This window comes from Caballeronia pedi, from assembly GCF_001544915.2.
Taxonomy (GTDB): Bacteria; Pseudomonadota; Gammaproteobacteria; order Burkholderiales; family Burkholderiaceae; genus Caballeronia; species Caballeronia pedi.
In genome coordinates this window covers 55,466-107,379 of record NZ_FCOE02000027.1, presented here as the reverse complement: position 1 = coordinate 107,379, position 51,914 = coordinate 55,466, and the positions used below count along the sequence as shown (strand labels likewise).

Genomic DNA, 51,914 nt, shown 5'->3' with positions numbered 1-51,914 from the left:
GACCGTGAAACGACTCCACGCCGATGATAGTGCGGAGCTCCCGTGTGAAAGTAGGTAATCGTCAGGCTCCTCATGCTCCAAACAAAAACCCCACCCCGAAAAGGTGGGGTTTTTGCGTTTTGTCGACCTGACTTCAACGCTTGATCAGCATCGACATCAATGCACTAGCCGCGCAGAGCCCCGCGACGATGGGAAAGATGATCGTGGTCTGCCCCGTCGCGTCGATGACATGTCCGATCACCGGTTCGCCGATGCCCGCGAACGCATACGACATCGTGTTGAGCACGCCTGTCGCGGTGCCTGCCGCACGCCTCCCGAACAGATCGGGGCACAGCGCCCAGAACGACGACGCGGGACCGAACACGAAGAAGCCGCACAGGAACAGCAGAACGACGCCGGTCATACTGCCGTGCGGAACGAGCATCATGCACATCGCCGTGACCGAGGCGAGCACCATGTAGCAGACGATCGCGACGTAGCGCTTGCCCCGGAACAGCACGTCGGAGATCCAACTGTTCGACAGCGAGCCGAGCGCCATGCCGATCGGCAACGCCACCGTGATCCACTTCGGATCGATGAGCGCAGTCGAGGTCTTCCAGTCCATGCCGAGAAAATGCACCGGCACCCAGACGACCAGCGCATAGCGCGCGGCGTTCTGAAACCCGATCGCGAGCCCGGTGATGTAAAGCTTCCAGTTCTTCAGCACGAGCAGATAACGCTGCGCGCTGCTCAGATCGTCACCGGCGGAAGACGGCGCGTCTTCTTGTGCGAGTCTGTCGACGGCGGGCAGACGTTTGTCCTCGGGACGTTCCGCGACGAAGATGAGCAGCACCAGCGCGCCGAGCAACATGGAAAGCGGCGCCAGCCGGAAGATCCACACCCAGCCGAGATGCATCGAGCCGAGAATCAGCACGGGCAGGATATACGCGAGCACCGACGAAAAGCCCGAAAACCCCACATACACACCGTACACGAAACCGCGATGCTTGCTGCCCCACCAGTTCGACAGCAGGCGGCTGCCGGGCGCGAAGCCCATCGACTGGAAATAGCCGTTCAGGCCCCACGCGAGCAGAAAGAACACGAAGGTGTGACCGAAGCTGAACAGCCAGTTGGCCGCGAGCGAGAGCACGGCGCCCGCGATCATCATCGTTTTGCCGCCAAGCTTGTCGCCGAGATTGCCGTTGATGAACTGGCCACCTGCGTAGCACCACAGCATCGTCGCGCTGATCCAGCCAATCTCGTACTTCGACAGCCCGTAATCGAGCTGGATGCCGCTGACCGCGAAGCCGAGCGTCTGCCGCCCGGTGTAGTAAAACAGATAGCAAAACGTGACGCCAATGAGCGCACGCCATTTGTATTGCGCAAGCGTGGTCTCGCGACGAGATGTTTCGTAATCCAGAACGTCGGGTGTATCCGAGGGCATGATGTCTCCTGGTGGCGCGATTCTTCGTCGCGCTCGCGGGTGTCGTGGTCAGGCGAGGTGATTGAGCGCGAGATCGAATGCGTCGAAATTGCGCAGCCGTCGCGCGTCGTCGATACCGCTCAGCTTGCGGTTGAAGAGCAGCGGCACCTTCTGTTCGGACGCGCCGCCGTGCGAACGCAGTGGCACGGTGAGACCCGAAAGATCGTGCTTGTCGGCGGCGCTGCCGAGCGCGGTGAGCCGCTCGCCCAGCACCACGAGATCGCCGATACGGTCCGGCGGCAATTCGAAGCGCTCGCATGCCTGAGCACGCGTCAGCACGGCCTCGACGCCCGCGATGCCCGCAATGAAATCCGCCACCTCCTTCTGCCGTTCGCGCTCGCTGATATACACCGTCGCGTAGGAGCCGAGCGCGCCGTGATGGACCACATAGGGATCGGTGATCGGCAGGATGACGCGCGTGCTCTGGTTGCCGAAGCGCGCATCGAGCCGGTCCTGCAGATACACGATGCGCGGCCGCCCGATCGAATCGGTCTTCGCGTTCATGCCGTGATCGGCGGTAATGGCGAGCACCGCGCCTTCGTCGTGATACTGCGCGAAATAGCGGTCCATCATCGCGTAAAAAGCGTTGGCTTCCCGCGTGCCCGGCGCGTGCTTGTGCTGCACGTAATCGGTCGTGGACAGATACGTCAGGTCCGGACGCTCGCGCCGCAGCAACGACAGCCCCGCCGCGAACACGAACTCGGACAGCTCCGCGCTGTACACCGAAGGCAGCGGCATGCCGATGCGTTCGATCATGCCGGCGACGCCATGCACTTCGACATCGAGCTGATCGGCCTTTTCCGCCGAGAAGCAGACGCCGCGCAGGCCGTGTCCGAGCAGCGCGCGCAGCTTGTCCTTCGCGGTGACGACGGCCACGCGCTGGCCCGCGCGCGCCATTTCCGCGAGGATGGTCGGCGCGCGCAGATACTTCGGATCGTTCATCAGGACTTCCGTGCACGTGTCTTCGTCGAAAAAGAAGTTGCCGCAGATGCCGTGCACGGCGGGCGGTGCGCCGGTGACGATCGACACGTTGTTCGGGTTGGTGAACGACGGCAGCACGCAGTCGCCGGTCAGCACCGTGCCGAACCCGGCGAGCTTCGCGAGGAACGGCGCCTGACCGGCGAGGATGGCCTGATTGATGTATTCCTGCTCGCAGCCGTCGACGCAGACCACGATGGTCGGCGCGGCAGGCATTCTGTAATGGCGGGCATTGACGATAATCTGGGAGGACATGAGCGCACCTTTTCTGGTTGAGACAGACCCAGCGTAAGATGAGCGATGCGCTCACACAATCGAAAAAAAGACGCGATATCTGTCAGAAAAAATCACATATGAGACACAAGCTCCCACCGCTGAACGCACTGCGCGTGTTCGAAGTCGCAGCGCGCGCCGGCAGCTATTCCGCCGCGGCGCGCGAACTCAATCTGACGCACGGGGCGATCAGCCGGCACATCGCGAATCTGGAAGACTGGCTCGGCCAGCCGCTGTTCGCGCGCGACGGCCAGAGCATGGTCGCATCGCCGCACGCGCGCGCCTTCGCCCGCGAGATCAGCGCGGCGTTCGATCACATCGCCGATGCCGCCGAACGCTACGGCAAGAATCAGCGCGTGAAGGTCATTCGCGTGAGCGCGTCGGCTACGGTGGCGATGCGCTGGCTGATCCCGAAGTTGCCGCTGTTCGCCGAGCGCTATCCGGATGTCGACGTGCGCGTCTCCACGGCGATGTCGACCGAGCCGGCATTGCGGGGCAGCTTCGATCTGGCGATCCGCCGCCATGTGCCGCCGGGCGGCCAATTCCAGAGCTGGCAGCTTTTTCAGGAGCACAACACGGTTATCGCGAGTCCGGCGTTGCTTGCGCGCGCAGGCGTGTCGAGCGTCGAGCAACTGGCCGCCGAAACCTGGCTGACGAGCGAAACGCGTCCCGGCGACTGGGAAGCGTGGCTCGAAGCGGCGGGCCATGCATCGCTGCGCGCCAACCGCACGCTGAGATTCGATCATTTCTTCGTCACGCTGCAGGCCGTGGTCGACGGACTGGGCTTCGGCATCGGACCGTTTCCGACGCTCGACACCGATTGCGCCGTCGGCCGCGTGCAGATGCCGTTTCCCGATCTCACCGCGAAAGGCTCGACCTACTACGCGCTGATCCCGCTCGATGCGGACAAGCCCGTGCACATGCGCGACTTCGTGGACTGGCTGAGGAAACCGGTGAGCCTGGCTAAAAATTGACTGCGCCGATCCGTCTGCCCAGTTCATCGGCGCGTCGGCAGACGGCCTGCATCAACGCCATCGCGCTTCGCGACGGCGGCGAGAACTTCGAATAGACGAACGTCGACACCATCTCCAGATCCTCGACGAGCGGGCGCACCACGCAATCCACGCCGCCGGTCGCATACTCGTCGACGATGGCGAGCCCGAGGCCGCCGCGCACGAGCGCGAGCCCCTGATCGGCGCGCGTCACGTCGACGACCGAGGTCAGTTCGACATCGGCCTGCTGGCACGCCCGCGCGATCATCGTGCCGAACGGGATGTCGCGCCTGAAGAGGATCATCGGCTCGCTCTTCAGATCCGCGAGTGCGATCCGCTCGCGCGCGGCGAACGGATGATCCGGCGGCAGCACGCACACCATGCGTCCGCGCATGAACGGCACGACTTCGAGATGTTCATGTTCGATCGGCAGCGACGTCACCGCGACATCGACCGTCTTGCTCAGCACTTCGAGCGGCATGTCGGCCATCAGCGTGGTGTGCCAATCGACCCTGAGTCCCGGCAACTGCCGTTTCAATTCGACGATGGCCGGCGCGACGATCGCGGGCGCAAGCGACGGGCTGCACGCGATACGCAGAAGACTTGCCGGCCCGAGCGCGAGCGCCCGCGCGAATTCGTCGACGCGCAGCGCCGCCTGATAGACCTGCTCCACTTCGCGAAAGAGCGCCTGCGCCTCGGCGGTCGGGATCAGCCGGCCTTTCGCGCGCTCGAAGAGACGCAGGCCCAGCGTCGTCTCCGTGTGCGCGACGAGCTTGCTGACCGCCGGTTGCGATACGTACAGCATCTTCGAGGCCGCATTGATCGAGCCGGTCAGCATCACCGCGCGAAACACTTCCATTTGCCGCAGCTTGAAGCGCATCGTTCCTTCGCCTCCGATTCAGCGATTAACCAAAGGTTATAGGTTAGCTGAAACTGGGCATACGACAGCGGTCCGTCATCTCTCTAGTATTTCCAGGCGTACCAGTCATCAATACAAATGGATGGAGACACGATGAACCAGACCCAATCGATGGCGAGTGAGGCCATCGCCGCCGCGCCCGCCGCGACGCGCACCCGGGCGCGCTTCGGCATCCTCGCGCTGCTCGCGATCGGCACGATGATCAACTACCTCGATCGCAGTGTCGCCGGGATCGCGGCGCCCGGCATGAGCCACGAACTGGGCCTGACGCCCGCGCTGATGGGCGTGATCTTTTCCGCGTTCTCGTGGACTTACACCGCGTCGCAGATTCCGGGCGGCGTGATGCTCGACCGCATCGGCACCCGCTGGACCTATTTCTTCGCGCTGACGCTGTGGTCGCTGTTCACCGGGCTGCAAGGGCTCGCGACGGGCTTCGTCTCGCTGCTGATCATGCGGCTGCTGATCGGCATCGCGGAAGCGCCGTGCTTTCCGACCAACAGCCGCGTCGTCGCGATCTGGTTTCCGCAGAGCGAGCGCGCCCGCGCGACCGGCGTCTACACCTTCGCGGAATATGTCGGTCTCGCGTTCCTGAGTCCGCTGCTCTTCTGGATCGATCATCTCTACGGATGGCGCGCGCTGTTCGGCATCGTCGGCGCGGTGGGCGTCGCGTTCGGCGCGGTCTGGCTCATGCGCTTTCGCGAGCCGCACGAATCGACGCGCGCGAACCGCGCCGAACTCGATTACATCGCGAGTGGCGGCGGCGTCGTCGACGGCAGCCAGCAGGCGACACGCTTTCGCTGGGCCGATATCGCCGCGCTCCTGCGCCGCCGCAGCATGCTCGGCATCTGCATCGGCCAGTTCGCGTGCAATTCGACCAACGTGTTCTTCCTGACCTGGTTCCCGACCTATCTCGTCACCGAACGCCACATGCCGTGGCTCAAGGTCGGCATGGTCGCGGTGCTGCCGTTCATCGCCGCGTCGGTCGGGACGCTCGCGGGCGGCTGGATTTCCGATGCCATGCTGCGCCGTGGCATCTCGCTGAACTGGTCGCGCAAGCTGCCGGTGATCGCCGGTCTCGTCGCTGCATCGAGCATCGTGCTGGCGAACTATGTCGACTCGATCAGCCTGGTGATCGCGATTCTGTGCGTTGCGTACTTCGCGCAAGGGATGTCGGCGCTCGCGTGGATGATCGTCTCCGATATCGCGCCGAAGGGCCTGCTGGGCCTGAGCGGCGGCATCTTCAATCTGTTCGCGAACGCGGCGGGCATCGTCACGCCGCTCGTGATCGGGCTGATCGTCAACGCGACCGGCTCGTTCGTCTACGCGCTCGCCTTCATCTCGGGCGTCACGCTGCTCGGCGCGCTTTCATATGTCTTCGTCGTCGGCGACATCAGGCGCATCGAATTTGCGGCGTCCGCTTCCTCCTCCAACTGAACCACGCAGGGAAATCATCGCAATGAGTCATTCTCTCGACGGCCAGGTGGCCATCGTCACGGGCGCGGCGCGCGGGATCGGCCTCGGCATCGCCCGCAAGCTGAAAGCCGACGGCGCGCGCGTCGCGATCTGGGATCTCGATATCGCGGGCTGCGACGCGCAGCGTCTCGGCTTCGAACCCGATCACCTGCAGCCGGTCGATGTCGCGTCGTACGAATCGGTCGAACGCGCATTCGGTGCGACGCTCGAGGCGCTCGGCCGCGTCGACATTCTCGTGAACAACGCGGGTATCAACGGTCCTGTCGTGCCGAGCTGGGAGTATCCCGTCGATGCATGGCAGCGCGTGCTGGCCGTCGACCTGAACAGCGTGTTCTATTGCTGCCGCGTCGCGATCCCGCATATGCGCGCGCGCGGCGGCGGGCGGATCGTCAATGTCGCGTCGATCGCGGGCAAGGAGGGCGTGCAGTACATCTCCGCGTACTCCGCGGCGAAGGCGGGCGTGATCGCGTTCACCAAGTCCGCCGCGAAGGAACTGGCGCGCGACAACGTGCTGATCAATTGCGTCGCGCCCGCGATGGTCGAGACGGAGCTGTTCCACGAGATGTCGGACCAGCATATCGAGGCGAGCAAGGCGAAGATTCCGATGGGCCGCTTCCTGCAGATCGATGAAGTCGGCGCGATGGTGAGCTGGATCGCCAGTCCCGCGTGCAGCTTCACGACGGGCTTCACCTTCGACCTGACGGGCGGGAGGGCCACGTATTGAACGCCGCTACGCTCGCCGCGCGGCCGCTTGCCGCCGCGCATCTGACCGCGCTGGACGTTGCGCCGGTGCCGTGGGTCCGGCTCGCCGCGCATACCGGTTTCGACGCGGTCGGCCTGCGCATGCATCCGGCGGTGCCCGGCGCGATTGCCTGGCCGACGACGCCCGGCACCGCCGCGCATCGTGAATTGCAGGACGCGCTCGCGGGCGAAGGCATCGCGCTCCACGATGTCGAGTTCATTCCTGTCGTGCCCGAACTCGTGCCCGCTTCGTTTGCGCTACTCTTCGAAGCGGCGGCTTCGCTGGGTGCGCGCTGCGTGAACGTGTCGGGCGACGATCCGGACCCGGTGCGCCTCGCGGACAATCTCGCCGCGCTTGCAGAACTCGGTCGGACGTACGGTTTGCGCATCGATCTGGAATTCATGCGCTGGCGGCATGTTGCATCGCTGGCGCAAGCCCGCGCAATGATCGCGCGGGTCGCGCATCCGAATCTCGCCGTGCTCGTCGACGCGCTGCATCTGTCGCGCTCGGGCGGCACGCCGGACGACGTCGGCGCGATGCCGTGCGGGTGGATCGGCAGCGCGCAACTCTGCGATGCGCGCGCGTGTCTGCCTGCCAGCGACGACGAAGCGATTCACGAAGCGCGCGCCGACCGCCTGCCGCCGGGCGAAGGCGCGCTGCCGCTCGACGCGCTGTTGCGCGCGTTGCCTGCCGATGTGGCGTTGAGCGTCGAGATGCCGTTTCCGTCGCTGCCCTCCGATGTCCGGCTCGCGCGCGCGTACGGCTCGGCGCGGCGCATCGTCGACAGGAACGACGCGCTTGTGAAAGAGGAAACCTGAGATGACGCTGTTCGAAGAAGACAAGATCGACTGCCACTGTCACGTATTCGATCCCGCGCGCTTTCCGTATCGCGACGACACGCCGTATCGGCCGGCGCAGCAGGAGATCGGCACGGCTGCGCAGTTTGTCCGCGTGATGGATGCATACGGCGTGCGGCACGCGCTGCTCGTCGGCCCGACGAGCGGTTACCGGACCGACAACCGCTGCCTGCTCGACGCGCTGGAAACCTACGAAGGACGCCTTCGCGGCATCGCGGTGGTCGATAACGACATCGCCCGCAGCGAGCTTGCGGCGCTGCAACGCGCGGGCGTGGCGGGCGTCGCGTTCAATCCGGCGATGGAAGGTCTCGACGCCGTGCTAGAGGCGGGCGGGCTGTTCGCATCGCTCGCGGACCTCGGGATGGTCGCGCAGGTTCAGGTCACCGGGGATCAGATGGCGGCGCTCGAACCGTGGCTCGCGCGGCAGGCGGCGACGCTCGCGATCGATCATTGTGGGCGGCCCGACATCGGCGCGGGGATTGCTCAGCCGGGCTTTCAGGCGTTGCTGCGGCTCGCGGATAGCGGCCGAGCGAGCGTCAAGCTGTCGGGCTGGCAGAAGTACGCGCGTGAGGCGCATCCGTACGAGGACGCGTGGCCGTTCGCCCATGCGCTGCTGCGCGCGTTCGGGCCGCAGAACTGCGTGTGGGGTTCCGACTGGCCGTTCCTGCGCGCGCCCGAGCGGCTCGACTACGGACCGCTGCTGACGCTGTTCGAGAAGATCGTGCCCGACGCGCAGACGCGGCGGCAGATTCAATGGGAAACGCCGCGCAGGCTGTTCGGTTTCGCCACGGCTTCCGGCTGAGCGCTTGACCGGGATCAAGCGCACAATACGCGGCAAGCCGGACAATAGAAGATCTTTCCCTTCAAGGAGATGCAAGTGCGCGCTGCCGACGTCATGACGAAAAAGATCATTTCCGCCCATCCCGACATGTCCGTGCGTCAGGCGGCCGGGACCATGGTGTTCGCCGGCGTCAGCGGCATGCCCGTGATCGACGAAGACGGCCGCCTGCTCGGCATGGTCACGGAAGGCGATCTGATGCATCGCGCGGAGATCGGCACCGGCGTCACGCAGCGCGCGTGGTGGCTCGAACTGGTCGCATCGACGCGCGATCTCGCGAGCCAGTATGTGAAGGAGCACGCGAGAAAGGTCGGCGACGTGATGACCACCGACGTCGCGACCATCACCGAAACGTGTCCGGTCGCCGACATCGCCGAGTTGCTCGAACGCCGCCGCATCAAGCGCGTACCCGTCATGCGGGACGGCAAGGTGGTCGGCGTGGTGAGCCGCTCGAACCTGATCCGCGCGCTCGTAACGATGGCGCCCGAGCTGCCCGCCGACACCGACGGCAGCGATCACTCGATTCGCGAAGCGGTGCTCGCCGCCATCGCGGAGCAGCCGTGGGCGCTTGCGAGCGAGAACGTGACGGTCGAGAACGGCATCGTGCATCTGTGGGGGCCGATCGTCAGCGCGGAAGAAGGCAACGCCCTTCGCGTGGCGGCGGAAAACGTGTCGGGCGTGAACGGGGTCATGACGCACTTCGGGCTTCCGAAGGCGTAGCGTGGGTTTTCCCTGATCCGTCCGATGTCGATTCCGGCGTCGGCGCATCGTCGTGAAAGTGTGTCCAACTCATTTCATCGAAAGGCGAACACACCATGACTACGACCACTGGAACCGTCCGACTTCACCGCGTGCTGCGCGCGACGCCCGAGCGCATCTATCGCGCCTTCCTCGAACCCGACGCGATGGCGAAGTGGCTTCCGCCCTACGGGTTCACCTGTCAGGTGCATCAACTGGAAGCGCGCACGGGCGGCACGCACAAGATGTCCTTCCGCAACTTCAGCACCGGCCATAGCCACTCGTTCGGCGGCGAGTATCTCGAACTGGTGCCGTTCGAAAAAATCCGCTACACGGACCGCTTCGACGATCCGAACCTGCCCGGCGAGATGCACGTCACCGTCTCGCTGCGGCAGGTGTCCTGCGGCACCGAACTCGACATCGTGCAGGAAGGCGTGCCCGATGTGATTCCCGTCGAGATGTGCTATCTCGGCTGGCAGGAGTCGCTGGTTCAACTGGCGCGACTGGTCGAGCCGGAAATCCCCGACTGACGTCAGAGCGCGACGCTAGCGCTTGTCGCCATCCTTCGCGCGTGCGGCGGCAAACGCCATCAGCCGTTCGTCGCGCCAGTCGCGGCGCGCGGCGAGCGCATCGGCGGGAAGATGGGCACGCCGGTCGCGCTCGACGCGCGCGATCAGCGCGTCATCCCACGGACCGTCTTCCGTGCGCGAGCGAGCGATCGAGTGATAGAGCGGCCCCAGCCGGTTCGCATAATCGGCAACCCCGCCTGGCGCATTCAGATCGATCGTCTCGAACGGGCCCATGAAGGACCAGCGCCAGCCGAGCCCGTCGCGCACGGTCTTGTCGATGTCCTCGCAACTCGCGATGCCGTCGCGCTGAAGCGCCCACGCTTCACGCAGCAGCGCCGCCTGCAGGCGGTTCAGCACGAAGCCCTCGATCTCCTTGCGCACATGCACGACGCTCTGGCCGATGCCGCGCATGAGACGATCGGTGAAAGCGATCGTTTCCGGCGACGTCTGCGTCGACGGCACCAGTTCCACCACCGGCACGAGATAGGGCGGATTGACCGGATGCGCGATCAGCACGCGCGGCGAGATCGTCAGGTCGTTGGCGAAGTCGGAGGCCTTGATGCCCGAACTCGAACTGCCGATGACGACGTCCGCGCCCGCGAGCGCGTCGAGATCGAGCATCAGTTGCCGCTTCACGTCGACGCGTTCGAGCACGGATTCCTGCACGTAGGCCGCGCCGTCGATGGCTTGCGCGAGCGAGTCCGCGAGCGTGAGCCGCGCGGCGACGGCTTCGGGCGCTTCATCGATCAGCCCATGCCGATGCAGCGCCGCGAGCTGGTTCGCCGCCCACGGCAGCGCCGCCGATGCGGTGTGCGGATTGGCGTCGTAAATGCGCACATTCAGGCCCGCGCGCGCGAACGCGATGGCCCATCCCGCGCCCACGAGGCCCGCGCCGACCACCGCCACCGGCTGGCCGGGATTCACTTGCGATACGTTCATCGTCTTTCCTGCTTCGATTGATTGATGTGTGTCAGGCGGCCGTCCAGCCGCCGTCGAGCATGAGCGCACTGCCGGTCATGAGCGTCGATGCGTCGCCGGCGAGAAACACGATCGCGCCCATGACTTCCTCGACGCGTCCCACGCGGCCGAGCGCGATCCGCTCCGTGACCCATTCGCGAAAGCCGGGTGCATCGAACATGCTCGCGGTGAACGCGGTTTCGATGAACGTCGGACACACGGTGTTCACGCGGATGCCGTGCGGACCGAGTTCCCACGCGAGCGCTTTCGTCAGGCCTTCGATCGCATGCTTGGACGCGCAATACACCGTGCGCTTCGGACTGCCGACATGTCCCATCTGCGAGGACACGTTGATGATCGAGCCCGCGATGCCTTCGCGCAGCATGCGTTTCGCCACCGCGCGCGATACGTAAAAGACGGCTTTCACATTGAGATCGAGAATGGCGTCGATGTCTTCGTCCGCCACATCGACGAGCGGCTTCGGGCGATTCATTCCCGCGCAGTTCACGAGGATGTCGAAAGGCCCGGATTCGTCGATCGCCGCGTCGACGGCGCGCGCATCGGTCACGTCGAGCACGATGCAGCGGCTCTGGCCGCCGTCCGCGTCGATCTGTGCGCAGGCGCGTTCTAGCTCATCCGCCGATCGCGCGGCGAGCGTCACGCTCGCGCCCGCCTGCGCCAGCGCCGCCGCCGCCGCGAGACCGATGCCGCGTCCCGCGCCCGTGATCAACGCGCGTCTGCCCTGCAAAGAAAAGCCCGGCACCCGTGGCAGCATGCACTCTCCCGATAGTCATCGACTGGAACGATGCAAAGCGTAGCGAGCCGCGCCCGCCATCGCTTGCATACCTGTTATGCGGGCGAATCCGTCAGCGCTTCGCTCTCGATGTTGGCTTCGGCCGGCTTCTGCGCCTGCTTGCCGCGCGCGAAGGTCGCCGCTGGCATCGACAACACGAGGACGCCGGTGCACATCAGCACGAAGCCGAGCGCGTAGGTGCCGTTGTTGATGTTGCCGGTCATCTGCTTCATCAGGCTGGTGATCCACGAACCCGCGATGCCGGAGAGGCTGCCGAACGAGTTGATCATCGCGAAGCCTGCAGCCGCGGCCGTGCCGGAAAGCAGGCTGCCCGGATACGTCCAGACGACCGGCGTCAACCCCAGCACACCCGATGCCGCGAAGCACAGACAGACGATCGCTAGCGGCGTATTGTTCGCGAAGACCGCGCTCAGGATCAGCCCCGCGCCGCCGACGAATGCGGGAATCGCGGCGTGCCAGCGGCGCTCGCCGGTCTTGCTCGAATGCCACGCGTTGAAGAGCATGGTCGCGGCGGCGAAGACGAACGGAATCGCCGTGAGCACGCCGATATGGAACGTGTCCTTCACGCCGGATTCGCGCACGATCGACGGCAGCCAGAACGACAAGCCGTACCAGCCCGTCGCATACGTGAAGATGATCCCCGCGCAGATCCACACGCGATAGTCGCGCAGCGCCGCGCCGAAATGAAACTCCTTGTGCGCGCTTTCGGTGACGACGTTCCGTTCGAGCAGACGCTTCTCCGCATCGGTGAGCCAGCGCGCCTGATTGATTTTGTCGGTGAGGCCGAAGTACACGAGGAACGCGAGCGCCATCGCCGGAATGCCTTCGATCATCAGCATCCATTGCCAGCCGCTATAGCCGAGCCAGCCGTGCGAATGCTGCATCAGCCAGCCCGAAAGCGGACCGCCGAACACGAGACTGGTCGGCAGCGCGAGCAGCAGGCCGAAGGTCACTTTCGTCTGGCGATCGGAAGGAAACCAGTAGTTGATGTAGAGCAGCACGCCGGGATAGAAACCGGCTTCGCAACATCCGAGCAAGAGACGCAGGATGTAGAACATCGTCGCGTTCTGGATACCGAACAGATGCGCGAGTTCGGCGGTGAACATGGTGCTCGCCGAGATGAGACCCCACGTCAGCATGATGCGCGCGATCCATCGCCGCGCGCCGACCCGGTGCAGCACGATGTTGCTCGGAATCTCCAGCGCGATATAGCCGATGAAGAACATGCTCGCGCCGAGCGCGAACGCCGAATCGCCGATCTTCAGGTCGCCGAGCATCTGCAGCTTCGCAAAGCCGATGTTGACGCGATCCAGAAACGAGAACGTGTGGCAGAGAAAAAGGATCGGCGCGATGCGCCATAGCAGCTTCTTGTACAGCTTTTCTTCGTCGACGGAACGCGCGGACGCGCCGTCGATTGCATCGATGCTCATGGAATGTCTCCTGTGATTCAAGGCGAATGAAACGGATGTCCCGCTCTTGGTGGGCGGCGGGTCGATGTTCGTGAAGCGTATTGAGAGCGCGGCGCGCACGCTTGAATACCTGTTATGCATCGCCTGCATATCGCGATTGCGGCAGCAAGCGGGAAAGCCTTGCGCGGCGGGCATTGCGGCGATTTGCGCGGCATCGGCGGCGAACGGATTCCGGCGCGTTTACCCCTATCGTCCGACTGTCGACAGTTTGACAGAATGAATTAAAGACTCGCTGACAACGTCGCGGCGGGCTTCTTCAGGAGACGATCGAATGCTCTTTCGCGTGCTCTTAGTCCCGTCACGATCGCAGCGGAGGCCGCGATGACGCGCGCCCTCGCTCACCGGATGCGCCGCTCGATGCTGATCACGCCCGCGCATCGTCCCGACCGCATGGCGGGCGCGATGAAGCTAGCGGTCGACTCGTTCGTCTTCGATCTCGAAGACGGCGTGCCGCCCGCGCGCCGCGACGAAGCGCGCGCAAATCTAGCCAGGCTGATGCCGGCGCTCGATTTCGGCGGACGCGAACGCGTCGTGCGCATCAACGCGGTGGGCACGGCGGAGTGTCAGCGCGATCTCGACGCGATCCCGCTCCCGCACTGCGACGCGCTGCTCGTGCCGAAGGTCGAAGCGCCGGAACAGTTGCGCTGGCTCGACGACGCGCTCGCCCGGCACGGCGCCTCGCCGCAACTCATCGTCACGCTGGAAACGCCGCGCGGCGTGCTGAACGCGCTCGCCATCGGCGATGCGTCGGCGCGTTGCTGCGCGTTCTTCTTCGGCTCCGGCGACTACACGATGGAAACCGGCGCCGCGATCACGCCGACCGCCTTGCTGTGGGCGCGCTCGACGATCGTCGCGGCGGCGGGCGCGATCGGCTGCGACGCCATCGACGCGCCGTATCTGCACGGCCTGCGCGATCCGCACGGCACGCACGAGGACGCGTTGCGCGCGAAAGAGCTGGGCTTCAGCGGCAAGGTCGTGTTCCATCCCGCGCAGGTCGATGCGGTCAACCGCGCCTTCACGCCTACCGAAGCGGAAGCCGCGCGCGCCCGCCGCATCGTCGATGCATTCGAGGCGGTGAAAGCGAGCGGTGAGGGCACGGCCATCGTCGATGGCGAATTCGTCGCGATCGATCTCGTCCCGCGCATGCAGCGCATGCTCGACGTCGCGGCGTTCGCTCAAGGGAGAAGCTCATGAAGCAGGCAACGCTGGCGTCGTATGACGAGGCCGATGTCGGCGCCGTGGCCGATGCGCGCACGTCCGCGCTGAATATCGCGGGACGGCTGGAGCGGCTGCCGCTCGCGCGTTTTCATTGGGTGCTGTTCGCGATCCTGGGCGTCGCGATGTTCTTCGACGGCTACGACCTCACCGTGACCGGTTTCGTGATTCCGGCGCTGCACAAGCACGGCTGGCTCACGCCGGCGACCACGGCGACCTTCATCTCGGTGCCGCTCGTCGCGGCCGCATTCGGCTCGATCGCGGCGGGCCTGCTCGGCGACCGCATCGGACGGCGGCGGCTCTTTCAGGCGACCGTGCTCGCGTACAGCCTGTCGAGCGTCGGCTGCGGTCTCGCGACGAGCTACGGCATGCTGCTCACGTTCCGCACCCTCAACCTCTTTGCGATCGGCACCGTGACCGTCACCGGTTACGCGTATCTCAACGAGTTCACGCCGAAGCGCTATCGCGGACGCTTCCAGTCGGCGGTCGCGCTGCTGCTCAACGGCGGCCTGCCGTTCGGCGCGCTGATGGCGCGGCTCATCGTGCCGAACACGGATGTCGAAGTGGGCTGGCGCATCCTGTTCCTGCTTTCGGTGATTCCCGCGCTGCTCGTGTTCGCGAACAAACGGCTCTTGCCGGAGTCGCCGCGCTGGCTCGCATCCGTCGGGCGCGACGAGGAAGCCGCGCGCGTGCTCGACGCCATCGAAGCGACCATCGTGCGACAGGGCAAGCCGCTGCCCGACGCCGAACCCGGGCGCGAACCGGCGCGCCATCTCGGCTGGGATGCGCTCGTCTCGCCGCTCGTGCGCGGCCGCTTCGCGCTGGCGATCGTCTTCAACGTCTGCCATCTCACGGGGCTGTTCGTGCTGATCAGCTGGCTGCCGACGCTCTTCGTCTCGCGCGGCCTCACGCTCGGCAGCACCTTCACCTTCGCCGCCGTGAGCTTCACGGGCGGCTTTATCGGGCCGCTGCTCGGCATCGTGCTCGCGGATCGCATCGAGCGGCGCTGGGCGCTCGTCGCCGCCGCGCTGGTTGCGGCGGCAGCGGGCGTCGTGTACGCGCAGCAGACGTCGCCATCCGGCCTGATGATCACGGGCCTGATTCTCGTCGCGGCGATCTTCTTCATCTCGTCGGTCGGCTTCGCGACGTACATTCCCGAAATTCTTCCGACCGGCGTGCGGTTGCGCGGACTCGGCACGGCCGCGCTGATCGGACGCCTCGCGTCGGCCGTCACGCCGTTCGCCGTCGCGGCCGCGCTCCTCACGTTGAAGAACCCGTTCTATGTGGTGTCGTCGGTCGGTGTCGCGTATGTCGTGATGGCGGTGCTGCTCGCCGCGCTCGGTCCGAACGTGCGCGGCAGGTCGCTCGAAAGTCTGGAGTCCGGATTGAATCAGAAATCTTGAGGAGCTATTCGATGGCGCTATCCCGTACATTCCTGTTCGTCCCCGGCAACCACGCGCGGCGCGTCGAGAAAGCGCTCGCCGCCGATGTCGACGCCGCGATCCTCGATCTCGAAGACGCCGTCGCCGCCAGCGAGAAAGTCGCGACGCGCGCGCAGGTCGTCGACGCGCTGCAGCGTGCGCATCGGGCGCGCGGTTACGTGCGCATCAACGCGCTCGACACCGAGTACGCATTCGGCGATCTGCAGGCGGTCGTCGCGCGCGGCGTCGACGGCATCGTGCTGCCGAAGCTCGAATCGGTCGAGCAATTGCATACGGCGGACTGGCTCATCACGCAGATCGAACGCGAGCGTGGCCTCGACGCGAACTCGGTCGAGCTGATGCCGATCGTCGAGACGGGCGCGGGCTTCGCCGTCATCGATGCGCTGTGCAACGCGGCCTCGCAGCGCGTGCAGCGCCTCAAGCGCTTTGCGTTCGGCGCGGGCGACTTTTGTCTCGACATGAACCTCGTCTGGAGCGACGACGAGTTCGAACTGCAGACCTACCGCAGCGCGCTCGTGCTGGCGTCGCGCGCGGCGGGACTGCAGGCGCCGGTCGACACCGTATGGGTGCGTCTGGACGACGCCGACGGTCTCGCGCGCTCGGCCGCCCGCGCGCGCGGCATGGGCTTCCAGGGCAAGTTGTGCATCCATCCGGCGCAGTGCGATGCGGTCAACCGCGCGTTCTCGCCGAGCGCCGCCGAGATCGGCCACGCGCGCGCCGTCGTCGAGGCGTTCAGGCGCGCGGAGGCCGAAGGCGTCGCGTCGATCCGGCTGGACGGCGCGTTCATCGATTACCCGGTCGCGTACCGCGCGCAACGCGTGCTCGACTTCGCCGCGCAGATCGACGCGCGCGCGAACGCGGCCTGAATCTGTTCGACCATCTGAATCGGAGAATCGGCATGACTGCTTCATCGTCCGCATCAACGACGCGCACTGTTCGTCCGCTCGACGGCGTCCGCGTGATCGACGTATCGAGTTTTCTGGCGGGACCGTTCTGCTCGACGCAGCTCGGCGAATTCGGCGCGGAGGTCATCAAGGCCGAACTGCCCGACGTGGGCGACGCGCTGCGCCGCTTCGGATCGATGACGGAAGCGGGCGTCACGCTGCCGTGGCTCTCGGAATGCCGCAACAAGAAGTCGATCACGCTCGATCTGCGCAAGCCCGGCGGCGCGGCGATCTTGAAGAAGCTCGTCGCCGATGCGGACATTCTCGTCGAGAATTTTCAGCCGGGCACGCTCGAAAAATGGGGCCTCGGCTGGGACGTGCTGCATGAAGTGAATCCGCGGCTCATCATGGTACGCATCTCGGGGTTCGGGCAGACCGGGCCGTATCGCGATCGACCGGGCTTCGGGCGCATCGGCAATGCGTTCGGCGGGCTGTCGTTTCTCGCGGGCTATCCGGACCGGCCGCCGGTCACACCCGGCTCCGCGACGATTCCCGACTACATGGCCGGCCTCTACGGCGCGCTCGGCGCGCTGCTCGCGATCCAGGCGCGCGAGCGCACGGGCGAAGGGCAGTTCGTCGATATCGGCCTGTACGAGCCGATCTTCCGCATCCTCGACGAACTCGCGCCGTCGTATCAGCAGAACGGCTTCGTGCGCCAGCGCATGGGTCCGGGCACGGTGAACGTCGTGCCGCACAGCCACTATCCGACCAGGGACGGCCGCTGGATCGCGATCGCCTGCACCAGCGACAAGATCTTCGCGCGTCTGGCCGAGGCGATGGACATGCCCGAAGTCGCGGGCACCGGAAAGTGGGGGCATATTTCGGGCCGCGAGCGCGATCGCGCGGAGGTGGATCGCACCGTGGGCGAATGGACTGCCCAGTTTTCGCGCGACGAAGTGCTCGCGCGCTGCGAGCAGTTTCAGGTGCCGTGCGGCCCGGTGTATGGCGTCGACGAGATCTTCGAGGACCCGCAGTACGCGGCGCGCGAGAACATCAAGTACATGCAGGACGCGCGGATCGGCGAGCTGGCGATACCGAACGTCGTGCCGCGTCTTTCCGCGACGCCGGGCGGCGTCGACTGGCTCGGGCCGGATCTGGGCGAACACAACGACGAGGTCTATCGCGGCTTGCTCGGCCTCGACACCGAACAGCTCGCGACGCTCAGGGAAGAAGGGTCGATCTGATAAGATTCCGCTTCCTTTTTCAAGCGGCCCGGCGCGTCGAACAGTGCACCGCGCGCCGCCTCCCGGGTCTTCTCAAAACGGCGCATGTCCATGAGCGCACACGATCAGAAATGGGACCTGCCGCAGCAACAGTCGTTGCCGCAACTCGTCGAAGCCCGCATCGTCAGCGCGATCCGCGCGGGCGATCTGAAGGCGGGCGAGCGCATCGTCGAAACACAGTTGGCCAAGCGGCTCAGCGTGAGTCGCGGGCCGCTGCGCGAGGCGCTCAAGTCGCTCGAAGCGAACGGCCTGGTGTTCACCATTCGCGGCAAGGGCACCTATGTCGCCGAAGTATCGCAGGACGACTTCGTACGCATGACGGGCATCCGCGCCGTGCTGGAAGGCTTCGCGGCGCGGCTCGTCGCGGCGCGTTGCCGTCATGAGCCGGAGGTGATCGCGATGCTGGAACGATCGCTTGCGGATCTGGAGCGCGCCGAAGCGAGCCACGACGCCGCCGCGCTGCGCGATGTCGACTGGGAATTCCACGAACTCGTCTGCACGCTCGCCGACAACGACCTGCTGCATACCACGTGGCATTCCATCAGCTCGCTCGTGCGGCTCTATCAGCAGGGCAACGCGAACTATGAAGTGCGCAGCGGCAGCGTCGTGCATCATCATCACGAGTTCGTCGAGGCGCTGAAGTCGGGCGATCCGGACTTCGCCGAGCAGACCTTTCGCAGCATCATCACCGATACGACCTTTCGCTCGCTCGGACAGACCGTGCCCGAAGCGATGACCTCGATGACCGTGCCGCCGCGCGCGCCGAAGAAAGCGAAAGGCGCGGCGAAGTAGTCAGCCGGAATCAGCGCGCAGCGTCGCCGCGAAGTGCGCGCGCAGATGATCGAGAAACAGCGTCGAGGCCAGGTTCAGGTCCGCTTTCGCGCGCACCAGTACACCGAAGTTGCGCGACAGGTCGATGTCGGTCACGTCGAGCGTCGCGCGTGATTCCAGCGAATAGCGCTGCGCCATGTAGCGCGGCAGGAAGGTCGCGCCCAGACCCGCATCGACGAGCCCGAGCACCGTGCCGACATTGGTCGCGTGCTGGATCGTGCTCAGCGTCAAGCCGCGCTTGGCCAGTTCCGCCGACAGCCGCGTCTGCAAAAGCGCATAACGGTCGAGCAGCATGAGCGGCAAATCGGCGAGCTGTTCGAGCGAGATGTGCTTCGCGCCCGCGAGCGGATGCGCTCTCGGCAGCACGACGAGCATCGGCTCCAGCGCGAGCGGCTCGAATCGCAGCGTGCTGGAGTCGCCGTCGAACGCGCTCACGGCGAGATCGGCCTGACCCGATTCGACCGATGCGAGCACATCTTCGTATTGCAGGTCCCTGACCTGAATCTGCATCGCGGGATGGGCCTGGCGAAACGACTGGATGAGCTGAGGCAGCACGACGGCGGCGAGCATCGGCGTGGTTGCGACCACCGTGCGCAGCTTCGACGCCGCCGCCCGCAACTGGAAATCCCGTAGCAGTTCGCGCAAACCCTCGAGGGCGAGTTTCGCGCGGCGCGCGAGTTCCTCGCCGTCGGGCGTGGCCGTCACGCGCCGCGTCGTGCGCTCGACGAGCCTGGTCTTCAGCATCGATTCGAGCCGCTGGACGCGGTTCGTCACGGACGGCTGCGACACATGCATTTTCTTCGCCGCCGCGCTGAAACTGCCCAGTTCGATCACCGCGAGAAAGGTCTCCAGCTCGACGAGATCGAAACGCAGGCCGATCGCGTCGATGCTTTCTGCCGTAACGGAACGCTCATCACGCGACATGGTGATTTATAACCCCGGCTTATAAATCCATATTCTAAAGCGAATAGAGTTTCACGGTCCCGTTCCCGATAATTTCGGCAACAGTCGATCAAAGAACGGAGACTTCATGAAGGACGAAATCAAGATCCTGACGCCCAATGGCATCCTGGGCTACGGCATCCCGGCCGCCGACTTCTGGCGCGGCATCGAACAGCAGCCCGACGCGATGATCGTCGATGGCGGTTCCACCGACCCCGGCCCCTATCTGCTCGGCCTGCCCAAGACGCTGGTGACGCGCGAAGCGTATCTGCGCGATCTGTCGCTGATGCTCGAAGCCTGCGCCACGCGCAAGATTCCGATCTACATCAGTTCGGCAGGCGGCCCGGGCATTCGCGCGCATGTGGACTTCATGGTCGATGTGATCGCAGAGATCGCGCAGCGCGAGAGTTATCGCTTCAAAGTCGCGAAGATCTATTCGGACGTGGACCCGTCGTACGTGCGCGATGCGCTGGGCGAAGGCCGCATCACGCCGTGCGCATCGGCGCCGGAACTGCAGGTGTCGGACATCGGCGCTTCGTCGCATATCGTCGCGCAGATGGGCGCGGAGCCGTTCGCAAAAGCGTTGCGCGAGCATCCGGATCTCGACATCATCATCGCGGGCCGCGCGTATGACCCGGCGCCGTTCGCGGGCCTGTGCATGCTGCACGGCATCGATCCGGGCATCTACTGGCACATGGGCAAGATCGTCGAATGCGGCGCGAATTGCGCGGAGCCGAAAGGCAAGGTGATTCTCGCCACGATCCGCCGCGACAGCTTCGACCTGGAACCGATGAACCCGCGCGAGCGCTGCACGCCCGCATCGGTGGCCGCGCACACGCTCTACGAAAAGACCCGGCCCGATCTTCTGACCGGACCCGGCGGCGTGCTCGATCTGCGCGAGGCGACCTACGAACAGATCACCGATCGCGCCGTGCGCGTGCGCGGCAGCCGCTTCATTCCCGCGGACGACTACACGGTGAAACTCGAAGGCGCGGGCGTCGTGGGCATGCGCACGATTTTCATCGGCGGGATTCGCGATCCGATCCTGATCGGGCAGATCGACGATTTCCTCGCATGCATCAAGGACGAAGCGCGCGAGACGTATCCCGAACTGCGCTCGGGCGAAGCGACGCTGAACTTTCACGTGTACGGCAAGAACGGCGTGATGGGCAGCTTCGAGCCGCTCGCGAACACGGTGCCGCATGAAATCGGCCTGCTCGGCGAAGTGACCGCGGCGAATCAGGAACTGGCGAATGCGATTTGCAGCAGCGTGCGCATCGACGTGTTGCACACGCCGTATCCGGGACAGGTGGCGACGGCGGGCAACTTCGCGATTCCGCTCAATCCGCCGGAGAACCCGATCGGTCCGGTGTGCAAGTTCACGGTCTATCACGTGATGAAGATCGACTCGGCCGAGTCGCTGTTTCCGATTGAAGTCGTGGAGATCTGAACATGAACGCAACGCAGACGAAGACATTGCGCGATCTGGCGAAGGTCGTGCGCAGCAAGAACTCCGGCCCGTTCGAGATCACCTTCGACGTGATCTTCGACGACGCGCCGCTTTACGAACGCGTGAAGCACAGCGGCGTGCTGACCGAAGCGCTGATCTGCAAGCTGTACAACGTGACGAAGGAAGACATCGTGACCCTGATGTTCTTCGATCCGGCACGCGCGTTCAAGCTGACGCTCAAGCGCTCGTGGGCGCAGGGCAGCGTGGGCGAGCGCGACACGTTCGGCGCGCAGCAGCACGCGCCGTTATTGACAGTCGAGATTCCCGGCGTCTGAAGGCGCCGGTCAAATAAAAGCAGGCGGAGGAGACAACATGGTCAACGATTCGGATATCCGGCGAGTGTCGTTCGCCAGCGCGATCGGCGCGACGCTAGAGTGGTACGACTTCTTCATCTTCGGATCGGCGGCCGCGCTGATCTTCAACAAGCTGTTCTTTCCGGCGTTCGATCCCGTCGCCGGCACGATCGCGTCGCTCGCGAGCTTTGCGATCGGCTTCATCGCGCGGCCGGTGGGTGGCATCGTGTTCGGCCATTACGGCGACCGCATTGGCCGCAAGGCGATGCTCGTGCTGAGCCTCTTGATGATGGGCGGCGTGACCTTCCTGATCGGCCTGCTGCCGACTTACGAGAGCATCGGCCTCGGCGCGCCGATTCTCCTCACGACCTTGCGCTTCCTGCAGGGCTTCGCGGTGGGCGGCGAGTGGGGCGGCGCGACGCTGATGGTGATCGAGCATTCGCCCGCGAAGAAGCGCGGCTTCTACGGCGCGTGGCCGCAGATGGGCATCTCCGCCGCGCTGATCCTGTCGACCGGCGTGATGGCCCTGACCACCGCGCTCACGACAGCCGAACAGTTCGCGGCATGGGGATGGCGCGTGCCGTTCCTGCTTTCGGGCCTGCTCGTCGTGGTGGGCTTCATCATTCGACGCCGCGTGTCCGAGTCGCCGAGCTTCCAGAAACTTCAGCGCTCGCACACCGCCGAGAAAATGCCGATCGCCACGGTGCTCGCCACCCAGAAGAAACGCACGATGCAGATCGTCGCGGCGCAGGCGGCCGAGAACACCAGCTTCTTCGTGATCTCCGTCTATGCGCTCGTCTATCTGACGCAGAACCTGCATATCGGCAAGCCGCTCGCAATTCGCGCACTGATGATCGGCTCGTTCTTCACGCTGTTGTCGCAGCCGTTCTTCGGCGCGCTGTCGGATCGCATCGGCCGCAAGAAGGTGTACATGGGCGGCATGATCTTCCTCGGCGCGTTCATCTTTCCGTTCTTCAAGTTGCTCGACACCGGCAGCTACCCGGTGATCGTCACGGCGATCACGGTCGCGATGGTCTTCGGTCTGGGCAGCACGCTGTCCGCGCAGCCCGCGCTGATCAGCGAGCAGTATCCGGCTGCGATTCGCTATAGCGGGGTGTCGGTGGCGTATCAGCTCGCGACCGTGATCTGGAGCGGCCCCACGCCGATCCTCGCCGCACTGTTCGTGATGTGGGCGGGCGGTTACTGGCTGCTGGCCGCGTATATCGTGCTCGCCGCGGTGATCTCCGTGCTCGGCATCATGCCGTTGCGCGAAGCGGCGGGTATCGAACTTTCCGCACTTGAAGACGGCGCGAGCCGCGAGCCGCGTGTGGAGCGTCAGCCTGTCGCAGCAGGATTGTCGGGGGAGCAGGCATCGTGATTCGATTCCAGATCGGCAACGTAACGGCGACGCTGGTTCAGGAAACCGTCGACACGTCCTTCGACTTTCTGAAGTTCTTTCCGCTCGCGACGCCGGAAGACGTCGCGGAGAATCTCTCGTGGATCGCGCCCGGTCACTACGATCCCGCAACGGGTCGCATGCTGCTCAGCATGCACTCGTGGCTGCTGGATACGGGGCGTCACAAGATATTGATCGACGGTTGCGTCGGCAACGACAAGGAGCGCCCGGGCCGGCCCGACTGGTGCAATCTGCAGACGCCGTATCTCGACCGCCTGGCTACAGCGGGCGCGACGCCCGAGCAGATCGACTATGTGCTCTGCACGCATCTGCATGCGGATCATATCGGCTGGAATACGCGGCTCATCGGCGATCGCTGGGTGCCGACGTTTCCCAACGCGAAGTATGTTTTCTCGAAGATCGAGAACGACTACTGGGCGGCGCGCTACGCGAAGGAATCCACGGGGCATCACATTCTCGGCTACAAGGACAGCGTGTTGCCGGTGATCGAGGCGGGGCAGGCGCTGATCGTCGATGACCACGCCGAGATCGCGGACTGTCTGTCGCTCGAACTCGCGCCGGGGCACACGCCGGGTCATGTCGCAATCGGGCTGAAGTCGAACGACGCGCACGCCGTGATGACCGGCGACATCCTGCATCATCCGATTCAGGTGAAGTATCCGCACTGGAGCTGCTTCGGCTGCATCGACCAGAAGCAGTCCGCCGAGACGCGCCGGAGGATTCTGGAGCAGACCTGCGAGCGGCGCGCGCTGCTCTTGCCGGGGCATTTCATGGCGCCGCACGCCGGTTATGTCGATGAGACGCCCGGCGGCTTCGATTTTCGGCATCCGGACGCGTCATGATTGATCGTCCAGCCCCGACCGATATCGCCATTCATCCGCTGATCGCCGCGCGCTGGAGTCCGCGCGCGTATGCGGACCGTGCCGTCGAACACGCGCATGTGGTCGCCATGCTCGAAGCGGCGCGTTGGGCGCCTTCCGCGTTCAACGCGCAGCCGTGGCGCTTCGTCGTGTTCGAGAAGGGCGCGGATCCTGTCGCGTTTGGGCGTGCGTTCGGCACGCTCATTTCCTTCAATCAATCGTGGAATGCGAATGCGCAAGTGCTGATCGCCGTGCTCGCGGATACGCTCACGGCGAAGGGCGCGGAGAATCCGAGCGCGAGCTATGATGCCGGCGCGGCCGCGATGGCGCTGCTTTTGCAGGCGCATGCACAGGGTCTCGCAGCGCATTCGATGAGCGGCCTCGATGCGGATGCGTTTCGGGAAGCGTTTTTGATTCCCGGGCGCTATGAGGTGCTGAGCATGATTTCGGTTGCGCATCATGGCGACGCGCAGTCGCTGCCCGCCGCGCTTGCGGAGCGCGAGCATGCGCCGCGCGCGCGATTGCCGTTGGAAAGGATTGCGCAGTTTGGCGGGTGGGTGCAAGCGCAGTAGTAAAAAGGCATCCGGCCTGGAGCCGGATGCCTTTCCTGCTTTTCGAGCAACCTCCGTTAAACAATCATCGCCACCCGCTGCAACGTCTCGACACACGCGTTCGCCACTTCCCGTCCCTTCACGCTCATATGCTCGTGAAAGAACCGCAGATGCTCTTCGCCCGCATGAAAATGATGCGGCGTGAGCACGGCGGAAAACACCGGCGTGAGCGTATCGAGCTGCACCTGCATCAAGCCGTCGATCACCGCCTGCGCGACGAATTCATGCCGATAGATCCCGCCATCGACGACGAGCCCCGCCGCGACGATCGCATCGAATCCGCCGCGCCGCGCGAGCAGCTTCGCGTGGAGCGGCAGTTCGAACGCACCGGGCACCTCGAAGCATTCGACGGCGCTCGCATCGAAGCCCAATTCGACCACGCGCGCGACGAACGCATGTCGGCACTGATCCACGATCTCGCGATGCCAGCACGACTGCACGAATGCGATACGCATGGTTCCGTTCATAGCGCCGCCCTGTAGATATCGAGCGCCGCTGCCTCGGTCATCTCACGCGGGTTGTTGATGAGCAGACGCTGCTGCTTCATTGCATCGGCGGCGAGCATCGGCAGATGCGATTCCTCGACGCCCACCTCGCGCAGCGTGCGCGCAATGCCGGTCTCGTTCACGAGCGTCTGCATCGCCTGAATGAAGGCTTCGGTCTTCGCTTCGGCGCTGTCATCGGCGGCGGCGCAGCCGAGCGTATCGGCAAGCTCCGCATAGCGCGCGGCGGCGGCGGGCGCGTTGAAGCGCAGCACATGCATCAGCACCAGCGCGTTCGACAAACCATGCGGCACATGGAAGTGCCCGCCGAGCGGATACGCGAGCGCATGCACCGCGGCGACCGGCGCATTCGAGAACGCCTGGCCCGCGAGCGTCGCGCCGAGCAGCATCGCTTCGCGTGCGGCGCGATTCCCGCCATCGCGACAGGCGGGCAACAGGTTCGCATACAACAGACGCAGCGCTTCCTTCGCGAGCATGTCGGAGAGCGGATTCTTCAGACGCGCCGACGTGTACGCCTCGATCGCATGCACCATCGCGTCGATACCGGTCGCGGCCGTCGCTTGCGGCGGCAGGCCGAGCGTGAGTTCTGCGTCGAGCAGCGCAAGATCGGGATACAGAACCGGCGAGACGACGCCGCTTTTCGTGGTCGCGCCCGTCGTCACGATGGAAATGGCCGTGACTTCGGAGCCGGTGCCCGCGGTGGTCGGCATCAGCACGAGCGGCAGACGCGGACCTTCGACGTTGCCGACACCGTACATCTTCTCGAGCGGTTGCGCCGATGCGCACAGCACGGCGATCAGCTTGGCGACATCCATCGACGAGCCGCCGCCGAGTCCGAGCACGATCTCCGCGCCGCTTGCCTTCGCGCGCGCGGCGGCGTCGAGCACGACGTGATCGGGCGGATCGGCGACGACGTCGTCGATCACGGTGACTTGCCAGCCTTGCATGGCCAGATTGTCGAGTGCGGGCGCGATCAGGCCGCTCTCATTGAGAAAGCGGTCGGTGACGAGGACGAGACGGCGTTCGTCGCGATAGCGCTCGCGCAAGAGCGCGCCGAGACGCCGCGCGCCGCCGTAGTCGACGACGAGCGAAGGAACCGTGGTGAAGCTGAAAGCGTTCATGCGATGCGCTCAGATAAGTGAATCTGCGGTTTCGAGTTCGAGGTTGCGAAAACCCCGGTTGTAGTAGACGAGCGGCGTGGCGTCGCCGAGTTCGACGTCCTGGATCTCGCCGATCAGCACAGTATGATCGCCCGCTTCGTGCACGTCGCGCGCGATGCACACGAGCGAGGCCATCGAGCCCGGCAGCATCGGCGGATGCGGGTCGTCGCCGGTGCCGTAGCGAAACGCGTGCGGGCCGAACTTGTCGACGCCCTTGCGCGCGAAATGCATCGCGACGTCCTTCTGCTCCTGCGACAGGATGTTGATCGCATAGCGTTGCGCGTTGACGAACGCGGCGTGCGAATCCGCCTTGTTGGCGATGCACACGAGCACGAGCGGCGGGTCCATCGATACCGACGAAAACGAACTGGCGGTAAAGCCCCAGTGACGGCCTTGTTCGTCGGTGGTCGAGACGATGGTGACGCCGCTCGGGAAAGCGGAAAGCGCGTCACGAAAGGTCTGTTTGTTTTCGAGCGTCATGAAAGGTCTCCGGTATGAGGTGAGTGCACGGCCTCATGCACTCGATGACCCGAGTCTAGAGTTGCGCGCGCCGCAGAACAATTTCGATGTCGCGATGGATTGATCGGCAAAACGGATAGATGCGCGCATTCATAGGGCATCAGGACGGCGACGTGTCGCTCGCGAGCGTCGCGCCGAAATTGGCCTGCAAGTGCCGCACGAAGCTCAGCGCGGCCGCGCTCAGGTCGGCGTCGCGCGCGCGCAGGATGCCGAAGCGGCGGCTCAGGCTCACATCGGCGACCTGTAGCGTGGCGCGGGTGTCGCGCGCGTAGCGCTGGGCCATCGAGCGCGGCAGGAAGGTTGCACCGAGCCCCGCGTCCACCATGCCGAGCAGCGTGCTCAGATTGGCGGCGTGATGCATCGGGCGCAGTGTGAGGCCGCGTTTCGCGAATTCGTCGGCGAGCCTGTCGCGCAGGATCGAGTAGCGGTCGAGCAGCATCAGCGGGATTTGCGCCAGTTGCTCCAGCGTGACTTCGCCGGCTTGCGCGAGCGGATGGGTCTTCGGCACCACGACCAGCATGTCCTCTTCGGTGAGCGCTTCGAAGCTCAGCTTGCTCGAATCTTTGTCGAAGGCGACCACGGCGAGATCGGCCTCGTTGCTCTCGATCTTCGCGACCACGTCCTCGTATTGCAGATCGCGCAGTTGAATCTGCACGTCCGGATAGCGCTGGCAGAACGAATGGATCAGCGAGGGCAGCATGACGGCCGAGATCATCGGCGTGGCGGCGACCACCACGCGCAGGCGCGCGGCCTCGGCGTCGGCCTGGAATTCCTGCAGCAGCTTGCGCAGTTCGCGCAACGCGATTTCGGCGTGCTCGCGCAAGCGCCTGCCGGCGGGCGTGGGCTCCACATGACGCGTCGTGCGCACGAGCAGGCGCGTCTTCAGGGTCGATTCGAGACGCTGCACGCGGGCCGTCACGGATGGCTGTGAGATGTGCAGGCGTCGCGCTGCGGAACTGAAACTGCCCAGTTCGACCACCGCGAGAAAGGTCTCCAGTTCGACGAGGTCGAAGCGCAGCGTCGGTGGCGCTGCGGAGTGCGGGCCCTCGTCCGGCTTGTCGGGCGCCATGACGGGAAGTCTCCGTTGGTTTTATCAGGATCGGCTATGAGTCTATCTCATAAAGCAAATAGTGTCGTCGCGGCGCCGTCGACATAATCGAATCCATACCGACATCAGGAGGCATGGACGACATGGCACACGACACTTCGCGTCAGATGACGCTGATCGGCTTTTTGCAGGCTCAGAACTGCTCGACGTATCCGGGTTCCTGGCGTCATGGCGGCGCGATGCAGGACTTCATGTCGCCCGAGTATTACCAGCGCATCGCGCGCACGCTGGAAGAGGGCAAATTTCATCTGGCGTTTTTCGACGACCGTCTCGCCATGCCCGACATCTACGGCGACGATCACGCGCAAACCGTCGAACATGGCGTGCGCGCCGTGAAGATGGACCCGTCGCCGATTCTCACCGCGATGGCGATGGCCACGACGCACCTCGGCCTCGGCGCGACGTATTCGACGACGTACTACGAGCCGTACCATGTCGCGCGTCATTTCGCGACGCTCGATTTGATGACGAAGGGCCGCGTCGCGTGGAACGTGGTGACGTCGCTCAATGATTCGGAGGCCGCGAATTTCGGCCGCGAGATGCATCTGGAGCACGATCTGCGCTATGACCGCGCCGATGAGTTCCTCGAAACGGTGATGGGTCACTGGGATTCGTGGGAAGACGACGCGCTGATCCTCGACAAGCAAAGCGGCCGCTTCGCCGATCCGGCCAAGGTGCATCGGCTCGATCACAAGGGCGCGTATTTCAGCTCGCGTGGCCCGCTTACGGTGCCGCGTTCGCAGCAGGGGCATCCGGTGCTGATTCAGGCGGGGCAGAGCGGGCGTGGCCGCGCGTTTGCATCGCGGTGGGGTGAACTGATTTTCGTGGTGTATCCGAATCTCGCGGCGGGCAAGAAGCAGCGCGCGGAACTCAGGCAATCGGTGCTCGATGCGGGGCGCGATCCGGAGAAGGTGAAGGTTGCGACTGCGTGTTATACGGTCGTCGCCGAATCGGATGAAATCGCGCAGCAGCAACGCGACTATATCGATTCGCTCGCGAAGCCGATCGACTCGCTTACGTTGCTGTGTGAAGTGCTCAATACCGATTTTTCGACGCGCGATTATGACGCGCCGTTCACTGACGCGGAGATGAAGGCTATTTCCGGGTGGACGGGCTTTCGCGATCGCGTGGTGATGTTGTCGGGCAAGCAGAATCCGTCGGTGCGGGATTTCGTCGATTTCTCGAATCGTGCGCGGTTGAATGAGTTTCCGGTGTTTGCAGGCACGGCCAAGAGCGTGGCGGATCAGATGGAGCAATGGTTCGTCGAAGGCGGTTGCGATGGGTTTGTGATCTCGCCGACGCACGTGCCGGGTGGGTATGAGGATTTTGTGCGGCAGGTGGTGCCGGAGTTGCAGCGGCGCGGCGTGTTTCGCAAGGAGTACGACGGGTCGACGCTGCGGGAGAATTTGGGCCTCGCGAGGCCGGACGCAGGGGATTGGCGCAAGCAGGCGTTTGCGGGGGTTAATGGGGAGCCGATGCGGAAGGCCGGGTAGGGGCTCTATGTTCGGGTCGTCGCCGGATCCCGTTGGCAACGCCAATAGACCGACACGTCCACGGGATCCGGCGACGCCCGCCCCCGGCGTGAAAACGCGTCGCCAATACGCCTCACACGATCGAGCGCCACACCCCCGCCCGCACGAGCGCATCCGTCTCCTGCCGCACGATGCGATACAGCGCCTTCATCGCAAGCGTCGCTTCCTTCTTCGGCGAGAACGCAATGGAAAGCACCCCCGGCAGCGCCGGCTCGATGATCGGCCGGGCCTTCAGCGTGCCCCGCTCGATGCGGTTTCGCACCGCCGCATACGGCGCGACGGAAAAGCCCTGACCCGCTTCGACGAGTTCGAGGACCGCCATCATCGCGTCGATCTCGAAGGCGATGTTGAGCGTGAGCGAGCGCGCCGTCGCGGCATCTTCGGCGAGCGTGCGCATGCCGTGCGGACGCGCCGGGAGAATCCACGGCAACTCGACGGCGTCGGCGAAGCGGATCGGCTCCATCTCGCGTTGCAGCACGCTCGCGTCGGGCGGTCCGATCAGCAGCAGATCGTCCGACAAAAGCGGCTCGATGCTGATCGTGCTGTGCGGCCCGATGTTGTAAAGCACGCCGATATCCAGTTGCCCGCTCAGCAGCCATTCGAGCATGTAGCCGCTCAAACCCTCGCGCATGCGCAGCCGCACATCGGGGAACTCCGCGCGAAAGCGCCGCACGAGCGGCACCAGCAGAAAGTCGCCGAGCATCGGCGGAATGCCCATCGTGACGGTGCCGCCGGGCACCGCGCGCATCGCCTGCATGTGATTCACGGCTTCGTCGCTGCGTTCGAGGATATCGCTCGCGCGCGCGAGGAACTTCTGCCCCGCCTCGGTGAGCGACATGCCGTGGCCATGCCGATACAGCAGCGGCGGCCCCAACTCCTGTTCGAGCATCTGGATATGCCGCGTGAGCATCGACTGGCTGATGCCGAGGATCGCGGCGGCGCGCGAGACGCTGCCCTCGCGCGCCACGACCATGAAATACCTGAGTTGCTTCAACTCCACGTGCCTTACTCCTCTGGCGTCGGACGGTTTCGCCCGCGATGCATAACAGGTATGCGAGCAGTTCGCGGTTCATCTGATTACGCTTGATTCCATTCCATTCACGAACACAACGGAGACAAGAGCGCAATGGAAGAACTCAGATTGCTCAGCACTACAGCGATCCTCGGCTACGGCTTCGCGCAAAGCGCGTTCGAAGCGGGTCTCGCGCGCAAGCCGCATCTCATCGGCGCCGATGGCGGCAGTTCCGATCCGGGGCCGTACTACCTCGCCTCGGGCGAATCGTTCACCTCTCGCATGGCGACCAAGCGCGACATGCGCCTGATGCTCGCGGCCGCCGTGCCGCTCGGCATTCCCGTGGTGGTCAGCACGTGCGGCGGCGCGGGCGGAAATCCGCATCTGCAAATGATGGTCGATATCGTCAAGGAGATCGCGCAGGAAGAAAGTCTGTCATTCAAGCTCGCGGTTATCAACTCGGAATTGCCCAAGGACGTGTTGCTCGAACACGTGAACGCCGGTAAGACGCGGCCACTCTACGGCCTTGCGCAACTGACGCCCGAACTCGTCGATCAGGCCGTGCGCGTGGTCGGCGCGATGGGGCCGGAGCCGTACATCGCCGCCCTCGATGCGGGCGCGCAAGTCATTCTCTCGGGCCGCAGCACCGATCCCGCGCCGTGGGCCGCGATGGCGATCCGCGCCGGCTTCTCGCCCGCACTCGGCTGGTATGCCGGCAAGATGCTCGAATGCGGCGCGGAACCGGCCTTGCCCAAGCGCGAAGGATGTCTGCTCGCGACGATCCGCGAAAATCACGTCGAGCTCGAACCGATGCATCCCGAACAGGCCTGCACGCCGCGTTCGGTCGCGTACTTCGCGCTGCACGAGAACAGCAGCCCGATTCATCATCACGAGCCGGGCGGCATGCTCGATACCTCCGAATGCACTTTCGAAGCGGTGACGGATCGCGCCGTGCGCGTATCCGGCATGCGCTGGCGTCCCGCGAAGTACACGGTGAAGCTCGAAGGCGTCGAAGCGCGCGGGCATCGCGTCATCACGCTGTGCGCGACGCGCGACCCGGTGCTGCAGGCGCAGATGGAACGCTACCTCGCGCGCTCGCGCGAGATCGTCGACGAGAAAGCGACCGCGTTCGGTGCGCCATCCGATACCTACACGCTGAACTTTCGCGTCTACGGCCAGAACGGCGTGATGGGCGAACGCGAGCCCTTGCCGCTCGCCGAACGCCATTCGCACGAAACGGCGATCGTCGCGGAAGTGGTCGCGCAGGATCGCGACACCGCGAAGGCCGTGCTGGCCATCGCGCGCACGACGATCCTGCACTCGGAGTTCCCGGGCCGCCTGTGCAAGGAAGGCAATATGGCGATCCCGTTCTCGCCGTCCGACCTCGATCTCGGTCAGGTCTACCGCTTTTCCGTCTGCCATCTGCTCGAACCGGAGAACGCGCTCTCGCTGTTCCCGATCCGCTACGAAGACATTGGAGACCGTCATGCCAGCCATTAAGGATTTCGCGAGCGTATGCCGCAGCAAGAACGCGGGGCCGTTCATGGTCACGCTCGACATCGTGTTCGAAACCGATGAGATCTACGACCGCGTCGCCGCCACCGGCGTGCTCAAGCCCGAGTTGTTCGCACGGCTCTATGGCGTGACGCCCGAGCAGGTCCAGTTCACGCCGTATCGCGCCGCACGCGCGTTCAAGGCGACCTTGCCGCGCCTCGTCTCATCGGGCGATATCGGCGATACGGACGTGTACGGCTCGCAGCAGCACGCGCCGATGCTCGACATCGAGATTCCCATCAAGCTGGAGAACACGCGATGAGCGAAGCCGAACTTCAGGTGCGCCCCGGCGTCGAGCGTGTCGACGACGCGCAGGCACTGCAGACCTCGTTTCGCCAGGCGATGCGCCGGCTCGCGGGCGGCGTCGCGCTGGTATCGACGGTTCACGACGGCGTGCGTCACGGCATGACGGTCACGGCCGTCACGTCGCTGACGATGGACCCACCCGCGCTGGTCGTATCGGTGAACCGGCATGCGTCGGCATTCGATGCGCTCGTGCTGAGCGGGCGCTTCTGCGTGAATCTGCTGACGCAGCAGCATGCGGACCTCGCCGCGGCGTTCGCACGCAAGCCGGACGGCGACGCGCGCTTCGCCAACGGCGCGTGGCGCATCAACGAAGCCGGCCTGCCGACGCTCGATGGCAGCGTCGCGTCGATTTCGTGCCGCGTGCACGATCTGGTCGAGTACGGCACGCACGCGATCCTGATCGGCGCGGTGGAGCATCTCGAGATCGAGCCGCAGCAACCGATGGCGCCGCTCATCTTTCTGAGCGGGCAGTTCGGCGGCTTCTGGCCGTTGACCGCATAGGGAGCGCGCATGTTCGACGCGAAATATGAACGCAGCAATTTCCCGCGCATCCGGCCCGAGTGGCTCGCGCAGGTCGCCGAGCCGGCCGTCGAGCCGGAGTTGGCGATCATCGATCCGCATCATCACCTGTGGGATGTCGAGAGCGCGTTCTATCAAGCGCCCGAGTTCGTCGCGGATGCGGGCGCGGGGCATCGCGTGCTGGCGAGCGTGTTCGTCGAATGCAAGGCGCATTTCGATGCCGACGCGCCCGCCGGGTTCGCTCCCGTCGGCGAGACGCGTTTTGCGGTAGCGCAGGCGCAGGCCGCGGCGCGTCTGCCGCACGGCGATGCGAATCTCGTGAAGGGCATCGTCGCGTATGGCGATCCGTTCGTCGCGAATCCGCAGGCGGTGCTCGAAGCGCATATCGACGCGGGGCAGGGGCGCATGCGCGGCGTGCGCGTGCGCGCCGCATGGCATGCCGATCCCGCATTCGCCGCGCCCCACGATGGCCCGGACGAACACACGATCAGCTCGTCCGAACTCGACCGCTACTGCGCGGTCCTCACGGAGATGGGCCTCGTGCTCGACCTGTGGGTGTATCACACGCAACTCGATCAGGCCGCCGCGCTCGCACGCCGTCATCCGCGTCTGCCGATCGTGTTGAACCACTGTGGCGGACCGCTCGGCATCGGGCCGTATGCGGGACAGCGCGCGCAGGTCCGCGAGGCATGGAGCGCGTCGCTCGCGCGCGTGGCGTCGAACGAGAACGTCATCGTGAAGATCGGCGGGCTCGCCATGCCGCGCACGGGCCTGTCCTTCGCCGATGCCGCGAAACCCGCAAGCTGCCTCGAACTCGTCGAGCGCTGGACGCCTTATGTGCGTACCTGCATCGATCTGTTCGGCGCGGAACGCAGCATGTTCGAGAGCAATTTTCCCGTCGACAAAGGCAGTTGCAACTACGTGTCGGTGTGGAACGCGTTCAAGATCATGTGCGCCGGTCATCCGGCGGCGGCGCGCCGCGCGCTGCTCGCGGGCACGGCCAATCGCGTGTACGCGCTCGGCATCGAGACATTGACGGAGGAGGCGATTTCATAACGAGCGGACCGAAGCGTTGCCGACATCCGTACAGGCAAAGACCATCCGGCGCGCGAGATCGTGCGCACGGATTTCCGGAGGAGACACATGAAAAATCGCCGCATCTTCATCTATATATTTCTGTTTTCGCTCACGAGCATCAACTACATCGACCGCGTCGCGCTGTCGGTCGCCGCGCAGCCGATCGCGCACGAGTTCGGCATCAGCCCGATCCAGATGGGCTTTCTGTTGTCGTCGTTTATCTGGACGTACTTCGCGAGCCTGATCATCTGGGGTCTCGCGCTCGATCGCTGGGGCACGCGCTACGTCAACGCCATCGGCATGGCGATCTTCTCGCTCGCCACCGTGGCGACGGGTTTCGCGTGGAGCTACGCGTCGATTCTCGTCACGCGTCTCGTGATGGGCGCGGGCGAGGCGTCGTCGTATCCGGCGGGCGGCAAGGTGATTCGCGAATGGATGCCGGCGCGCGAACGCGGCATCGCGGCGGCGACACTCAACAGCGGCTCGTATGCCGGCCCCGCGATCGGCGCGCTGGTCGTCGCGTGGGCGGTGCAGCTGTTCGGCTGGCGCACGGGCTTCGTGCTCGTCGGCAGCTCGGGCGCGATCTGGCTCGTCTGCTGGCTCAAGTGGTTCAGGAAGCCCGAGTTCGCGAGCTTCATCGACGACGAAGAGCGCGCGCTGATCCTGCGCGAGCGCAACGGCGGCATGCCCGACGCGCCGAGCGGCCCGACGCTCTCCATTCCCGACCTGCTCAAGTCGGTGAGCGTGTGGGGTCTGCTCATCACGCAGGGCTTCGGTTCGTATGCGCAGTTTCTGTTTCTCACGTGGCTGCCGAGCTATCTGCAGACGGAGCGACATCTGGACATCGTGAAGAGCGGCTATTTCACGGCGCTGCCGTACGCGCTCTCGGTGATTCTCGCGCTCGCGATCGGCAAGCTGAGCGATCGTCTGCTTCCTGTCGACGCTATCAACAAGGGCGGGCGACGCACCATGGTGGCGGCGTCGATGCTGCTGACATCGGTCGTGCTCGCGACGCCTTTCGTCGATGACATGTGGGTGATGGTCGCTGTCTTCACGCTGTCGCTGACCGGCGCGCAGGCCGCGCTCGCGATGAACATCGCGCTGATCGGCGATTTGCTTCCGTCGTCGGCTGAAGTGGGGCGCGGCACGGGCCTGCTGATCACGGGCGGCGCTTCGTTCGCGATGATCGCGCCGATCGCCACGGGCTATGTGGTTGCCATCACGCACAGCTACAACAACGCGTTTTATATCGCGGGTGCGCTCGCACTGGCCGGCGCGCTCGTGAGCCTGCTCATGACGCGCGCACCGATTCGCAGAACCGACAGCGTCGAGACCGTCAACGAAGTATCGGTCGGCGTCTGAGACAATTTTCATAAGGAATTCGAAATGACAAAGAAGCAAATGACCCTGATCGGCTTTCTGCAGGCGCAGAACTGCTCGACCTATCCCGGCTCGTGGCGGCACAGCGCGGCGATGCAGGACTTCACGACGCCCGAGTATTACCAGCGCATTGCGCGTACGCTGGAAGAGGGCAAGTTCCATCTCGCGTTCTTCGACGACCGCCTCGCGATGCCCGACATCTACGGCAACGATCATGCGCAAACGGTCGAAAACGGCGTGCGCGCGGTGAAGATGGACCTCGTCTCGATCCTCACCGCGATGGGCATGGCCACGTCGAAAATCGGCCTCGGCGCGACGTATTCGACGACCTACTACGAGCCGTTCCATATCGCGCGCACCTTCGGCACGCTCGATCTGATGACCAAGGGCCGCGCCGCGTGGAATGTCGTGACGTCGCTGAACGATTCGGAAGCGGCGAACTTCGGCGAGAGCGCGCATCTCGAACACGATCTGCGCTACGACCGCGCCGACGAGTTCGTCGAAACCGTGATGGGCCACTGGGACACGTGGGAAGACGGCGCGCTGATTCTCGACAAGGAAAGCGGCCGGTTCGCGGATGCATCGAAGGTGCATCGTCTCGATCACGAAGGGCGCTTCTTCAAGTCGCGCGGTCCGTTCACCGTGCCGCGCTCGCAGCAGGGTCATCCGGTGCTGATTCAGGCGGGGCAGAGCGGGCGCGGGCGGCTGTTCGCGTCGCGCTGGGCGGATCTGATCTTCGTCGTCTATCCGAATCTCGCGGTGGGCAAGAAGCAGTACGCGGAGATGAAGCAGGCGCTCGCCGATGCGGGCCGCAATCCCGATGACGTGAAGATCTCGACCGCGTGCTACACGATCGTCGCGGAATCGGACGAGATCGCGCAGAAGGAGCGCGAATATATCGATGCGCTCGCGAAGCCGATCGATTCGCTCGCGCTGTTGTGCGAAGTGCTCAACACGGACTTCTCGAAGCGCGGCTACGACGATCCGTTCAGCGATGCCGAGATGGCGGCGATCTCCGGATGGACCGGTTTCCGAGATCGTGTCGTGACGCTGTCGGGCAAGAAGAATCCTTCGGTGCGCGATTTCGTGGACTTCTCCAAGCGCGCGCGCATCGACGAGTTTCCGGTGTTCTGCGGCACGCCGAAGACGGTCGCGGATCAGATGGAGCAATGGTTCGTCGAGGGCGGCGTCGACGGCTTCGTGATCGCGCCGACGCACGTGCCCGGCGCGTACGAGGACTTCGTGCGCATGGTGGTGCCCGAACTGCAGCGGCGCGGGCTGTTCCGCAAGGACTATACGGGCGGCACGCTGCGCGAGAACCTTGGGCTGCCGATTCCGCAATCGGGAGACTGGCGCAAGACGGCGTTTCCGAGGACGTCGAAGATCAAGGTGGCTTGAGCGCGGAGCGGCGTTTGCTACATCAGCCGCAGCACGATGCGCTGAAGGAGCGCCTGAAGATCGCGACGTGCGTCCATGATCAGGTGAACGTACAGGACATCGTCGCGCACCTGATAGATGATGCGAATCTTGCCGGAGAGGACTTGCCGGAAAGTGTCATCGACGAATCCTTCGAGCTCGGCAGGCACATGACCACTCTCGGGAAACTGACGGATTTGCGCGATCGTTTCCTGCAAGTGCGCCGATGTCTGGCGCCATGTGTCCCATCCGAAGCTGCGGACGATATAGCTTCTCAGCTCATCGATGCCGATCCGCGCGGTCGGCAGGATGCGGTACTTCAACAGCGGAGCTTGCATTACCGGAGTTTTTGCTGACGGTCGAGTTCGTCGAGTTCCGAAAAGAATTCGTCGCCGTCGACGTGTTCCCCGCGGTCGATCTGCTTCTGACCAATGGCCAGGATTTTCAGAAGCGCGATGGTCTGTTGCGTGGCTTCGTAGGTCCGCACATCCTGAACGACGAGCTTCGCCTCGCCGTTCTGCGTGATGATGAGCGGCTCGCCGGACTCGGTCAGGTCCTTGACGATCTGGGCCGCTTCGCTTTTTAGATAGCTGATCGGCTTTACGTGATCGGCGATGTGCATGGGAGCGCTCCAATTCAGCTTGATAAGACTGAATATAGACCGTTTTCGGTCTGGCTGCAATGCCCTCGAGCGATTACCGACCAGACGTTACCGGCCGTTCGCGAGCGAAACCCGGAATCTCGCCAGATAGATATAGCACGCGTGTATGCAAGCAGCGCCGACACCGGTCGCAAGCAGCACGCCCTGCGCCCCATACAGACGAACCAGCACGACATTGCCTAGCACTTTGACCGAAAACCCCAGCAGCGAGACGATGGAGATCGTGCGATAGCGCATCTCGCTCGCGAACAGCTGCACGAGCACGCACATACCGAAGTAGAACGGCACCTGCAACAGCCCGAAGCGGAACAAGGTGGTGACGGCGAGCGTGTCCTCGGCGGTGAACGCACCTTTCTGAAACAGCAGCTTGATCGCGTACGGCGCGAGAACATAGGCGAGACACGCGCCGATCAAGCCTACGGTCAGCATGACCCCCGACCACTTCAGCGCGGTGCTGCGCGCGCGCGCGTGATCGCCCTGGAACAGGATCTCCGACAGAATCGGCAGCGTGGCGCGGCTGATGGCGAGTGCGCCCATGCTCAGCAGCAGCGAGAGCAGCCGGTTCGCATAACCGAGCGTCGCGATCGCGCCATCGCCTTGCTGCGCCATGAAATATTGATCCACCGGTAGCCAGAGTCCCGCGACCACCGATCCGACCATCAGCGTGCCCATCGAACGGATCGTTTTCGGCCACTGGGGGGCGTTCATCGAGACGCGCGGCATATCGGACGCGCCGTCCGCCCGCCGCGCGAGAATTCGCAACCATACCGCCTGTACCACGAAGCCGATCGACGTGCCCAGCACGAGCGGCATGATCGACTCGTTGTTTTGCGCGGCCAGCACGAAGATCAGCAGGCCAATGGCCGGCACGCATTCGAGCAGGGTATTGATGTGCCGTCCCGAAGCCTGAAGTCGCGACGCCGAAATGCAGATGGTGAAGGTCAGCACGCCGACCGGCATCATCCCGAGGATCATCTGCCGGACGCTTTCGCGTGTGGACGGAGACAGGCTGGTTGCGACGAGCTCGGCCATGTAAGGCCAGGAAAGATAGAGCAGCAGGCAGAACGCCAGAGAGACAACGAACCCCATGCCTTCGAGTTCGCCGAGAAATCCGTTCTGTTGCGATTTATCCTTGCGAAGCGCGACGAGGGCCGGTACGAGCAGCACGCTCAGCTCGTTGGTCAGCAGAGTGGGCAGCCAGGTGACGAGTGTGAGAGCAAGCTGATAGGCATCGACTGTGCCATTGATTCCGTAGCGGAAGGCGATCGCCATTTCCTTCGATGCGCCTATGCACTTGCCGGCGAGAACGAAGATCAGGAGTACGAACGCGCTTCTCGCGATTCGTTTGTGATCCTGATGCATGCCGCCCAAGCGTCTTCGGACGGATTCCACCGCTGCGGTCAGCACTAAACCTCCAGTCAGCCGATCGCCCTGCCTAATGAATCAGGACGATATCTTTATAGTTGAACGTTGTAAGGCCGGGCGAATGCAGGCCGCCCGAGAAGAAGGAATAAAGCTGCGCAAGAAGCCGTTGATGACTCTATCACGCGCTTCAGGACGTTTGATCGAGGACGTGAAGCTCGCTTTGTTACGCACCATTACCGCTTCATAAGAATGCGAATGCGCGACTCCGAAATGCATTATCCAATGCATGGTTTCGATAAGATATGCGCGGCATATCGCAGACAAGGCGGCTGCGCGGTGATAATCACATCGATGAAGCGACGCCAGAATTGAAAAGGATGAATCAAGCTTTGATCAAGGCCATTCTGTGGGACATGGACGGCACGCTCGCGGAAAGCGAGTCGCTGCATTTGCGCACGCTGATCGCGGCGCTTGCGCGTCATGGCGTGGAGGCGGGCGAGGAGATGCATCCGCTCGTCTTCGGCAAGACGGGGCGTGAAGTGCATGCGCTGTGTTGCGAGCGCTTCGGTCTTTCGGTCGATTACGCCGACTGGTCCACGTTTCGCGCGCGCGCCTATCTCGAGGGCGCGCCCGCGCTCGTGCCGCGCCCCGGCGCGCTCGAGGTCTATCGCGCCGCGAAGGCCGCGGGCATCACGCAGGCGATCGTGTCGAACGCATCGCGCATGCTGCTCGAAGCGAATCTGCGTGCGCTCGGCATCGAGGAGCCGTCGCTCGTCACCATCAGCGTCAACGATGTGCGCCACGGCAAGCCGAGCCCGGAGCCGTACCAGCGCGCGGCGTGGCTGCTGCGTCTCGCGCCCGAGGAAGTGATCGCGGTGGAAGACAGCCCGACGGGCGCGCGCGCCGCCATTGCCGCGCACATGCGCGTGCTCGCCTGGCCTTTCGACGATGAAGGCGCAGCGCTCTTCCCCGCGGAAGCGCAGGTCGTTCGCTCGCCGCGTGAACTGGCGCTGGCGTTAGGGCTTGAGGCGGACTCGTCTTGTGCGCGTTGAAGCCGATCAGTGGGACGAGACGTATGCCGAACCAGCGAACGGAGCAGGAATGGCGAAGCTTGCGCGCATCCGTTTCGTCTCCGCCGCTGGCGTCGTGCCGAAAAGCCGCTTGAATTCCCGGTTGAACTGCGATGCGCTCGCATAACCCACGGCGATGCTCGCTGCCTCGGCGGTCAGGTCCTGGCGGATCATCAACAGGCGCGCCTGATGCAAGCGCGTGGACTTGACATACTGCATCGGCGAAACCTGAGTGATCGCCTTGAAGTGGCTGTGGAAGCTCGGGATGCTCATTCCGGCTTCTTCGGCCAACTGCGTCACGTCCAGCGGCTGAGCGTAGCCGGCATGGATGAGGCGCAGCGATTTGCCGATTCGCCCGAACTGTCCTCGCATCGCCAAAGCTTCCCGCATCGATGCGCCCTGCGCTCCGGTCAGCACGCGGAAGTAGAGTTCGCGCAGCAGGCCCGGGCCCAGAACCGCGGCTTCGAGCGGCCGGCTCATCGCCTCGAGCAGGCGCAAGACGGACGTCTGCATCGCGTCGTCCATCGGCGTCGACATCATGCTTCGCGGCGCCTGCACGTATTCCGTTACGCCTTCTCGATCGATCTGCGCCGCCAGTTCAGCGGCCAGCGTGAAGTCGAGATGAAGGTAAAGCGCGAGCAACGGACGTTTCGGGCTGGCGTCGGTTTCCATGCTGAACGGAACGGGCACCGACACGGCGAGGTAGTGATGCTCGTCGTACAGATAAAGCTGGTCGCCGAAATAGCCTCGTTTGCGGCCCTGACAAACGATCACGATGCCGGGATCGTAGAGCACGGGCGTGCGCGACAGCGGGCGGTCGGAACGCAGGATGCGCACGCCCGGCAGCGGCGTGAGGTTGTAGCCTTCCTCGGACGCCATCGCGCCAAGCAACGCGATCATGCGGTTCTGGTTTCGCGCGGAGGGCGCTCGTTTCATGCTCATAGGTTTAGGCAATAAAGATAGCGGATCGTGGCTTGGCTAGCCTGCTTTGCCATACTATTCTGCACTCTCCAGCGAACTTTAGAGAGGAGAAGCTCCCATGGCATCCAGCAAGATTCTGCTCATTACCGGCGTCAGCAGCGGCTTTGGCCGTGCGCTTGCACAAGAGGCGCTGGCAGCGGGGCACAGGGTCGTCGGCACTGTTAGAAGCGACCAGGCGAAGCGTGACTTCGAATCCCTGTCCGCGAACGCCGCATTTGCGCGCGTGCTCGACGTAACCGATTTCGACGCCATCGACGGCGTCGTGGCCGAAATCGAGGCGTCCGTCGGGCCCATCGACGTGCTGGTCAATAACGCCGGCTACGGGCACGAAGGCGTGATGGAGGAATCGCCCTTGTCCGAGATGCGCAGACAGTTCGACGTGAACGTGTTCGGCGCCGTCGCGATGATGAAGGCCGTGCTTCCCTTCATGCGCAAGCGCAGACAAGGCCACATCCTGAACATCACGTCGATGGGCGGCCATATCACCATGCCGGGGATTACCTACTATTGCGGAAGCAAGTTCGCGCTGGAGGGCGTCTCCGAAGCGCTCGGCAAGGAAATCGCGCCGTTCGGCATCGCAGTGACAGCCGTCGCGCCGGGCTCGTTTCGCACCGACTGGGCGGGTCGCTCGATGACGCGAACGCCCCGTTCGATCGCGGATTACGATTCCGTCTTCGATCCCATTCGCACGGCGCGCGAGGAAAAAAGCGGCAAGCAGCTGGGCGATCCCCACAAGGCGGCGCGCGCGATGCTTGCGGCCATCGACGCTGACAATCCACCCACGCATCTCTTGCTCGGTAGCGATGCGCTCCGGCTCGTGAGAGAGAAGCTGTCGGCGCTGGAGCGTGAGATCAGTGACTGGGAGGACGTCACCGTTTCCACGGACGGCTGACCCGTCGCGTAACCAGGCAGCAGTTCTGCTCGGCGATTGATACTATCGACCGATCCTCACCTCGTGCGATTCCCATGCCGACTGCCGCCGCTTCCGCCCCACGCGTTGGCCCTCTCTTCGCGCTCGTCCCTTTCCTGCGGCCGTATGCCGGGCGCTGGGCGCTCGCGTTCCTCGCGCTCGTGACATCGGCGGGCGCGACACTGGCGCTGCCGATGGCGTTCCGATACCTGATCGACCGCGGCTTCGCCAGCGGCGACCGGACGCATATCGATCGCTATTTCATCGGGCTCTTCGTCATCTCGCTCATCCTCGCCGGTGCGACGTCGCTGCGCTTTTACTGGGTCTCGTGGCTTGGCGAGCGAGTGACGGCCGATTTGCGGCGCGCGGTCTACGATCACATCATGGGCATGAGTCCGCAGTTCTTCGAGACCACGCAAACGGGAGAAGTCCTGTCGCGCCTCACGACCGATACCACGCTGATCCAGACCGTGGTCGGCACGAGCCTCTCGCTCGGATTGCGCAATGCGCTGCTGGCGACGGGCGGCGTCGCGATGCTGGTGCTGACGAGCCCGGTGTTGTCCGGCTACATCATCGCTGTGCTGATCGTGGTGGTCGTGCCGATCGTCTTCTTCGGGCGGCAGGTTCGCCGGCTCTCGCGCGCCAGTCAGGACAAGGTCGCGAATGCGAGCGCGCTGGCCGGCGAGGTGCTCAATGCGATGCCGACCGTGCAGTCGTACACGCAGGAGGCAAGCGAGGCGCAGCGCTTCGGCACGGCGGTGGAAGCGGCCTTCGAGACCGCGCTCACGCGCATCCGCGCCCGCGCCGGCCTGACGGCCATGGTCATCGTGTTCGTGTTCGCCGCGATGGTGTTCGTGCTCTGGCTCGGCGCGCAGGCGGTGCTGGCCGGACACATGACCGCGGGCCAGTTGTCCCAGTTCATCCTGTACGCGGTGTTCACGGCAGGCGCCGTGGGAACGCTCGCGGAAGTCTGGGGCGATCTGCAGCGCGCCGCCGGTGCAACCGACCGGCTCATGGATTTGCTGGCGGCGCGCTCGCCCGTCACGCAGGCCCGCACGACCGTGCCGATGCCGCCAGCAGGCGAAGGCATACGCTTCGACGCTGTCAGCTTCTCTTATCCGTCCCGTCCCGGCATCAGCGCGTTGTCGGCATTCTCGTTCGATGTGCGTCCGGGTGAACACGTCGCGCTCGTCGGGCCGTCGGGCGCGGGCAAGACCACGCTGTTCCAGTTGCTGCTGCGGTTTTACGATCCGCAGTCCGGATGCATTTCGATCAACGGTGTTCCGACGCAGCATATGTCGCTCGACACGTTGCGCCGGGCGATCGGCGTCGTGTTGCAGGACTCGGTGATCTTTTCGGGGAGCGTGCTCGACAACATTCGTTATGGCGTGCCCGAGGCGACGCTCGCGCAGGCGCGACATGCCGCCGAGATGGCCGCCGCCGCCGATTTCATCGACGAGCTGCCGCAAGGCTTCGACACCTTTCTCGGCGAGCGCGGCGTGAGGCTGTCCGGTGGACAGCGTCAGCGAATCGCGATTGCGCGGGCCATTCTCCGGAATCCGCCCATCCTGCTGCTCGATGAAGCCACCAGCGCGCTCGATGCGGCAAGCGAACGACTGGTGCAAACTGCGCTCGACAACGCCGCGCAGAATCGCACGACGCTGGTCATCGCGCATCGGCTCGCTACCGTTCTGCAGGCCGACCGCATCGTCGTGATGGAGCACGGCCGAATCGTCGCGCAAGGGCGTCACGCCGAATTGCTTCGAAGCTCACCGCTTTATGCGCGGCTCGCCGCGCTTCAGTTCGGCGAGCTGACTTCGAGCGATGCTGCATGACGCTGAACAATGTGACGCCATGCCAGAGGCAAAAGACATGACCTATGAGAAGGTGAACATTTCGACTCGCGATGGCGTATGCACCGTGTACGTTTTCACGTCCGCTGCGGCACGACCTTCGCCTGCCATCGTTTTCTATATGGATGCGGGCGGTATCAGGCCTGCCGAACTCGCGATGGCCCAGCGCCTCGCCGATGCCGGATATGTCGTTCTGCTGCCCGACCTCTTCTATCGGTACGGCGCTTATGGTGCTTTTGATCCCGTGGAAGTTTTCAAGGGCGACGTGCGGGCGATCCTCGGCCCATTGATGTCGACCACCAGCAACGAAAAGGCAGCCGAGGACACGGCGGCGCTTCTGAGCTACCTCGACACGCGTATCGATGTCGACCACGGGCCGATAGGCGCAGTCGGCTTCTGCATGGGTGGCGGCATGGCCATTTCCGCCGCGGGCACCTATCCCGATCGCTTTGCCGCCGTAGCCAGCTTTCACGGCGGAAACCTCGCGACCGACGCACCCGGAAGCCCGCATGTCTTTGCGCCGCAATTGAAAGCCGAAGTCTATATCGCAGCGGCGGAAGACGACGCGAGCTATCCGCCAGCCATGGCGCGGCGTCTCGAGAACGCGTTCGATCAGGCTGGCGTACGGTACTGCGCGGAGACCTATGCCGGTGCAGCGCATGGGTGGATGAAACCGGACTTTCCCGTCTACGATCCGGTGGCAGCCGAGCGCGGATGGTCGAAGATGATCGGGTTCTTCGAGCGGACACTCGGGCATTCGAACTGAATCGCTCCAGATCAGGCACGGATCAATCGGCGCCTATCCGGTAATTGCCGGTCTTCTTGCCGACGAAGTTGAAGTATCTGGGGCGCTTAGGCATGCATGCGCCGCTGAAAGCCTTCGCGGCATTCGCCGACGCGACCAGGAACGACGAACCTTTCGGACCGGACGCCGTGTTGCGCTATCTGCGTAGCCTCGCGGACTTGTAAGCCTTGTAATTCATATTGAATCGACTAATCTCCTTTTGAGATCTGCATGTTCTGTCAAAAGCGCGTTATGAACAAAGCGCATAACGCCTGCATTTCAGACGGGTCTTCGAAGATGTAGCGGACGTCCAGATCGTTTGCGACAACGCGAGCCGCGATTTATCAGGAACTACTACATGTCCACCAAGATAGAGTCCATTGACTTAGCCTGGAACTTCAGGGATGGAAAAGGCCTGGTAAGAATAAAACTAGAATCAGGTCAGACCGGAAATTTTCCGGTTGCCGCTTTGAGTGATCTAGCGGGTTGGGCGGCCCTGGCAAAGCAAACGTCGCTTGTGGTCTCGTCGAATGGCTGGGTGCACAAGGAAGATGACGCTGCCCTCGACGGCACAGAAGTTCCTTTTCCTTTTGTGTAACTCTGGATGCTTTCCTTCCATCTGGAATGGGTTTGCCTCGACAAGGAAGGTCCATCCCAACACGGTACGCACGCCGCCGCAGCGTTACTTGGAGTCGACGAACAGGCATCCAGATGTCTTGCATCGTTCGCGTGATACCAGCGCGACGCATCCCTGACATGCTCATCCGCCAGAACCCACCCGCCGTTCATCCTGCAGAATCATCGTAACGATCACACCCGCGCATGCAAGCACCGACGCGACGACAAACACGCCCTGAAGCGACCCATACCAACCCGGAATCCGTCCCCCAAGGGCATTGCCCAACGTCGTGCCCAATCCGAGAAAAACATTCGCGACCGCAAACACCCTGGTCGCCGCGTTAGGCTCGACGGTCTTGCTGATATAGGCGGGAATCAGCCCGTAGATTGCATAGAACGACCATCCGAAACAGACGGCAGCCGCGCGCAACTGCCAGAGTTCCGCTTGAAAAGCGATCAGAAGGGCAGAGCAGGCGAGCGTGGCATAAGAGAAGATGAGCGCGATCCGCACACCGACCTTGTCCGCGAGCACACCTGCCAGAAAGCCGCTGAAAAGCCCTGTCACGCCGATGATCGACCAAAGCTGTCCGATCATCTCCAGTGAACGTCCCCGCTCTTCCGACAGAAAGCTCGACAGATAGTTTTGCCACGGCCCGCAGACCACTCCACCAAGCGCCAGCAGTATCCACACGGTCAGATTGCGCGCCGTGACGATCCGGCCTGGCTCGCTGGGTCCACGACCATCGATCGACCCCCGCGACGCGTCACGGACGAATACGTGAGAGGCGAGCAATCGGAGCGTCACGAATCCGAGCAGCATGACCGTGAGCGACACCGCGCCCGTCACGAGCCATACCGATCGCCAGCCGTGGCCAGTCAGAAGCGACGGCACGAGCATGGCGTTGGCCAGTTGCCCGTACGCCGTGCCACTCGATACCAGCCCGTTGACGCGGGACCGATAAGCAAACGGAACGGATTTCGAAATCGCGCCGACGGTCGGCACGATCATGCAGGCCGCTGCCGCGCCGAGACCGGCCAGAACGACCGCGCCCTGCACAACGTTCTGAATTCCCGCGAATACCAGCAGCAACAGGCCCGACGCAACAACGGCGCTCACGATGACCCATCCATCGCCAAAACGCCTCGTAAGAAGCGGACAGAGCAGGGCCGCGACGAGATACGCAACCTGCGCTCCGCCGGTCGCGATACCCATCGCAGCGTAATCGAATGCGATGCTCCCCCGCATCGCGGTGACGATCAAACCGAAGAGATAGATACCGAAGCCGAACACGACCGCCGTGTACAGCGTGAAAACGACGGCAATACCGATTACACGCGTGGTGCTACCCGCTTCCGAGCAAGCGATTGCATCCGTGTCCATGGCCGGCTATCCTATATTGAACGAAATCAATATAGGTCTATTTCTATATTCGATGCGCCAACGTGTCAAGGAGAAGCGCCGACCCATGCCGAAATCGACCACCGCGCAAGAGAAGCGGCTGCATGAAGCCCTGAACGCGCTTTCGAACCGCCACCGATTCACGATCCTGATCTGGTTGACCGATCCGCAGAAGCATTTCCCGCCGCAGCAGGACGGCGACCTCGTGGAGGACGGCGTCTGCGTCGGGGTCATCACGGAGAAGATCGGTCTGAGCCAGCCGACGGTGACCACGCACATGCAGGCTCTGGCAAACGCAGGGCTGGTCACCTCCAGAAAGATCAAGAACTGGGTCTACTACAAGCTGGATGACGCCGCGATCGAGTGCTTTCTCGGCGATCTTGGTCAGGTTCTGCGTCGGCCTCGATGAATACGCCGTCGCCCTTCAGGCCGCGGCGCGTGCACGCTGCACTTGCGTCGTCGGCACGTCGCCGCGTTCGCGCGACAGCGTGAAATCGAAGTCGATCAGCGCGAAATTGCCTGTCACGCCGTAGGGCTCGCCCTGCGCGCCCTCGGCCTTCTTGAGTTCGGGCACGAGTCCATCGCGCGTGGCGAACGCGAAGTCGTCCCACAGATACGGATCGTCTTCGATATTGATCTGCGTCGTCAGCTTGCGATAACCCGGCGACGACACGAAGAAGTGGATATGTGCGGGCCGGTGACCATGCCGCCCGAGCTGGTCGAGCAACTGCTCGGTCTTGCCGCCCGGCGGCACGCTGTAACCCACCGGCACGACGCTGCGGAAGCTGTAGCGGCCTTGCGCATCGGCGCGGATCGAGCCGCGCAGATTGAACGCGGGCTGCGACGCGTCGAAGTACGAGTAGCTGCCCAGATGATTCGCGTGCCACACCTCGACCAGCGCGTGCGCGAGCGGCTTGCCGTCATCGCCCAGCACGCGGCCGCGCATCACGAGGGTCTGGCCGGGATCCGTGCCGTCGTCGATGCGCGCATGGCCATCCGACTCGGGCGCGCCCGCGACATACAGCGGACCTTCGATCGTGCGCGGCGTGCCGCCTTCCATGCCCGCCTTCTGCTCCGCTTCGTCGAGCCGCAGGTCGAGAAAATGCTCGAAGCCGAGTCCCGCCGCGATCAGGCCGAATTCCCCGCGCTTGCCTGTCTCGGTCAGGAAATTGAGCGCGGTCCAGAATTCGTCCGGCGTGACGTCGAGATCCTCGATCGTATGAAACAGATCCCGCACGACGCGGTTGACGATAGCCTTCGTGCGCGGATTGCCTTCGCTCGTCGCGCTGTCGTTGATCTTTTGCAAGAGGGCGTCGATCGTATCGTGGTTCATGGCTTGTCTCCGTATGTATTCAGATCGATTTGAACAGCGGACTTTTCGCGAGCGCCTCGGCGCCGTCCGCGCTGGTGAGAAACTTCTCCGTATAGATGTCGCGCTCGAATAGCTGGCCCTGCATCAATGTGCGGATCGCCGCTTCGATCATCACGGGCGGCCCGCACAGATACGCCTTGTGTCCGCGAAAGACGTTGTCGAAATGCGCCTTTGCCGCGTCGTGCACATAGCCGCGAAAACCTTGCCATGGCGAATCCGCTGCTTCATCGGACAATGCCGGCACGTAGGTGAAGTTCGCGCGCTCGCGTTCGAGTTGGAGAAACAACTCGTGGTAGTAAAGCTCCGCGCGATTGCGTGCGCCATAGACGAGCGTGATCTTCCGCGCGTCGTTCTCTTCGAGCATGTCGATCAGCATCGATTTGGGACTCGACAGGCCCGACCCGCCCGCGATCAGGATCACCGGCTGCGGGTCCGACTTGCGCACGAAGAAGCGCCCATAGGGTCCGCTGAAGCGGATCTCGTCGCCGGCGCCGATCCGTTCGTGCAGATAGCCCGTGCCCTTGCCGCCGGGCACGCGCCGCACGTTCAGTTCGATGACCGTGCGCGACGCGGGCTTGTCAGCCAGCGAGAACGCGCGCGGCATGTCCTCGCCCGGTATGTGCACGTTGACGTACTGTCCCGCCTGAAACTCGATGCCGTCGCCATCCAGCTCGACGAAGATGCCCTTGATCGTCGGCGTGAGATCGATCATTTCCTTCACGCGGCCGGTGTAGTCGCGCACGGGAAAGTGCTGCGCGTCCTCGTCTTCGTCGATATCGGCTTCGATCGTCAGATCCGATTGCGCGGTCGCACAACAGGCGAGACACTTGCGCTCGTCGCGCTCGAAGTCCATCAGCGCGAATGGCGATGCAGGTCCATGCTCGATCTCGCCGTCCAGCACCTGCACCTTGCAGGTCGCGCACAGGCCGTGGCAGCACGCATGCGGCAGCCATACGCCCGCGCGCATGCAGGCATCGAGAATGGTCTGCTCGTCCTCGATTTCGATGGTCTGCCCGATCGGCTCGATGGTCAGTTGATAGCTCATCGCATCATCTCCCTGCTAGCTGCACGATCCGCCGATGCCGTTCAGTCCCGGCGTGCGGAAACGAATGACCGCCTTGTGGCCGAGACCGTTCTCGCCGATGCTCGCATCGAAATCGGGCGTGAACGGCTGGCCCGACTTGAACCATTCGGCGGCGCGCAGATCGACCTTGCGCCAGTCCGGATGCGAGGCATACATGCCTGGCAACATCTCGTCGATGAGTGCCCGGAACGGCGTGGCCGCTTCAACCGGAATGCAATGCGGCGCGCAGAACATCAGATGATCTTCCCAGCCGACGAAGAGCAACTGCCTGCCGCGATAGTTTTCGACGCGATCCCTGATCTCGCCTCTATAGCCTTCCTTCAGCGCGATGACTGACATGATTCGTCTCCTGTGATGTGCGTTACGCGGCCTGCTGATTCGCTTCGGGCGCTTCCTCGCCGCCGTGGCTCGGCTTGCCGGTCCAGCGCAGCCAGTTCGCGCGATCGGGCGAGTCCTCGAACTCGTGGCCGTCTTCGCCCACATGAATGTGGTAATAGCGCAGCACTTCACGCATCGGATCGAAGTCCGGCGCGGCCGGGTCGGCATCTTCGGCGAAGCAGTTGCCCTGATAGATCTGCTGCACCGGCATCCACGCCTGCACGTATTTCTCCGGCTCGTTGTCGAAGATGTCCTTGCAGCCGTCGGAACAGAAATGGAACTTGTTGCCGAGATAATCGCTCTCGCGATAACAGATCTTGGTCGGGTCGTCGGGCTCGGTGAAGGCCATCGGTATCTGGCAGGTCTGGCACAGCATCGGCAGCGTGTCGTTGTAGAAGCGGCGGCCTGCCTTCTGTTCATCGCGCCAGTATTCGAGGCGTGGGCGATAGAGCTTGTCGAACGTGGCCGGATACTTCTGCGCGAGCCACTGCATTTCATCGTCGGACGGAATCCACGTGTGCAGCGCCGCCGCGTGCGTATAGTTGTAGAAGATGCCCCACGCTTCGTGCGAGAGACGGTCCTTCTCCTTCATCGCGACGTCGTGATATTTCGGCATGCGGATGCCATAGCGTTCGAGGTCGTGAAAGAGCGCGCCACCGTTCTTCTCGAAGTAGGTTTCCCACGCTTCCTGCCACGACATGATGCGCTTGGGCAGCATGTAGTCCATCATCATCGCGACGAGCGTGAGCAGCCGATAGCCGCGCCAGAACCATTTGTCGATCCACTTCTGGATGATCGGCACGTTGCCCGGGTCCTGCTCAAGCAGGAACTTCACGACTTCGAGACCGAGCGTCATGTGGCGCGATTCGTCCGACTGCGCGGAGAAGCCGAACGTGACTGTCGCCATGTCGCCGTTGAAGGCCGCGCCCGACATGAACGGCATGAACAGCAGATTGGTCAGCACGTATTCGAACGAGAATGAGATCGCCGTCACGAACTCGAACGGGCCGGCGCTCATCGCGTCTTCGAAGTACGACTTCGGCACGGACAGATACCACACGCGGTCGTGCATGTGCCTGAAATCGTGAAAGCCGTTGAAGTACTTGTTGTAGTGGCTGATCGTGTGCACTTGCGTCTGGGCATGACGCAGCTCATCGATTGCCTGCATCTGGCACGCGATGCGCGCGCCCGCGCCGCGAAAATTGCGGCCCGCGAGCGCGAAACCGCGATGCGCCGCATATTCGAGCGGGCTCACGCCGGTCAGAAAGAGCTTGAGCGCGTTGATATAGCGTGGATCGGTGACGTTGAACTGGCCGTTGTTCTGCTGGAACGCGTCGATGATCGCGTAGAGCTTGCGCTCCTTTTCGCCCTGATACTTCCAGTACGCGTCCATCGTGAGACGGAACGGGTCTTCCCACTTGTCCCAGTCGTGCACCTTGATGCCTTCGAAGCGGTCGTAGGGGAAAACTTCGTCCATCGGCTGGTAGGTGGTGTCCCAGCCGAGGCCGCGCGTGAGCATCGCGTAGTTTTCCTTGATGCTCAGCTTCTTGGGCGTGTTCGGTTGTGTGCTCATTTGCCTGTCTCCTTTAGTCCTTGGGTCGCCGCTCAGGCTGTCCATTCGAGGATGAATTCGTCGTCGGTTTCGTCGATGTTGCCGCCGAGCGAGATCAGATTCAGTTGCAGCTCGCGCAGGTCGAAGTCGCGGCCGATGATCGCTTCGATCGACTCGCGTCTGATCACGAGCCTGCCGACCGCGTCGATCTTGACCATCGCCGGGAAATGACTGACGACAGCGTGCGGGTTGTCCGCTTCGATCGCTTCGATGATCGGCCGCGAATCGTCGTTGGCCTGCAACGCGATGAATACGGAATCAGCCATGGCTCACCTCCACGCCTTGCTTCGCCATACGCGCGTCGAACGCCTGCGCGATCGCTTCGAGCGCGTGATGCGCGTCGTCATCGAGACCAACGATTGCGAGCGGCTTCAACGCGTCGAGCACCGCGCCGCGCCACTTCGTGGTCCATTGCGCGAGCAAGGCCGCGTTGGCCGGCGATTGCGCGGCGGCGGTCTTGATGGTCGCGTCGACCCAGCGGCTCGTTTCGTCGAACCATGCGCTCGCGAACTCGTTGAGCATGCCGAGTCCCGGACCGTGCAGACGCGCGATGCGCTCATCGATGTGCCGGTACACGAGCGGATAAAGCAGGCCGTCAAGCACGACGTTCTGCGCGACGAAGGTTTCGAACCAGTCCTTCACGACCATCGTGTCTTCCACGACGCGGCGCAGTCCCTGCCACATCGGATCGTCGAGCCAGCGTTGCTTGCCTTCTGCGAGCGACGTGCCCTGATTGCCATCGAGCGCAAGCCCGATGCGCGACAGATACTGCGCGATGCCGAGCCGGTCCATGCAATGGAACATCGTCGCCTGCGTGATCGCCGTGCCCCAGCCGTAAGCGGTCACGAAGCAGTTGTTGGTGTTCGCCGCCCATTCGACGTGACGCAGCGGCACCATGAGCGTGGCGATATGCGCCTTTGCTTCGTCGGAGAGATCGGTGAGCAGACGGCGCTTCGCGACGAACTCGAGGTTCTTCTCCATCGTCTCCTGCTGCTTCGCACGCGTGGTCGTGTACGCGCCGTAGTAGTACTGGCGCGGGTCCTTGAACGCATACCAGTCGTTCATCACGATTGCCGTGCGGCCTTTGTCGTACAGCTCGAACTCCGGCTGCCACAACGGGCGATAATGAAAATTGACCTCGGGCTGAAGGTCGAAGGTCGCTTCCTGATAACGCGACGCGGGCTTGTCCGCGCCGAGCCGCCGCGCGACATGCGAGAAGGTCTGGCGCACCTGCTCGACTGCTGAAGTCTTGATGTCGATCTGCATTCGTTACTCCTTCGGTTCGGAAATCATTCGGAGAGTCCGGGCTGTCCGTAGCGCCACTTCGCCTGATCGAGATCGAGCTGCACGCCTTCGTCGCGCGTCAGATGGA

General features: G+C 63.9%; 54 protein-coding genes (1 of these 54 cut by a window edge). 30 read left to right on the top strand and 24 right to left on the bottom strand.

Annotated features, from left to right (window positions below; translation table 11 throughout):
* Positions 1-133: 133 nt before the first annotated feature.
* Together AWB80_RS30040 and phnA are read right to left on the bottom strand one after the other, a co-directional pair.
* Positions 134-1,423, bottom strand: a complete 1,290-nt coding sequence (locus AWB80_RS30040) for an MFS transporter (protein WP_061178324.1) — start codon at positions 1,421-1,423, stop codon at positions 134-136.
* A gap of 48 nt (positions 1,424-1,471) precedes the next feature.
* Positions 1,472-2,695 (bottom strand): phosphonoacetate hydrolase, encoded by a 1,224-nt coding sequence (gene phnA / locus AWB80_RS30035; RefSeq protein WP_061178323.1) that lies wholly within the window; start codon positions 2,693-2,695, stop codon positions 1,472-1,474.
* A gap of 98 nt (positions 2,696-2,793) precedes the next feature.
* Here phnA and AWB80_RS30030 point away from each other — a divergent pair, with 98 nt between their 5' ends.
* Complete coding sequence (locus tag AWB80_RS30030) at positions 2,794-3,687, top strand: LysR substrate-binding domain-containing protein (protein ID WP_061178322.1); 894 nt, start codon at positions 2,794-2,796, stop codon at positions 3,685-3,687.
* On the opposite strand, the gene AWB80_RS30025 is transcribed toward AWB80_RS30030, so the two are convergent.
* On the bottom strand, positions 3,677-4,585 hold the full coding sequence (locus AWB80_RS30025; protein ID WP_061178321.1) for a LysR substrate-binding domain-containing protein: 909 nt from the start codon (positions 4,583-4,585) through the stop codon (positions 3,677-3,679). The two genes, AWB80_RS30030 and AWB80_RS30025, sit on opposite strands and share 11 nt — an antisense overlap.
* Positions 4,586-4,717: 132 nt before the next feature.
* Here AWB80_RS30025 and AWB80_RS30020 point away from each other — a divergent pair, with 132 nt between their 5' ends.
* From AWB80_RS30020 to AWB80_RS29995, 6 genes are all read left to right on the top strand, one after another.
* Entirely contained in the window at positions 4,718-6,058 is a 1,341-nt protein-coding gene (locus AWB80_RS30020; RefSeq protein WP_061178320.1) for an MFS transporter, read from the top strand.
* Between the two features lie 22 nt (positions 6,059-6,080).
* Complete coding sequence (locus AWB80_RS30015; protein ID WP_061178319.1) at positions 6,081-6,821, top strand: SDR family NAD(P)-dependent oxidoreductase; 741 nt, start codon at positions 6,081-6,083, stop codon at positions 6,819-6,821.
* Positions 6,818-7,657, top strand: a complete 840-nt coding sequence (locus AWB80_RS30010) for a sugar phosphate isomerase/epimerase family protein (protein ID WP_061178318.1) — start codon at positions 6,818-6,820, stop codon at positions 7,655-7,657. Before AWB80_RS30015 ends, AWB80_RS30010 begins: the two co-directional genes overlap by 4 nt.
* 1 nt (position 7,658) lies before the next feature.
* Positions 7,659-8,498, top strand: coding sequence for an amidohydrolase family protein (locus AWB80_RS30005; protein WP_061178317.1), 840 nt, complete (start codon positions 7,659-7,661; stop codon positions 8,496-8,498).
* Between the two features lie 75 nt (positions 8,499-8,573).
* A complete protein-coding gene (locus tag AWB80_RS30000) occupies positions 8,574-9,254 on the top strand; it encodes a CBS domain-containing protein (protein WP_061178335.1) in 681 nt (226 codons plus the stop codon).
* A 95-nt stretch (positions 9,255-9,349) separates the two neighbouring features.
* Positions 9,350-9,802 (top strand): SRPBCC family protein, encoded by a 453-nt coding sequence (locus AWB80_RS29995; RefSeq protein ID WP_061178316.1) that lies wholly within the window; start codon positions 9,350-9,352, stop codon positions 9,800-9,802.
* Between the two features lie 15 nt (positions 9,803-9,817).
* Here the strand turns inward: AWB80_RS29995 and AWB80_RS29990 are convergent, their stop codons facing one another.
* From AWB80_RS29990 to AWB80_RS29980, 3 genes are all read right to left on the bottom strand, one after another.
* A complete protein-coding gene (locus tag AWB80_RS29990) occupies positions 9,818-10,780 on the bottom strand; it encodes a 3-hydroxyacyl-CoA dehydrogenase (protein WP_061178315.1) in 963 nt (320 codons plus the stop codon).
* A 31-nt stretch (positions 10,781-10,811) separates the two neighbouring features.
* Entirely contained in the window at positions 10,812-11,573 is a 762-nt protein-coding gene (locus AWB80_RS29985; protein ID WP_061178314.1) for an SDR family NAD(P)-dependent oxidoreductase, read from the bottom strand.
* A 74-nt stretch (positions 11,574-11,647) separates the two neighbouring features.
* The gene (locus AWB80_RS29980) at positions 11,648-13,042 is read right to left on the bottom strand and encodes an MFS transporter (protein WP_061178313.1); all 1,395 of its coding nucleotides are present in this window, start codon (positions 13,040-13,042) and stop codon (positions 11,648-11,650) included.
* A gap of 360 nt (positions 13,043-13,402) precedes the next feature.
* Between AWB80_RS29980 and AWB80_RS29970 the strand changes: the two genes are divergently transcribed.
* The 5 genes from AWB80_RS29970 (at position 13,403) to AWB80_RS29950 (ending at position 18,697) form a co-directional block, all read left to right on the top strand.
* Positions 13,403-14,275 carry an HpcH/HpaI aldolase/citrate lyase family protein gene (locus AWB80_RS29970; protein ID WP_061178311.1) on the top strand — a complete coding sequence of 291 codons (873 nt, stop codon included), beginning with the start codon at positions 13,403-13,405 and terminating at the stop codon, positions 14,273-14,275.
* Positions 14,272-15,699, top strand: coding sequence for an MFS transporter (locus tag AWB80_RS29965; protein WP_061178310.1), 1,428 nt, complete (start codon positions 14,272-14,274; stop codon positions 15,697-15,699). Before AWB80_RS29970 ends, AWB80_RS29965 begins: the two co-directional genes overlap by 4 nt.
* 11 nt (positions 15,700-15,710) lie before the next feature.
* The gene (locus AWB80_RS29960) at positions 15,711-16,604 is read left to right on the top strand and encodes an HpcH/HpaI aldolase/citrate lyase family protein (protein WP_061178309.1); all 894 of its coding nucleotides are present in this window, start codon (positions 15,711-15,713) and stop codon (positions 16,602-16,604) included.
* A gap of 32 nt (positions 16,605-16,636) precedes the next feature.
* On the top strand, positions 16,637-17,866 hold the full coding sequence (locus AWB80_RS29955) for a CaiB/BaiF CoA transferase family protein (protein ID WP_061178308.1): 1,230 nt from the start codon (positions 16,637-16,639) through the stop codon (positions 17,864-17,866).
* Positions 17,867-17,956: 90 nt separating this feature from the next.
* Complete coding sequence (locus AWB80_RS29950) at positions 17,957-18,697, top strand: GntR family transcriptional regulator (RefSeq protein ID WP_061178307.1); 741 nt, start codon at positions 17,957-17,959, stop codon at positions 18,695-18,697.
* On the opposite strand, the gene AWB80_RS29945 is transcribed toward AWB80_RS29950, so the two are convergent.
* A complete protein-coding gene (locus AWB80_RS29945) occupies positions 18,698-19,660 on the bottom strand; it encodes a LysR family transcriptional regulator (RefSeq protein WP_061178306.1) in 963 nt (320 codons plus the stop codon).
* 106 nt (positions 19,661-19,766) lie between these two features.
* On the opposite strand from AWB80_RS29945, the gene AWB80_RS29940 reads away from it, so the two are divergent.
* The 5 genes from AWB80_RS29940 to AWB80_RS29920 are packed head-to-tail and all read left to right on the top strand — an operon-like array spanning position 19,767 to position 24,330.
* Positions 19,767-21,128 (top strand): acyclic terpene utilization AtuA family protein, encoded by a 1,362-nt coding sequence (locus AWB80_RS29940; protein WP_061178305.1) that lies wholly within the window; start codon positions 19,767-19,769, stop codon positions 21,126-21,128.
* 2 nt (positions 21,129-21,130) lie between these two features.
* The gene (locus AWB80_RS29935; RefSeq protein WP_061178304.1) at positions 21,131-21,463 is read left to right on the top strand and encodes a DUF4387 domain-containing protein; all 333 of its coding nucleotides are present in this window, start codon (positions 21,131-21,133) and stop codon (positions 21,461-21,463) included.
* A gap of 37 nt (positions 21,464-21,500) precedes the next feature.
* On the top strand, positions 21,501-22,859 hold the full coding sequence (locus tag AWB80_RS29930; RefSeq protein ID WP_061178303.1) for an MFS transporter: 1,359 nt from the start codon (positions 21,501-21,503) through the stop codon (positions 22,857-22,859).
* The gene (locus tag AWB80_RS29925; RefSeq protein WP_061178302.1) at positions 22,856-23,740 is read left to right on the top strand and encodes an MBL fold metallo-hydrolase; all 885 of its coding nucleotides are present in this window, start codon (positions 22,856-22,858) and stop codon (positions 23,738-23,740) included. Before AWB80_RS29930 ends, AWB80_RS29925 begins: the two co-directional genes overlap by 4 nt.
* The gene (locus AWB80_RS29920; protein ID WP_061178301.1) at positions 23,737-24,330 is read left to right on the top strand and encodes a nitroreductase family protein; all 594 of its coding nucleotides are present in this window, start codon (positions 23,737-23,739) and stop codon (positions 24,328-24,330) included. The genes AWB80_RS29925 and AWB80_RS29920 overlap by 4 nt, the downstream gene beginning before the upstream one ends.
* 56 nt (positions 24,331-24,386) lie before the next feature.
* Here the strand turns inward: AWB80_RS29920 and AWB80_RS29915 are convergent, their stop codons facing one another.
* From AWB80_RS29915 to AWB80_RS29900, 4 genes are all read right to left on the bottom strand, one after another.
* On the bottom strand, positions 24,387-24,824 hold the full coding sequence (locus AWB80_RS29915) for a 6,7-dimethyl-8-ribityllumazine synthase (RefSeq protein WP_244206790.1): 438 nt from the start codon (positions 24,822-24,824) through the stop codon (positions 24,387-24,389).
* Between the two features lie 8 nt (positions 24,825-24,832).
* Positions 24,833-25,993, bottom strand: a complete 1,161-nt coding sequence (locus AWB80_RS29910; RefSeq protein ID WP_061178299.1) for an iron-containing alcohol dehydrogenase — start codon at positions 25,991-25,993, stop codon at positions 24,833-24,835.
* A 9-nt stretch (positions 25,994-26,002) separates the two neighbouring features.
* Positions 26,003-26,512 (bottom strand): flavin reductase family protein, encoded by a 510-nt coding sequence (locus tag AWB80_RS29905; protein ID WP_061178298.1) that lies wholly within the window; start codon positions 26,510-26,512, stop codon positions 26,003-26,005.
* A 139-nt stretch (positions 26,513-26,651) separates the two neighbouring features.
* The gene (locus AWB80_RS29900) at positions 26,652-27,620 is read right to left on the bottom strand and encodes a LysR family transcriptional regulator (protein ID WP_087131684.1); all 969 of its coding nucleotides are present in this window, start codon (positions 27,618-27,620) and stop codon (positions 26,652-26,654) included.
* Between the two features lie 122 nt (positions 27,621-27,742).
* Here AWB80_RS29900 and AWB80_RS29895 point away from each other — a divergent pair, with 122 nt between their 5' ends.
* On the top strand, positions 27,743-29,152 hold the full coding sequence (locus tag AWB80_RS29895; protein WP_061178333.1) for an LLM class flavin-dependent oxidoreductase: 1,410 nt from the start codon (positions 27,743-27,745) through the stop codon (positions 29,150-29,152).
* A 112-nt stretch (positions 29,153-29,264) separates the two neighbouring features.
* Here AWB80_RS29895 and AWB80_RS29890 read toward each other — a convergent pair whose 3' ends face one another.
* Positions 29,265-30,191: a LysR family transcriptional regulator gene (locus tag AWB80_RS29890; protein WP_143328159.1), complete on the bottom strand. Its 927-nt coding sequence runs from the start codon at positions 30,189-30,191 to the stop codon at positions 29,265-29,267.
* A gap of 126 nt (positions 30,192-30,317) precedes the next feature.
* Here AWB80_RS29890 and AWB80_RS29885 point away from each other — a divergent pair, with 126 nt between their 5' ends.
* From AWB80_RS29885 to AWB80_RS29860, 6 genes are all read left to right on the top strand, one after another.
* Complete coding sequence (locus tag AWB80_RS29885) at positions 30,318-31,703, top strand: acyclic terpene utilization AtuA family protein (protein WP_061178296.1); 1,386 nt, start codon at positions 30,318-30,320, stop codon at positions 31,701-31,703.
* A complete protein-coding gene (locus tag AWB80_RS29880; protein ID WP_061178295.1) occupies positions 31,690-32,019 on the top strand; it encodes a DUF4387 domain-containing protein in 330 nt (109 codons plus the stop codon). Before AWB80_RS29885 ends, AWB80_RS29880 begins: the two co-directional genes overlap by 14 nt.
* Complete coding sequence (locus tag AWB80_RS29875) at positions 32,016-32,564, top strand: flavin reductase family protein (protein WP_061178294.1); 549 nt, start codon at positions 32,016-32,018, stop codon at positions 32,562-32,564. The genes AWB80_RS29880 and AWB80_RS29875 overlap by 4 nt, the downstream gene beginning before the upstream one ends.
* 9 nt (positions 32,565-32,573) lie before the next feature.
* Positions 32,574-33,638 (top strand): amidohydrolase family protein, encoded by a 1,065-nt coding sequence (locus AWB80_RS29870; protein WP_061178293.1) that lies wholly within the window; start codon positions 32,574-32,576, stop codon positions 33,636-33,638.
* Between the two features lie 87 nt (positions 33,639-33,725).
* Positions 33,726-35,021, top strand: coding sequence for an MFS transporter (locus tag AWB80_RS29865; RefSeq protein WP_061178292.1), 1,296 nt, complete (start codon positions 33,726-33,728; stop codon positions 35,019-35,021).
* Between the two features lie 24 nt (positions 35,022-35,045).
* On the top strand, positions 35,046-36,437 hold the full coding sequence (locus tag AWB80_RS29860; protein WP_061178291.1) for an LLM class flavin-dependent oxidoreductase: 1,392 nt from the start codon (positions 35,046-35,048) through the stop codon (positions 36,435-36,437).
* A 17-nt stretch (positions 36,438-36,454) separates the two neighbouring features.
* On the opposite strand, the gene AWB80_RS45025 is transcribed toward AWB80_RS29860, so the two are convergent.
* The 3 genes from AWB80_RS45025 to murJ form a co-directional block, all read right to left on the bottom strand.
* The gene (locus AWB80_RS45025; protein ID WP_244206788.1) at positions 36,455-36,793 is read right to left on the bottom strand and encodes a type II toxin-antitoxin system RelE/ParE family toxin; all 339 of its coding nucleotides are present in this window, start codon (positions 36,791-36,793) and stop codon (positions 36,455-36,457) included.
* Complete coding sequence (locus AWB80_RS29850) at positions 36,793-37,077, bottom strand: type II toxin-antitoxin system Phd/YefM family antitoxin (protein ID WP_061178290.1); 285 nt, start codon at positions 37,075-37,077, stop codon at positions 36,793-36,795. Before AWB80_RS29850 ends, AWB80_RS45025 begins: the two co-directional genes overlap by 1 nt.
* Positions 37,078-37,164: 87 nt before the next feature.
* A complete protein-coding gene (gene murJ, locus AWB80_RS29845) occupies positions 37,165-38,478 on the bottom strand; it encodes a murein biosynthesis integral membrane protein MurJ (RefSeq protein WP_244206787.1) in 1,314 nt (437 codons plus the stop codon).
* Positions 38,479-38,858: 380 nt separating this feature from the next.
* Here murJ and AWB80_RS29840 point away from each other — a divergent pair, with 380 nt between their 5' ends.
* Positions 38,859-39,533, top strand: a complete 675-nt coding sequence (locus AWB80_RS29840) for an HAD family hydrolase (RefSeq protein ID WP_244206785.1) — start codon at positions 38,859-38,861, stop codon at positions 39,531-39,533.
* Positions 39,534-39,539: 6 nt separating this feature from the next.
* Here AWB80_RS29840 and AWB80_RS29835 read toward each other — a convergent pair whose 3' ends face one another.
* Entirely contained in the window at positions 39,540-40,451 is a 912-nt protein-coding gene (locus tag AWB80_RS29835; RefSeq protein WP_208635709.1) for an AraC family transcriptional regulator, read from the bottom strand.
* A 139-nt stretch (positions 40,452-40,590) separates the two neighbouring features.
* Between AWB80_RS29835 and AWB80_RS29830 the strand changes: the two genes are divergently transcribed.
* From AWB80_RS29830 to AWB80_RS29815, 4 genes are all read left to right on the top strand, one after another.
* Positions 40,591-41,424 (top strand): oxidoreductase, encoded by an 834-nt coding sequence (locus AWB80_RS29830; RefSeq protein ID WP_061178287.1) that lies wholly within the window; start codon positions 40,591-40,593, stop codon positions 41,422-41,424.
* Positions 41,425-41,498: 74 nt separating this feature from the next.
* A complete protein-coding gene (locus AWB80_RS29825) occupies positions 41,499-43,277 on the top strand; it encodes an ABC transporter transmembrane domain-containing protein (RefSeq protein WP_061178286.1) in 1,779 nt (592 codons plus the stop codon).
* Between the two features lie 37 nt (positions 43,278-43,314).
* Positions 43,315-44,061: a dienelactone hydrolase family protein gene (locus tag AWB80_RS29820; RefSeq protein WP_061178330.1), complete on the top strand. Its 747-nt coding sequence runs from the start codon at positions 43,315-43,317 to the stop codon at positions 44,059-44,061.
* Between the two features lie 376 nt (positions 44,062-44,437).
* The gene (locus AWB80_RS29815; protein WP_143328158.1) at positions 44,438-44,677 is read left to right on the top strand and encodes a hypothetical protein; all 240 of its coding nucleotides are present in this window, start codon (positions 44,438-44,440) and stop codon (positions 44,675-44,677) included.
* A gap of 162 nt (positions 44,678-44,839) precedes the next feature.
* On the opposite strand, the gene AWB80_RS29810 is transcribed toward AWB80_RS29815, so the two are convergent.
* Entirely contained in the window at positions 44,840-46,078 is a 1,239-nt protein-coding gene (locus AWB80_RS29810) for an MFS transporter (protein WP_061178284.1), read from the bottom strand.
* Between the two features lie 85 nt (positions 46,079-46,163).
* Between AWB80_RS29810 and AWB80_RS29805 the strand changes: the two genes are divergently transcribed.
* Complete coding sequence (locus AWB80_RS29805) at positions 46,164-46,505, top strand: ArsR/SmtB family transcription factor (RefSeq protein ID WP_061178283.1); 342 nt, start codon at positions 46,164-46,166, stop codon at positions 46,503-46,505.
* 15 nt (positions 46,506-46,520) lie between these two features.
* On the opposite strand, the gene catA is transcribed toward AWB80_RS29805, so the two are convergent.
* The 7 genes in view from catA to AWB80_RS29770 are tightly spaced (at most 32 nt apart) and all read right to left on the bottom strand, a layout consistent with a single transcriptional unit that may run on beyond the window.
* Complete coding sequence (gene catA, locus AWB80_RS29800; protein WP_061178282.1) at positions 46,521-47,429, bottom strand: catechol 1,2-dioxygenase; 909 nt, start codon at positions 47,427-47,429, stop codon at positions 46,521-46,523.
* A 19-nt stretch (positions 47,430-47,448) separates the two neighbouring features.
* The gene (locus tag AWB80_RS29795; protein ID WP_061178281.1) at positions 47,449-48,513 is read right to left on the bottom strand and encodes an NADH:ubiquinone reductase (Na(+)-transporting) subunit F; all 1,065 of its coding nucleotides are present in this window, start codon (positions 48,511-48,513) and stop codon (positions 47,449-47,451) included.
* A gap of 15 nt (positions 48,514-48,528) precedes the next feature.
* The gene (locus AWB80_RS29790) at positions 48,529-48,891 is read right to left on the bottom strand and encodes a phenol hydroxylase subunit P4 (protein WP_061178280.1); all 363 of its coding nucleotides are present in this window, start codon (positions 48,889-48,891) and stop codon (positions 48,529-48,531) included.
* 22 nt (positions 48,892-48,913) lie between these two features.
* Positions 48,914-50,503 (bottom strand): aromatic/alkene/methane monooxygenase hydroxylase/oxygenase subunit alpha, encoded by a 1,590-nt coding sequence (locus AWB80_RS29785; protein WP_061178279.1) that lies wholly within the window; start codon positions 50,501-50,503, stop codon positions 48,914-48,916.
* 32 nt (positions 50,504-50,535) lie between these two features.
* A complete protein-coding gene (locus AWB80_RS29780) occupies positions 50,536-50,808 on the bottom strand; it encodes an MmoB/DmpM family protein (protein ID WP_061178278.1) in 273 nt (90 codons plus the stop codon).
* The gene (locus AWB80_RS29775; protein ID WP_061178277.1) at positions 50,801-51,808 is read right to left on the bottom strand and encodes an aromatic/alkene monooxygenase hydroxylase subunit beta; all 1,008 of its coding nucleotides are present in this window, start codon (positions 51,806-51,808) and stop codon (positions 50,801-50,803) included. Before AWB80_RS29775 ends, AWB80_RS29780 begins: the two co-directional genes overlap by 8 nt.
* Positions 51,809-51,831: 23 nt before the next feature.
* Positions 51,832-51,914: the final stretch of a phenol hydroxylase subunit gene (locus AWB80_RS29770; protein WP_061178276.1), read on the bottom strand. It continues 187 nt past the right edge of the window; only the last 83 of its 270 coding nucleotides appear in the window; the start codon falls outside the window, past its right edge; it ends in the stop codon at positions 51,832-51,834.

Excerpts from the sequence above, each read along its gene's own strand:
- AWB80_RS30040 (WP_061178324.1), bottom strand. The coding sequence starts at position 1,423 with ATGCCCTCGGATACACCCGACGTTCTGGATTACGAAACATCTCGTCGC.
- phnA (WP_061178323.1), bottom strand. The coding sequence starts at position 2,695 with ATGTCCTCCCAGATTATCGTCAATGCCCGCCATTACAGAATGCCTGCC.
- AWB80_RS30030 (WP_061178322.1), top strand. The coding sequence starts at position 2,794 with ATGAGACACAAGCTCCCACCGCTGAACGCACTGCGCGTGTTCGAAGTC.
- AWB80_RS30025 (WP_061178321.1), bottom strand. The coding sequence starts at position 4,585 with ATGCGCTTCAAGCTGCGGCAAATGGAAGTGTTTCGCGCGGTGATGCTG.
- AWB80_RS30020 (WP_061178320.1), top strand. The coding sequence starts at position 4,718 with ATGAACCAGACCCAATCGATGGCGAGTGAGGCCATCGCCGCCGCGCCC.
- AWB80_RS30015 (WP_061178319.1), top strand. The coding sequence starts at position 6,081 with ATGAGTCATTCTCTCGACGGCCAGGTGGCCATCGTCACGGGCGCGGCG.
- AWB80_RS30005 (WP_061178317.1), top strand. The coding sequence starts at position 7,659 with ATGACGCTGTTCGAAGAAGACAAGATCGACTGCCACTGTCACGTATTC.
- AWB80_RS29995 (WP_061178316.1), top strand. The coding sequence starts at position 9,350 with ATGACTACGACCACTGGAACCGTCCGACTTCACCGCGTGCTGCGCGCG.
- AWB80_RS29990 (WP_061178315.1), bottom strand. The coding sequence starts at position 10,780 with ATGAACGTATCGCAAGTGAATCCCGGCCAGCCGGTGGCGGTGGTCGGC.
- AWB80_RS29985 (WP_061178314.1), bottom strand. The coding sequence starts at position 11,573 with ATGCTGCCACGGGTGCCGGGCTTTTCTTTGCAGGGCAGACGCGCGTTG.
- AWB80_RS29980 (WP_061178313.1), bottom strand. The coding sequence starts at position 13,042 with ATGAGCATCGATGCAATCGACGGCGCGTCCGCGCGTTCCGTCGACGAA.
- AWB80_RS29970 (WP_061178311.1), top strand. The coding sequence starts at position 13,403 with ATGACGCGCGCCCTCGCTCACCGGATGCGCCGCTCGATGCTGATCACG.
- AWB80_RS29965 (WP_061178310.1), top strand. The coding sequence starts at position 14,272 with ATGAAGCAGGCAACGCTGGCGTCGTATGACGAGGCCGATGTCGGCGCC.
- AWB80_RS29960 (WP_061178309.1), top strand. The coding sequence starts at position 15,711 with ATGGCGCTATCCCGTACATTCCTGTTCGTCCCCGGCAACCACGCGCGG.
- AWB80_RS29955 (WP_061178308.1), top strand. The coding sequence starts at position 16,637 with ATGACTGCTTCATCGTCCGCATCAACGACGCGCACTGTTCGTCCGCTC.
- AWB80_RS29950 (WP_061178307.1), top strand. The coding sequence starts at position 17,957 with ATGAGCGCACACGATCAGAAATGGGACCTGCCGCAGCAACAGTCGTTG.
- AWB80_RS29945 (WP_061178306.1), bottom strand. The coding sequence starts at position 19,660 with ATGTCGCGTGATGAGCGTTCCGTTACGGCAGAAAGCATCGACGCGATC.
- AWB80_RS29940 (WP_061178305.1), top strand. The coding sequence starts at position 19,767 with ATGAAGGACGAAATCAAGATCCTGACGCCCAATGGCATCCTGGGCTAC.
- AWB80_RS29935 (WP_061178304.1), top strand. The coding sequence starts at position 21,131 with ATGAACGCAACGCAGACGAAGACATTGCGCGATCTGGCGAAGGTCGTG.
- AWB80_RS29930 (WP_061178303.1), top strand. The coding sequence starts at position 21,501 with ATGGTCAACGATTCGGATATCCGGCGAGTGTCGTTCGCCAGCGCGATC.
- AWB80_RS29920 (WP_061178301.1), top strand. The coding sequence starts at position 23,737 with ATGATTGATCGTCCAGCCCCGACCGATATCGCCATTCATCCGCTGATC.
- AWB80_RS29915 (WP_244206790.1), bottom strand. The coding sequence starts at position 24,824 with ATGCGTATCGCATTCGTGCAGTCGTGCTGGCATCGCGAGATCGTGGAT.
- AWB80_RS29910 (WP_061178299.1), bottom strand. The coding sequence starts at position 25,993 with ATGAACGCTTTCAGCTTCACCACGGTTCCTTCGCTCGTCGTCGACTAC.
- AWB80_RS29905 (WP_061178298.1), bottom strand. The coding sequence starts at position 26,512 with ATGACGCTCGAAAACAAACAGACCTTTCGTGACGCGCTTTCCGCTTTC.
- AWB80_RS29900 (WP_087131684.1), bottom strand. The coding sequence starts at position 27,620 with ATGGCGCCCGACAAGCCGGACGAGGGCCCGCACTCCGCAGCGCCACCG.
- AWB80_RS29895 (WP_061178333.1), top strand. The coding sequence starts at position 27,743 with ATGGCACACGACACTTCGCGTCAGATGACGCTGATCGGCTTTTTGCAG.
- AWB80_RS29885 (WP_061178296.1), top strand. The coding sequence starts at position 30,318 with ATGGAAGAACTCAGATTGCTCAGCACTACAGCGATCCTCGGCTACGGC.
- AWB80_RS29880 (WP_061178295.1), top strand. The coding sequence starts at position 31,690 with ATGCCAGCCATTAAGGATTTCGCGAGCGTATGCCGCAGCAAGAACGCG.
- AWB80_RS29875 (WP_061178294.1), top strand. The coding sequence starts at position 32,016 with ATGAGCGAAGCCGAACTTCAGGTGCGCCCCGGCGTCGAGCGTGTCGAC.
- AWB80_RS29870 (WP_061178293.1), top strand. The coding sequence starts at position 32,574 with ATGTTCGACGCGAAATATGAACGCAGCAATTTCCCGCGCATCCGGCCC.
- AWB80_RS29865 (WP_061178292.1), top strand. The coding sequence starts at position 33,726 with ATGAAAAATCGCCGCATCTTCATCTATATATTTCTGTTTTCGCTCACG.
- AWB80_RS29860 (WP_061178291.1), top strand. The coding sequence starts at position 35,046 with ATGACAAAGAAGCAAATGACCCTGATCGGCTTTCTGCAGGCGCAGAAC.
- AWB80_RS45025 (WP_244206788.1), bottom strand. The coding sequence starts at position 36,793 with ATGCAAGCTCCGCTGTTGAAGTACCGCATCCTGCCGACCGCGCGGATC.
- AWB80_RS29850 (WP_061178290.1), bottom strand. The coding sequence starts at position 37,077 with ATGCACATCGCCGATCACGTAAAGCCGATCAGCTATCTAAAAAGCGAA.
- murJ (WP_244206787.1), bottom strand. The coding sequence starts at position 38,478 with ATGCATCAGGATCACAAACGAATCGCGAGAAGCGCGTTCGTACTCCTG.
- AWB80_RS29840 (WP_244206785.1), top strand. The coding sequence starts at position 38,859 with ATGAATCAAGCTTTGATCAAGGCCATTCTGTGGGACATGGACGGCACG.
- AWB80_RS29835 (WP_208635709.1), bottom strand. The coding sequence starts at position 40,451 with ATGATCGCGTTGCTTGGCGCGATGGCGTCCGAGGAAGGCTACAACCTC.
- AWB80_RS29830 (WP_061178287.1), top strand. The coding sequence starts at position 40,591 with ATGGCATCCAGCAAGATTCTGCTCATTACCGGCGTCAGCAGCGGCTTT.
- AWB80_RS29825 (WP_061178286.1), top strand. The coding sequence starts at position 41,499 with ATGCCGACTGCCGCCGCTTCCGCCCCACGCGTTGGCCCTCTCTTCGCG.
- AWB80_RS29820 (WP_061178330.1), top strand. The coding sequence starts at position 43,315 with ATGACCTATGAGAAGGTGAACATTTCGACTCGCGATGGCGTATGCACC.
- AWB80_RS29815 (WP_143328158.1), top strand. The coding sequence starts at position 44,438 with ATGTCCACCAAGATAGAGTCCATTGACTTAGCCTGGAACTTCAGGGAT.
- AWB80_RS29810 (WP_061178284.1), bottom strand. The coding sequence starts at position 46,078 with ATGGACACGGATGCAATCGCTTGCTCGGAAGCGGGTAGCACCACGCGT.
- AWB80_RS29805 (WP_061178283.1), top strand. The coding sequence starts at position 46,164 with ATGCCGAAATCGACCACCGCGCAAGAGAAGCGGCTGCATGAAGCCCTG.
- catA (WP_061178282.1), bottom strand. The coding sequence starts at position 47,429 with ATGAACCACGATACGATCGACGCCCTCTTGCAAAAGATCAACGACAGC.
- AWB80_RS29795 (WP_061178281.1), bottom strand. The coding sequence starts at position 48,513 with ATGAGCTATCAACTGACCATCGAGCCGATCGGGCAGACCATCGAAATC.
- AWB80_RS29790 (WP_061178280.1), bottom strand. The coding sequence starts at position 48,891 with ATGTCAGTCATCGCGCTGAAGGAAGGCTATAGAGGCGAGATCAGGGAT.
- AWB80_RS29785 (WP_061178279.1), bottom strand. The coding sequence starts at position 50,503 with ATGAGCACACAACCGAACACGCCCAAGAAGCTGAGCATCAAGGAAAAC.
- AWB80_RS29780 (WP_061178278.1), bottom strand. The coding sequence starts at position 50,808 with ATGGCTGATTCCGTATTCATCGCGTTGCAGGCCAACGACGATTCGCGG.
- AWB80_RS29775 (WP_061178277.1), bottom strand. The coding sequence starts at position 51,808 with ATGCAGATCGACATCAAGACTTCAGCAGTCGAGCAGGTGCGCCAGACC.